This window comes from Citrobacter sp. CK195 (assembly GCF_030333365.1).
GTDB classification, from domain to species: Bacteria; Pseudomonadota; Gammaproteobacteria; order Enterobacterales; family Enterobacteriaceae; genus Citrobacter_B; species Citrobacter_B koseri.
In genome coordinates this window covers 244445-300833 of sequence record NZ_JAOWGB010000023.1, presented here as the reverse complement: position 1 = coordinate 300833, position 56389 = coordinate 244445, and the positions used below count along the sequence as shown (strand labels likewise).

Genomic DNA, 56389 nt, shown 5'->3' with positions numbered 1-56389 from the left:
CATTTCGTGTTGCAGTTCCGTCCATTGACTGAAGGGAAGCAGCAGTTTTTCGCAGGCATCCTGCAAACGGCGAAGGTGTGCGGGCAGGAGGCAAATTCTACCGTCACGGATTCGCGCAGTAGTGAAACAGCCATCGCCAAACTGCGTCGCGCGATCGCTGGCGGCAAGAGAATCCTGTTCACGGCCATTAATTAAGAACATAGTGGCTCCTTATTCGTGGTCGATTAGTGTGGCAGGATGGTTAACACAGGACAAGGGAAGAAAGCTGAATAAAAAAGGCCCGACAAGCGGACCTTTTTACTCTCTGGTGGAACGACTTAGACCTTTTTGAAGATCAACGAGCCGTTAGTACCGCCAAAGCCGAAGGAGTTACACAGCGTATACTCCATTCCGTTAACCTGACGAGCTTCGTGAGGCACAAAGTCCAGGTCGCAACCTTCATCCGGGTTATCCAGGTTGATGGTTGGCGGAACCGCCTGGTCGCGCAGCGCCAGAATAGAGAAAATAGACTCTACCGCGCCCGCAGCCCCCAGCAAGTGACCCGTCATGGATTTCGTCGAGCTGACCAGCACACGGCTTGCCGCATCGCCAAAGACAGATTTCACCGCCTGAGTTTCCGCTTTATCGCCTGCCGGCGTAGACGTACCGTGGGCGTTGACGTAACCAATCTGACCCGGCTCAATGGCCGCATCACGCAGCGCATTGACCATCGCCAGCGCGGCGCCCGCGCCGTTTTCCGGCGGTGACGTCATGTGATAAGCATCGCTGCTCATCCCGAAGCCAACGATTTCGGCATAAATTTTCGCGCCGCGCGCTTTTGCATGTTCGTACTCTTCCAGTACCACCATGCCCGCGCCATCGCCGAGAACAAAACCGTCACGCTCTTTATCCCACGGGCGGCTGGCCGCTTGCGGGTTATCATTACGTGTAGACAGCGCACGCGCTGCGCCAAAGCCACCGACACCCAGCGGCGTACTGGCTTTTTCCGCACCACCCGCTACCATCGCGTCCGCATCGCCGTATGCAATGATACGCGCGGCATGACCGATGTTATGTACGCCTGAGGTGCAGGCGGTAGCGATAGAGATGCTTGGCCCACGCAGGCCGTACATGATGGTCAGGTGACCTGCCACCATGTTAACAATCGTCGACGGAACAAAGAACGGGCTGATCTTACGCGGCCCACCGTTCACCAGGGAACTGTGGTTTTCTTCGATCAGTCCGAGACCGCCGATACCAGAGCCGATAGCGGCGCCAATACGGGCTGCGTTCTCTTCCGTTACTTCAAGGCCAGAATCCTGCATGGCCTGAACGCCAGCGACAATTCCATATTGAATGAAGGCATCCATCTTGCGCTGTTCTTTGCGCGAGATGATGTCGTCACAGTTAAAATCCTTTACTAAGCCAGCAAATTTCGTTGCATAGGCGCTAGTATCGAAATGGTCGATCAGGCTGATGCCACTCTGACCGGCAAGGAGAGCTTTCCAGGTAGACTCTACGGTATTGCCGACAGGAGACAACATGCCCAGTCCGGTCACAACTACACGACGCTTAGACACGTTTGTCCTCCAGGGAGGGAAAATGATTCTAGTGGGACAAAAAGATAAAACTCAGGCGGTCGAATGACCGCCTGGAGATGTTCACTTACGCCTGGTGACCGTTGATATAATCAATGGCAGCCTGAACGGTGGTGATTTTCTCAGCTTCTTCGTCCGGAATCTCAGTATCAAACTCTTCTTCCAGAGCCATTACCAGCTCAACGGTGTCAAGAGAATCTGCGCCCAGGTCTTCAACGAAAGAAGCATTGTTGGTAACTTCTTCCTGCTTAACGCCCAGCTGCTCGCCGATAATTTTCTTAACGCGTTCTTCGATAGTGCTCATACTCTTAAATTTCCTATCAAAACTCGCTTTCGCGATGGTTTTCGTAGTGTATAAAATGTTGAAAAATTTGCAACTAAATCCCGGCAGTTCTTACCACGATTTTACGTTATTTTGAGGCCAAGACCTACAATAACGCAAATATTTTTCGTGGTTAAACCATATACATTCCGCCGTTGACGTGCAGAGTCTCACCAGTGATGTAACTTGCTTCGTCAGAGGCTAAAAATGCAACCGCACTGGCGATTTCCTGAGCGCCGCCGAGGCGACCCGCAGGAACCTGCGCCAGAATACCCGCACGCTGATCATCAGACAGCGCACGCGTCATGTCCGTTTCAATAAAGCCCGGAGCCACAACATTGACAGTAATCCCACGCGACGCAACTTCACGCGCCAGTGATTTACTGAAGCCAATCAGACCCGCTTTCGCCGCAGCGTAGTTGGCCTGACCCGCATTTCCCATGGTACCAACCACAGAACCGATAGTGATAATACGTCCATGACGTTTTTTCATCATAGCGCGCATTACCGCTTTTGACAGACGGAAAACAGATGACAGATTGGTTTCGAGAATATCGTTCCACTCATCATCTTTCATTCGCATCAGCAGATTATCGCGAGTGATACCGGCATTATTGACCAGGATATCAACTTCACCAAATTCTGCGCGAATATTTTCCAGAACAGATTCAATAGATGCCGGATCGGTCACATTCAACATCAGACCTTTACCGTTCGCACCTAAGTATTCGCTAATGGCCTGAGCGCCATTTTCGCTGGTAGCAGTACCGATGACTTTCGCGCCACGGGCAACGAGCGTCTCAGCAATTGCGCGGCCAATGCCACGGCTTGCACCGGTAACCAGCGCGACTTTTCCTTCAAAACTCATGGTTTTCCTCTTTTATTGCTCAAGCGCCGCTGACAGTGCCGCCGGTTCGTTTAGCGCCGAGGCCGTCAGGGTGTCAACAATACGTTTAGTCAGACCAGTGAGGACTTTACCTGGACCCACTTCATAAAGGTGTTCAACACCTTGTGCTGCGATAAATTCTACACTCTTCGTCCACTGCACCGGGTTGTACAGCTGGCGTACCAGCGCATCACGGATAGCGTTAGCGTCGGTTTCACACTTCACGTCAACGTTATTCACAACCGGTACGGTCGGGGCATTGAAGGTGATTTTCGCTAATTCAACCGCCAGCTTATCAGCCGCAGGTTTCATCAGCGCACAGTGTGACGGCACGCTTACCGGCAGCGGCAGCGCACGTTTTGCGCCAGCGGCTTTACAGGCTGCGCCCGCACGTTCAACCGCGTCTTTATGCCCGGCGATAACCACCTGGCCCGGAGAGTTAAAGTTCACCGGAGAAACCACCTGGCCTTCAGCCGCCTCTTCACACGCTTTGGCGATGGACGCATCATCCAGACCGATGATCGCCGCCATTGCGCCGGTGCCTTCCGGCACAGCTTCCTGCATGAATTTGCCGCGCAGTTCAACCAGACGAACCGCATCGGCGAAATCGATGACGCCAGCACATACCAGCGCGGAGTATTCCCCCAGGCTGTGTCCCGCCATCAGCGCAGGCGCTTTACCGCCCTGCTGCTGCCATACGCGATACAGCGCAACGGAAGCGGCCAGCAATGCGGGCTGAGTCTGCCAGGTCTTATTCAGTTCTTCCGCAGGCCCTTGCTGCGTCAGCGCCCACAGATCATAACCCAGCGCCGCAGAAGCTTCAGCAAAGGTTTCTTCTACGATCGGGTAGCTGGCTGCCATTTCAGACAACATCCCAACCGTCTGGGAACCCTGCCCCGGGAACACAAAAGCAAATTGCGTCATGTTTAAATCCTTATACTAGAAACGAACCAGCGCGGAGCCCCAGGTGAATCCACCCCCGAAGGCCTCAAGCAATACCAACTGCCCGGCTTTAATCCGCCCGTCGCGCACGGCTTCATCCAGCGCGCACGGCACAGAGGCCGCAGAGGTGTTGCCGTGTCTGTCCAGCGTAACCACCACATTATCCATCGACATACCCAGCTTTTTCGCTGTCGCGCTGATGATGCGCAGGTTAGCCTGGTGCGGAACCAGCCAGTCCAAAGCGGAACGATCCAGATTATTCGCCGCCAGCGTCTCGTCAACGATGTGTGCCAGTTCAGTTACCGCCACTTTAAACACCTCGTTGCCCGCCATCGTCAGATAAATCGGATTTTCTGGATTGACGCGATCGGCGTTTGGCAGCGTCAGCAACTCACCATAGCTGCCGTCTGCATGAAGATGCGTCGAAATAATGCCTGGTTCTTCAGATGCGCTCAGAACCGCTGCGCCCGCGCCGTCACCAAAGATAATGATCGTCCCGCGATCGGTGGGATCGCAGGTGCGCGCCAGGACATCGGAACCGATGACCAGCGCATATTTAACGGCGCCTGATTTTACATACTGATCGGCAACGCTTAACGCGTAGGTAAAACCGGCGCAGGCCGCTGCAACGTCAAACGCCGGGCAGCCTTTAATGCCCAACATACTCTGAATCTGGCATGCTGCGCTTGGGAAAGCATGTGTTGCTGAGGTGGTCGCAACCACAATCAAGCCAATCTGGTCTTTATTGATGCCCGCCATTTCAAGCGCGCGGTTTGCGGCTGTATAGCCCATCGTCGCGACTGTTTCGTTTGGCGCTGCAATATGGCGTTCACGGATGCCTGTACGCGTGACAATCCACTCGTCAGACGTCTCTACCATCTTTTCCAAATCGGCGTTAGTACGCACTTGTTCAGGCAGATAGCTGCCAGTACCAATAATCTTTGTATACATGTACGCTCAGTCACTTTTCGGTTATATACCACCGCGTGCAAACTGCTGGTATGTTGGTTGCGCTCAGATTACACCGTTAATTGTGCACCCGTGAGTGTCCGTTTTTGCCACCTTCCAACAGTTCGAATCCGGCTGGGTATACAGATTCCAGGCGAGCGGCAATTCGCTGAGGAACTTGTCGCTGCACCGCCTGCACTGCCTGTTCAATCGCGACGGCAAATGCTCGCTGATTGGCCGCACCATGACTTTTAATCACCGTGCCACGCAATCCTAACAGACAGGCGCCATTATACTGGTCGGGGTTGAGGTGACTGAATCGCCTCGTCAGGCTTTTTTGTAACCAACGTTTTAATAACAGCAGCCACCACGACCGTTTTTTACTCTCACCCTGAGATTTCAGCAGTGAAAGGAACATCCTGACAACCCCTTCCATTGTCTTTAATGTGACATTACCTGTAAATCCGTCACATACCAGCACATCAGTTTTTCCCGTCAATAATTCATTGGCTTCAAGATAACCAATGTAATTGATGGAAGGGACTGTTTTGAGCAACGCAGAGGCATCACGAATACTGTCGAGACCTTTGGTTTCTTCTTCACCAATATTGAGCAACGCCACGCGGGGATTGGTTATCCCAATCACCTCTTCCGCCATCACGGACCCCATCACGGCAAACTGCACCAACATGGTACTGTCACAATCGACGTTGGCGCCTAAATCCAGCACCACCGTTTTTCCTTTCTGCTGATGCGGTAAAACCGTCATCAACGCAGGACGCTCAATGCCCTCAAGGGGTTTGAGCAATAATTTCGCAAGTCCCATGAGCGCGCCCGTATTACCGGCGCTCACACAGGCTTCGGCTCGACCTTCTTTCACGAGCTCCAGGGCCACACGCATTGAGCTGCCGCGACTGGCGCGGATAGCCTGCGAAGGCCGGGCATCACTGGCAATAACTGACTGTGCAGGGATAATCTGCAGACGCGAACGTTGTTCAAAGTCAGCTTTGGCAAGTAATGGCGTGATGGTATCGGGATCCCCGACTAAAAGAAGTGTGAGTTGCGAATTAGAATTCAGTGCCTGCAGTGCTGCAGGCACTGTCACGGAAGGGCCGAAATCTCCCCCCATGACATCTAACGCCAGGGTTAGACGTGTCAAGGTATCGTCGCTGCCTGGTTTGGTGTTTCCCCGCTTACGCGGGGAAATCCTCACTAAGCTTCATCACGCTTGCGCGTGATTACTTAGCGATGACCTTACGGCCGCGGTAGTAACCGTCGGCAGTGATGTGGTGACGCAGGTGTTTTTCACCAGAAGTTTTGTCTACAGACAGGCTGGTGACTGCGGTCAGAGCGTCATGAGAACGACGCATGCCACGTTTGGAACGGGTTGGTTTATTCTGTTGTACGGCCATGGACCTTACTCCTCAATTACTTACGCTTTAAGCTGGCTAATACGGCAAATGGGTTTGGTTTTTGCGCTTCATCAGGCAGTTCACCAAAGACCATGTCCGCCTCGGACACTTCACAGTGTTCAGAATCATGCACCGGAACTACCGGCAAGGAGAGGATGATTTCATCTTCAACCATTGCAAGCAGATCGATTTCACCGAATTCGTTAACCTCAATCGGCTCATACGCTTCCGGGAGTGCTTCAGCCTGTTCGTCAGAACGAACCGGACTAAAACAATACGTTGTGTGAACCTGATGGGTAAACGGCTTCCCGCAACGCTGGCATTCGAGCGATACCGTCACCTTCGCATCACCCGTAATAACGGCGAGACGCTGGTTATCGATAGCGAACGACATGGAGCATTCCACATCACTGTCCACACTGACTACAGAATCGGCGACGCGCTCTACCAGATCAGAAGTATAGATACCTTCATAATCGAGGCGTTTTTGAGCCGTACGAACCGGATCAAGAGTCAGGGGTAATTTTACCTTTTGCATAGGGCGCGCATATTAACTTTGTAACGTCATAGAGTCAAAGAAAAAGGCAGCCTGCGGTTGCCTTTTGCCAATAATTCGCACACATTGCGGGTTACAGACTTATTTTCGCTCAAACCGTGACTGTATGTCATGCTTGAAGGACGAAGAGCATAGTTTAAGATGGCTCTCATTAATACGCTATATCTGAGGGAAAAAAATATGCCCCGTCTCATCCTTGCTTCTACCTCTCCCTGGCGTCGCGCGCTGCTCGAAAAACTGGCGATCCCTTTCGAGTGCGCGGCTCCCGAGGTTGACGAAACGCCCATGTCTGGCGAAGCGCCGCGCCATTTGGTCTCTCGCCTCGCACAGGCGAAAGCGCAATCGCTCGCCCACCGTTTCCCCGATCATCTGATTATTGGCTCCGATCAAATTTGCGTTCTGGATGGCGAAATTACCGGCAAACCGTTAACCGAAGAAAAAGCGCGCCAGCAATTAACCAAAGCCAGCGGTAATATTGTGACGTTTTATACCGGACTGGCGCTTTATAATTCTGCAACCGGACATTTACAAACGGAAGTCGAACCGTTTGATGTGCATTTCCGCCATTTAAGCGAAACGGAAATAGAGGACTATGTCCGCAAAGAGCGTCCATTGCATTGTGCCGGAAGTTTTAAAAGCGAAGGTCTTGGCATTGCCCTTTTCGAACGCCTGGAGGGGCGAGATCCCAATACGCTTATTGGGCTACCGCTGATTGCGCTGTGCCAGATGCTGCGCCGGGAGGAGATGAACCCGCTGATGGCATAGTAGACGCGTCTGGTGGCGACGCTAAAACATCTTATCAGGCCCACAGCGGAGCAATGCCCGTAGGCCTGATAAGCACAGCGTCATCAGCCGGATAACGACGTAAACGTCTTATCCGGCCTACAGGTTTAGCGCGATAATATCGCAACGCGCATCAGGCTTTGTTACGTAACACCTGAAGGCAATGCTTGAGTTGGTTATCCATCGGCGCTTCGATACGCATCACCTCGCCAGTCCCCGGATGGGTAAACTTCAGCGCTGCCGCGTGCAGAAAAAGCCGTGACAGCCCCGTTCCCGCAAGCTGCTTATCAAATTCGCGATCGCCGTAACGATCGTCAAACGCGATCGGATGGCCCGCATGCAGCGTATGCACACGAATCTGATGCGTACGTCCCGTCACCGGGCTACAGCGCACCAGCGTCGCAAACGCATAGCGCTCTTCAACTTTAAAGCGCGTTTCGGAGGGTTTTCCTTCCTGACTCACACGTACAATACGTTCGCCGCTTTGCAAAATATTCTTTAATAAAGGCGCCTGTACCGATTTAACATGCGACTGCCACTGGCCGCGAACCAGCGCCAGATAATCTTTCTGCATCCCCTTCTCACGCAGTTGCTCATGCAAAGAACGCAGCGCTGAGCGTTTTTTCGCAACCAGCAGTACGCCAGAGGTATCGCGGTCAAGACGATGCACCAGTTCCAGGAAACGCGCTTCTGGCCGCAACGCGCGCAGCCCTTCGATAACGCCGAAGCTCAACCCGCTTCCGCCATGTACCGCCGTGCCGGAAGGTTTGTTCAGCACCAGGATATGGTCATCTTCATACAAAATGACATCGGCCAGCGCCGCCACTTTTTGCAGATGCGGCGAAACGGCCTCTTCTTCGCGTTCGGCGACGCGCACCGGCGGAATACGCACTTCATCCCCGGCTTCGAGCTTATATTCCGGTTTGATGCGTTTTTTGTTCACCCGCACTTCACCTTTACGCAAAATGCGGTAAATCATGCTTTTCGGTACGCCTTTGAGTTGCGTGCGCAAAAAGTTATCGATGCGTTGCCCCGCTTCGTCGGCAGTAATGGCAACTATTTTTACGGATGGAGTCTCAGTTTTCATGGGGGCCGATTCTAAATAGCCATAAGGATTAGCGCCACTCATTTTTCTATGCTTATATTTACTTCTATATCCTGTTACTCACGTTCAACATGACCAATTTGCTGGTTATTAAACCAATCGCCATGAGGAAGTGAAAAAACTGTGAGTAACCGGGTGATAAATGGTAAAAGTCATCTTGCTATAACAAGGTTAGCAGTGGAATAATGTAACCGTTTCCGTGTCGAACCTTGTTAAAACAAGAAATTTTACGGAATGACCCATTTTGCCAGACAGATCATCAACGCAGCAATGGCGTAAGACGTATTGATTTTTCAGGCAGTTAGCGGGCTGCGGGTTGCAGTCCTTACCGGTATATGTTCTATGTACTACGCGTTGCAGAAAGGCGGCAAATCTGGGAATCCCCAGGAGCTTATGCCCGGGTGAGCAGATAAAGCCAACGCATCTGCGGCGTGAAAGACGATGAACATAATGGAATCTTCTCTGGAGAGTAACTCCCAGGCTGTTCCCCTGATAATTGCGCTGTATTTCCGTATGAAATACAGGCAACCGACACTCTGCGCCTCTTTGAGCAGACGATAACCGTGAGGTTGGCGACGCGAATAGACACGAGGCCATCGGTTCACACCCGGAAAGGCATTACTATGCCCGCAGCTTAGTCGTCAATGTAAGAATAATGAGTAAGTTACGATGAAAAGAATGTTAATCAACGCAACTCAGCAGGAAGAGTTGCGTGTTGCCCTTGTAGATGGGCAGCGCCTGTACGACCTGGACATTGAGAGTCCAGGACACGAGCAGAAAAAAGCGAACATCTATAAAGGCAAAATTACCCGTATCGAACCGAGTCTGGAAGCGGCTTTTGTTGATTACGGCGCTGAACGTCACGGTTTCCTCCCGTTAAAAGAAATTGCCCGCGAATATTTCCCCGCCAACTACAACGCCCACGGCCGTCCAAACATTAAAGATGTGTTGCGCGAAGGTCAGGAAGTGATTGTTCAGATTGATAAAGAAGAACGCGGCAACAAAGGCGCTGCGCTGACGACGTTTATCAGTCTGGCAGGGAGCTATCTGGTTTTAATGCCGAACAACCCGCGCGCGGGCGGCATCTCCCGTCGCATTGAAGGCGACGATCGCACCGAATTAAAAGAAGCGCTGGCAAGCCTCGAACTGCCTGACGGCATGGGGCTTATCGTGCGTACCGCAGGCGTCGGCAAATCCGCCGAAGCGTTGCAGTGGGACCTGAGCTTCCGCCTGAAACACTGGGAAGCGATTCAGAAAGCCGCTGAAAGCCGCCCTGCTCCATTCCTGATCCATCAGGAAAGCAACGTTATCGTCCGCGCATTCCGTGACTACTTACGTCAGGATATCGGCGAAATTCTTATCGATAATCCGAAAGTGCTTGAGCTGGCGCGCCAGCACATCGCGGCGTTGGGCCGCCCGGATTTCAGCAGCAAGATTAAGCTTTATACCGGCGAGATTCCGCTGTTCAGCCACTACCAGATCGAGTCGCAAATTGAATCCGCCTTCCAGCGTGAAGTGCGTCTGCCTTCCGGCGGCTCTATCGTTATTGACACAACCGAAGCGTTAACCGCGATTGATATTAACTCCGCGCGTGCCACACGCGGCGGCGATATCGAAGAAACCGCGTTTAACACAAACCTGGAAGCGGCCGATGAAATTGCTCGCCAGTTGCGCTTGCGCGACCTCGGCGGCCTGATCGTTATCGACTTCATCGACATGACGCCAGTACGCCACCAGCGCGCGGTGGAAAACCGTCTGCGCGAAGCGGTACGTCAGGATCGTGCGCGTATCCAGATTAGCCATATTTCTCGTTTTGGCCTGCTGGAGATGTCCCGCCAGCGTCTCAGCCCGTCTCTGGGCGAGTCCAGCCATCACGTCTGCCCACGCTGTAGCGGCACCGGCACCGTCCGCGACAACGAATCGCTCTCCCTGTCTATTCTGCGTCTGATTGAAGAAGAAGCGCTGAAAGAGAATACCCAGGAAGTTCACGCCATTGTTCCGGTTCCGATCGCCTCTTACCTGCTTAACGAAAAGCGCACCGCGGTTAATGCTATTGAGACTCGCCAGGATGGCGTGCGCTGCGTGATCGTACCAAACGATCAGATGGAAACGCCGCACTACTCCGTTTTGCGCGTACGTAAAGGGGAAGAAACGCCAACCCTGAGCTACATGCTGCCGAAACTGCATGAAGAAGCGATGGCGTTGCCTTCTGAAGAAGAGTACGCCGAGCGTAAACGCCCTGAACAACCAGCACTGGCGACCTTCGCGATGCCGGAAGTGCCGCCTGCGCCGACGCCAGCAGAACCTGCGGTGAAAACAGCGACGGCAGCACCGAAAGCCGTTGCCACTGCGCCTGCACAGCCAGGTCTGCTTACCCGCTTCTTCGGCGCGCTGAAAAACATGTTCAGCGGCAGCGAAGTCGCCAAGCCGATTGAACAACCTGCACCGAAAGCAGAAGAAAAACCGGAGCGTCAGCAGGATCGTCGTAAGTCTCGCCAGAATAATCGCCGCGACCGTAACGATCGCCGTGACAACCGTGATAATCGCGACAACCGCGCTGAAGGCGGTGAAAACCGTGATGACAACCGTCGTAACCGTCGTCAGGCGCAGCAGCAGAACGCAGAAGCGCGTGACAACCGCCAGCAGTCTAACGACGTTGCCGATAAGGCGAAGTCCGGTGACGAGCAGCAGACGCCGCGTCGTGAACGCAACCGTCGTCGCAACGATGAAAAACGTCAGGCACAGCAAGAAGTCAAGGCGCTGAATCTGGATGAGCAACCGGCTCAGGAGACGGAACAGGAAGAACGCGTTCGTCAGGCGCAGCCTCGCCGCAAACAGCGTCAGCTGAGCCAGAAAGTTCGTTACACAGACTCTGCAACCTCTGAAGCAGAAGCTGTCGCAACGCCAGTCGTCGAAGACGCTGTCGCCGCCCAGCCTGCTACGCAAAGCGCGCCTGCTCAGCGTACTGAACTGGCGAAAGTCGACCTGCCAGCGATCGCAGACGTTGCGCCAGCAGAGCAGGAAGAAAACGGCGAAGCGCGTGATAACGCAGGAATGCCGCGTCGCTCCCGTCGTTCTCCTCGCCACCTGCGCGTCAGCGGCCAGCGTCGTCGTCGCTACCGCGATGAGCGTTACCCGCTTCAATCGCCAATGCCGTTAACCGTCGCTTGCGCTTCACCGGAAATGGCGTCTGGCAAAGTGTGGATTCGCTACCCTGTCGCCCGTCCTCAGGATACGCAGGTTGAAGCACAGCACGAAGAAGAGACCGTACAAGCTCAGCCGGTTGCAGTAGAGCCGCAGGTCGTCGCTGCCGCAGCTGAACAGGTTGTAGACGCACCGGTTCAAACTGAAACCGTTGTCGCTGAACCTCAGCCCGCTACTGTGGAAACAACGCATCCTGAAGTGATTGCCACCCCGGTTGAAGAACAACCTCAGGTGATTGCAAAGGCTGACGTCCCTGTTGCGCAGGAAGTCGCTGCACAAGCGGAACCTGCCGCTGACGTTCAGGAAACCACGACGGCTGAAGAATCCGCTGACGTTGTCATCGCCGAACCGGAAGAGATCGTTAAAGAAACGGTTGAACCTGTCGTTGTTGCCGCTGAACCGGAAGAGATTATCGCTGCGCCAGTCGCCGTTGCAGTTGCAGTTGCTGAAACCGTGTCAGAAAGCGCGGTAACTACCGGGGAGAAACCCGTCAGCCACGCCAGTGCGCCGATGACCCGCGCGCCTGCGCCGGAATATGTCCCGGAAGCGCCACATCACAGCGACTGGCAGCGCCCTGCCTTCATCTTTGAAGGTAAAGGTGCGGCAGGTGGTCATAGCGCAACGCATCAGGCCGCCGCGCCAGCCACGCGCCCGCAGCCTGTAGAATAAGCTGAACGCGATGTTAAAGATAAGCCGACCTGCGGGTCGGCTTTTTTGTACCTGCAATCGGTGCCCGTTATCTGTTTTCCGGGCAAAAAAATGCCCGCTCCGGGGTGAAGGGAGCGGGCAGACAAAACATACCCAGTTTCATGATATGTTTCAAAACATGTGCTATCTGTTCAACTGAAACAGAGACATTCCTTGCATATCGCTAAACGCTTTATAGGACGCCTGTAACGCAGCCTGTTGCATTACATACGACGAGATGGCCGCGTTCCAGTCCACATCGACCAGATCGCTCATCTGCTGCGCCTGACCCAGCGCGCGCTCACTTCCCAATGAATCCAGGGAATCCAGCTCACTCAATTGCGTTCCCAGTTCCGCACGAACGGTCAGGACGTTATTAAGTGAATTTCTTAAACCGCGATTCGTTTTATCAATCGCCGCATCGGCTTCCGCCTTCTTCACATCATCGCCGGCAACCGGCGTATTCAGCGCTGCAATGGCCGTATCCAGCATCGCAAACAGGTTGGTTTCTGAGGCGCTGTTATCAGGCTCCGGTACGGCATTACTGGTAATACGATTAAAAATCTGATCGCCCGTATGGCCAATTACCATCGTACGCGAAACATCAACTTGTTGGATGATGTTTTCAGTGCCCCCACTATAGTCACCATTCGCCTGATCAAACGGCGCTTTTTCAGTTTTATAGCCCGCGAAAATGTAACGACCGTTGCCGTCGGTGCTGTTGGCCAGGTTCATTAACTGATCGCGAACCCCCTGTAGTTCGATCGCCAGCGAGGCACGGTCATCGTCGCTTAAGGTGCCGTTAGCGGCGTTAACGATTTTTTCCTGCGCCGTTTGAATCGAAGTAGTCACCTGGCTTAGCACGTTTTCTTCCAGCGACACTTTCTGAGTGGCAAAGGTACGTGCCAGCGCATACTGACTGTTCTGAGCCTGGGCCTGAGCGAGTACGATAGCCTGAGAAGCAGCGACAGGATCGTCAGATGGATTAATCACGCGCTTACCGGTGGACATCTGCTCACCGTACTTCATCCATTCAGCCTGGGAATTGGTGATACCACGCATATTCTGCTGGTACATCATCTGGGTACTGATACGCATTTATCCTCCTCTCCCTTAGCGAATGCCCAACAGCGCATCAAACAGCGTATTCGCGGTTTGCAGCACCTGGGCGTTCGCCAGGTAGTACTGCTGATAGCGTTGCAGGTTGCCGTATTCTTCATCAAGGTTAACGCCGGAAATCGATTGCTGCTGGTTGTACAATTGCGTCACGACATTACCCTGCGCCGTACTGCTGGTTTTCAACGTAGCGGTTTTGTTCCCCACATCGCTGACCAGCGTCGCGTAAGCATCATTAAAGGACTTATTGCCTACCGTTTTCTGGGTTTGTAAATCCAGCAGTGCCTGACCGTTACGGTTATCACTTTCACCCGCATCAGCATCAGAGGCCATTGCGATTTTGGATTCATCGGTCACCAGCACGTTCATGTTCACAATGGCATCGCTGACCGGCTTCAGGGTAAAGCTGTCATTCGCATTTGCCCCTGCCCCGACCGTCACTTCCAGCCCATCAAACGTCAGTTTCCCGTTGGTTTCAATCGCCTTAAAGCTGGTGTTGTCTGACAAGCGCGTGACCTGCCAGTCCTGACCATCAAATACCAGCTTATAATTGGTAGCCTGTACCGCGGAACTGTCGGTGACTTCCGCAGACAAGGTTCCGCTACCCGTATTTTTCGCATTACTCAATACGGACGGTTTACCGATGGAAAAGAAGTCCTCGCCCTGATCGCCATTGGCATCATATCCCTGTTTATGCTGGGCATTAAACGCTTCGGCAAAGGCCAGCGCCAGCTGGTTGAGGGTATTGCGAGTCTGATCCAGATCCTGAGAGCGGAACGTCAGCAACCCGCCAAGCGAGCCGCTATTGAGCAATTTTTCCGGGATTTCAACGTTTCCGGCAGTCGCATCAACATAGGCGACCGTGGTGCGTGACGGATCGGCGCTGGACGGCACCGCAGCCAGTTGACGAGCACTGCTGCCCTGCACCAGGGTATAGCCATTCGCCATCGTCAGGTTATAGGTGCCGCCGTCCTGGACGCTAACTTCCACACCAACAATCTGGTTCAGCTCACTCACCAGTTGGTCGCGTTGGTCGAGAAGATCGTTCGGTGAAGCGCCCGCGCCCACCCCGGTCAGACGGGAAATCTGATCGTTTAGGCTGGCGATCTGCTTCGTGTAATTATTGATCTGTTCAACGCTGGAGCCAATGGCAATATTGACCTGCTTATCCTGATCGCGCAGGTACTGATCGGTCGTTTTAAACTGGTTTACCAGGCCGTCGGCTTTACCGATAAGCGCCTGACGCGCCGCCGGGTCCTCCGCGTTGCTGACCAGCGTTTGCAGGCTGGAGAAGAAATCCTGCAAGGAGGTCGAAATTGAGCTAGTGGTACTGGAGAGCAGGTTATCAATTTTCGACATTTGCTCATACCGCACGGTCAAACCACTGCTCTGATTCTGCGCTGCGCGTAACTGATTGGTAATAAAAGAATCATACTCACGCTGTACGCCAGAAACGTAGACGCCATTACCGACCCAACCGCCCGCTCCCAGCGTACTGTTGGCCTGCGCCATAATCGTCGTCTGTCGGGTATACCCGGCAACGTTATAGCTGGAGATGTTATTACTGGCAGTATTTAACGCAGCCTGGGCTGCGCTAAGTCCGCTCATGGCGTTGTTAATTAAGCTGGACATGGAGGTTCCTTGTAATCCTTCAATACTGGTTATTATCGGCAGCAGGTTTCTGGACTTGAGCTATTTAAAAGAGATTGTCGAGATTCGCGCTGTACGTTTTGCTCACCTTGTCGCTCATGGATTTCAGCTGTTGAATCATGCTGGTTAATTTACGCGCATAGTCAGGATCGGTTGCATAACCGGCATTTTGTAACGCCTGTGCGCCCTGTTCAGCGGTAGACGCGGCGGTCACCGCGGCATAGCGCGGGTTACGGGTCAGCAGCCCCACATAATCCGATAGCGCCTCCAGATAGGAGCTGTAAACGCGGAATTTCGCTTTTACCTTCTTCGCTTCGCCGTTCTCATATTCGGTGGTGGTGATCTCTGTTACCGGCCCCTTCCAGTTGGACGAGGCCTTAATGCCAAACAGGTTAAAGCTCGGCTCGCCATTTTCACGGCGGATCTGTCGCTGACCCCATCCCGACTCCAGCGCCGCCTGCGCCAGAATCAGATGATGCGGCACGCCGCTTTGTTCACTCGCCAGGCGTGCCGGAAGCGAAAGCTGGGCCAGGAAGTCTTTGCTGTCGCCGGACAGCGGCTCATCATTATTTTCCGGCGCTTTTGGCATCGCCTTACGCACCAGCTGCGTCAGCGCCTGATTTTGATAGCTGGTCACCGTTTCCAGAGGGAACTTCATTGGTACCTGCGGCGCTTCTTCCGCAGGCTGCGTCTGCCCCTCGGTCATCTGCCTGACCATCATCTCCGCCAGTCCCAACCCTTTACCGGCGGTCATCTGCTGCGCAATCTGCTGGTCATACATGCTGGTGTACAGTCGCGTTTGATCGCTGCTGAATATGCCGTCTTTCGGCAGCGCTTCACGCATGCTTTTCAGCATCATCTGCACAAACATCCCTTCAACCTGACGAGCGACCGGGCGGATATTCGCCGCGGGGTCTTGCCCCGCTTTGGCTTTCAGCTCATTGAGCGATTGCGCATCCCAGGCCGCGCTGGCCAACAGTTTGCTGTCACCAATCATCAGATAATTTCCAGTTTGGCGCGCAGACAACCCGCGCTCTGCATGGATTGCAGGATGGACATCAGATCCATCGGCGTGGCGCCCAGCGCATTCAGCGCGCGGACAACGTTGTTCAGGTTGGCGCTGGAACGGACGCTTTGCAGCGAACCGCCGCTCTGACGTAAATCAATCTGCGTTTGTGGCGTGACGACCGTCTGCCCCCCGCCAAACGGCGTGTCCGGCTGGCTGACGTTCGCCTGGCGATTCACCGTTACGGACAAATTGCCCTGCGCGACGGCGCAGCTGTCCAGCGTCACTTCACGGTTCATCACCACGGAACCGGTACGGGAGTTAATCACCACCTTCGCGTCCTGTGGTGTGACGTTCACCTCCAGATTCTGGATATCCGCCAGGAAACGGACCTGCGAGCTGTTGCCGCTGGGTACGCGAACCTGAATCGTGCGCGCATCCAGCGCAGTCGCACTGCCATAGCCACGGGCACGGTTGATGATGTCAGTGATCTGCTGCGCCATTGCGAAGTCTTCGTTGTTCAGTTGCAGATTGAGGGTATTTCCGCCGCCAAACTGGCTGGGCAGCTCGCGTTCAATAATTGCGCCATTGGTGATACGCCCGCCATTGAGTTGGTTAACCTGCACGCTGCTGCCGCCCGCAGACGCCCCTGCGCCGCCGACTAAAATATTTCCCTGCGCCAGGGCATACACCTGGCTATCGACCCCTTTCAGCGGCGTCATCAGCAATGTACCGCCGCGCAGACTTTTCGCGTTCCCCATTGAGGACACCACCACGTCGATCGTTTGCCCCTGGCGACCGAATGCCGGAAATTGCGCCGTGACCATTACCGCCGCAACGTTTTTCAACTGCATATTGGTGCCCGTCGGGACGGTGATCCCCAACTGAGACAGCATGTTATTCAGCGTCTGGGTGGTAAAGGGCGTCTGGGTCGTCTGGTCGCCCGTCCCGTCCAGGCCAACTACCAGCCCATAACCAATCAGCGAGTTTTCCCTCACCCCCTGCACGCTGGTCAGATCCCGAATACGATCGGCATGCGCCAGGGTGGTTGCCAGTATCAGTACAATTCCAACAAGAGATTTAAACACTGGAGACCTCGCTTACATCGGCGACAAGTTAAGGAAGAAACGTTGCAGCCAACCCATATTTTGCGCCTCGTTGATATAGCCGTTGCCGACATATTCAATGCGCGCATCCGCAACCTGTGTTGACGGAACGGAGTTGCTGCCGCTGATGGTGCGTGGGTTCACGACCCCGGAGAAGCGGATGAACTCAGTGCCCTGATTAATGGCGATCTGTTTTTCACCCACGACGTGTAAATTGCCATTTGCCAGTACCTGATCGACGGTCACGGTCAGCGTGCCGCTAAAGGTATTGCTGGCGTTCGCGCCGCCTTTACCATTGAAGGAGTTCCCGCCAGAGGCTTCCATATCTGCACGCGCGTTGCCGAACAATCCCTGCAAATAACGAGGAACCGTATCAAAGCCGAAGTTGGTTTTACCGTCACGGCTGGCATTGGCGGAGGAGCTCTTACTGGCGCTGACGTTTTCCTGCAATACAATCGTCAGCGTATCGCCGATATTGCGTGGACGTCGGTCTTCAAACAGCGGCTGATAGCCATAGTTAATCGGCTGCGCAGACTGAAAAATGGAACCATTCGCCACCGGAGTCGGGCCCGGTATGGGCTGTGCAGTGGTCGCGCCCTGCACGAGCGGTGTGGAAGGTATCCAGGCACATCCTGTCAGTGAAACCACCAGCAGGGCCATAATCGGGTAATGGTGCGCAGCGTATTTTTGCATTGCCTTCATCTTCAAAATCAGTGTGCCGGTGAGGTTTCCCTCACCGGACGACACTTAGAGTTGCGTCAGTTTTTGCAGCATCTGATCGGTAGTCGATACCGCTTTGCTGTTAATTTCGTAAGCGCGCTGAACCTGGATCATATTCACCAGTTCTTCCGCCACGTTTACGTTAGAGGTTTCGACATAGCCCTGATACAGCAGACCCGCACCGTTAAGCCCTGGCGTACTCTCATTCGGCGCACCCGAGGATTGCGTTTCGGTGTACAGGTTTTCACCAATGCTTTCCAGACCCGTATCGTTCATGAACGTGGTCAGGTTAAGCTGCCCCACCTGTACTGGCGCGGCCTGCCCCTGCTGAGTTACGCTTACCACGCCATCGCGACCCACGGTGATGCTCAGCGAGTTCGCCGGAATGGTGATCGCTGGCTGTACCTGGAAGCCGCCTGCCGTGACCAGTTGGCCGTTCTGATCCACCTGGAAAGAACCGTCACGGGTATAAGCAGAAGTGCCATCCGGCAACATCACCTGGAAGAAGCCCTGCCCTTTGATGGCGACATCTTTACTGTTGTTGGTCTGAGACAGGTTGCCCTGACTATGCAGACGCTCGGTGGCGACCGGGCGAACGCCCGTACCGATTTGCAGACCAGAAGGTAAGGTCGTCTGTTCTGACGACTGCGCGCCAGGCTGACGAATCGTCTGGTACAGCAGGTCTTCAAACACCGCGCGTTGACGCTTAAAACCATTGGTGCTGACGTTTGCCAGGTTGTTGGCAATCACATCCATGTTGGTTTGCTGCGCGTCCAGGCCGGTTTTGGCGATCCATAATGAACTGATCATAAAATGTCCTGTATTAACTCATCGACAGCAGTTGGTTAGCGCGCCCGGCATTGTCATCCACGCTGCTGATAACCTTCATCTGCATTTCAAAACGGCGGGCGTTAGCGATCATATCGCTCATGGCGGACACCGCATTCACGTTACTGCCCTCCAGTACGCCAGACATCACGCGAATGGACGGGTCAGCCTGCAACACCGGGCCACGCGCAGCCTGTGTCGCCGCGCTTAAACGGAACATACCGTCATCGCCGCGTTGCACTTCGCTGCCAAGCGCTTTCACCAGCTTCAGACGTCCTACCGGTGCGACGGTATTGGCCGGATCGCCAGGGTTAAGCGCAGAGATAGTCCCGTCTGCCGCGATAGTGATTTCTGAACCTTCAGGAACGGCAATCGGCCCGGCTTCACCGATAACCGGATGCCCCTGAATTGTCAGTTGCCCGGTCGGGTCCACCTGAATGCTGCCGTTACGGGTGTATCCCTCGTTACCATCAGCGGTCTGAACAACCAGCCAGCCATCCTGTTGCAGCGCCACATCCAGCGGGCGCGAGGTGTAATCCATCTGCCCGGGCGTCATATCGGCTCCCGGCGTGGATGCGGCCACCAGCGTACGCGTCGGTAAAGAGAGACCTTCCACCGGCACCGCGCGCAACGCATTAAGTTGCGCACGAAAACCCGGCGTGGAGGCGTTCGCCAGGTTGCTGGCCGTCACCGCTTGTTGATTAAGCGTCTGACTGGCCGCGCCCATGGCGGTATATATTGCGTGATCCATTAAGCCATCCCGTCAGGCGCTTAGCGCAGGTTAACCAGGGTGTTGAGGATCTGATCCTGGGTTTTGATGGTCTGCGCGTTTGACTGATAGTTACGCTGCGCGACGATCATATTCACCAGCTCTTTACTCAAATCCACGTTTGAGGATTCCAGCGCGCCATTGGTCAACTTACCGAAGTTACCCGTACCCGCCGTACCAAGCAGCGCAACGCCTGAAGCCTGCGTCGCCGCCCAGACGTTATCACCCTGAGAAGCCAGACCTTCATTGTTGGCGAAGTTAGCCAGCACGATCTGCCCCAGAACCTGCGTTTGTTCGTTGGAATAGTTACCCACTACGGTGCCGTCATCGTTGATCTGATAGCTCACCAGATCGCCCGGCTTATAGCCGTTCTGGTTGGTCGCGACGATGTTGTTCGCACCGGTGTTCTGCTGCATGGAATTCAGGAAGCTCAGGGAGAAAGAGGCTGGGTCCGCACCATTAATTGCGCCAGTGACGATATTGGCGGAACCGCCAGAAACCAGCATCCCGTTTTCATTGAATTCCATCGTGGTAGACAACGTCGGCGTCGCGGTTGGATCGCTGCTGTCCATGGTGTGAACTTCCCAGGTGTTGTCCTGCGTCTTAACAAAGAACACATTCACATCATGGGCGTTACCCTGACTGTCAAAAACGGTAACGGTACCCTTTTTGTTATAGGAATCCGCATCGCTCGGATCAAACGGCGTTTTCGACGGCAGTTCATCGCTGGAGTTAAGGTTGATCTGCATAGACGCCGTGGTAGTCGCCTTCGCGGCCATCAGGGTGTTCGGGATGGTGATCGGGCCTGGGTTCGCCCCCTGCTGGATCGTCGGCGGCGTTCCGGTTGCCGGATAGCCGGTCAGTTGCAGCCCCTGCATGTTAACCAGATTGCGGTTCTCATCCAGTTTGAACTGGCCGTTACGGCTGTAGAAAACGGAGCCGTTGCTGTCTACCAGACGGAAGAAACCGTTCTGGCTAATCGCAACATCCAGGCCACGCCCGGTGTTGGTGGTAGTGCCGTCGGTAAAGTCCTGGGTAATCCCGGCGACTTTAACGCCCAGGCCCACTTTGGAGCCCGCGAACATATCAGCAAAAGACGCCGTACCGGATTTAAACCCGTAGGTGGCGGAGTTGGCGATGTTATTACCAATAACATCGAGGTTGGTCGCTGCTGCGTTCAGACCGCTGACCGCTTGAGAAAAGGCCATGACTTACTCCTGATAAGTGTAAAGGCTTAAATGATTTGCCGTACTTCGTCGAGTGTGGTGGTTCCGTAGGTCCCTAAATCCAGGGTATTGCCGCTACTGTTGCGGATAACCCCCTGAACCAGCGCAAACTGAAGCGGTTGCGCCACAAGCTGCGTACTGCCGTTGCTGGCGGCGATCGCGACGTTATAGGAACCGTTTGGCGCGCTTGTGCCATCCTCCAACGTACCGTCCCAGGTAAAGGTATGAACGCCAGCCTTCAGCTCGCCGATATTGATCGTGCGCACCACCTTGCCGTCTTTGTCGGTAATGGTGGCGGTGACTTTATCCGCTGCCTGCTGCAACTCCACGCCAAACGGCGTCGTGGTGATGGTCGCGCCCTCTTCGGTGCCCGTACCGGCCAGAATGGTGGTGCCGGGGATCATGACGCCATGACCAATCAGGGTGCTGGCCTGTAGCGACTGGCTGTTGTCGATCTGCCCGGAAATCGCGCCCAGCGTGGTGTTCAGTTTTTCAATTCCGCTAACGGTGCTGATCTGCGCCAGTTGCGTGGTCAGCTCGTTGTTTTGCAGTGGGTTGGTCGGGTCCTGATTCTTCAACTGCGCGACCAGCAATGTCAGGAAGCTGCTTTGTAAATCACTTGCGCTGCTTCCCGTCAGCGAACTGCCACTGCTGGTGGATGCGACTCCCGAGTTGGTCGAGTCATTCATATTTACGGCAATAGACATACGCGCCTCCTTTACTGGCCTAATGTCAGCGTTTTAAGCATCATGCTTTTCACGGTATTAAGAACTTCGACGTTTGCCTGATAGCTGCGCGAGGCTGACATGGTGTTGACCATTTCACCGACCACATCCACATTAGGCATTTTTACGTACCCATTGGCGTCCGCCAGCGGGTTGCCAGGCTCATACACCAGTTTGTCCGGCGCCTGACTTTCAATGACGTCCGCCACTTTTACCCCACCGGTTGCCGCCCCTGGCGCCGCGTCTACCTGAAAGACCACCTGTTTAGCGCGATACGGCTGACCGTCCGGCCCGGTGACGCTATCGGCGTTCGCCAGGTTACTGGCCGCCACGTTAAGACGTTTGGACTGCGCGGTGAGCGCCGACCCGGCAATATCAAAAATGTTTAACAGCGCCACGAATTAGTTTCCTCCCTGTAGCACATTCATCATGCCTTTGATTTGTCCACCCAACACGGTGAGGCCCGTCTGGTATTTCAGACTGTTATCCGCAAACTGCGTACGCTCGCGGTCCATATCGACGGTATTGCCATCAAGGGACGGCTGGTCAGGAATACGGTAGAGCAGATCCACCGAAGGAGACGCGACGGTCTGGGCCGGAATGTGTTGTGCAGAGGTGAGCTTCAACGCGATCCCACCGGTTTCTTCCCGGCCACGCACCATGACTTTTTTGAGTTCGCTGGCGAAATCCATATCACGCGCCTGATACCCAGGGGTGTCGGCGTTAGCGATATTGGCGGCCAACACCTCCTGGCGTTGAGCGCGCAGATTCAGCGCTTCCTGTTGAAAACGTAAGGCGGCATCGAGCTTATCGAGCATATCTCCTCCGCAAATGACAAAATTCAGCCGACAGCTTAAATCCCATCACGCGCGCGTTATCGCCGGAATAAACGCAAAATGCGTCGCTATTTGTTGCGTTGATGCTTGTGGTACGCAGGTAGAATCCTGTCATTGCTTAAACTGGCGGGAAGTGACGATGCAAACGTTAAAACGTGGAATAGCGCTGCTGGCGCTGCTGTTCAGCCCCCTGACGATGGCTCAGGATCTGAATGCCCAGTTAACGGACTGGTTTTCTCAGCGTCTGGCAGGGTTCAGCGATGACGTCGTCGTCACGATCCGCACGTCGCCCAATCTGTTGCCGAATTGCGAACAGCCCGCGCTGAGCGTAACCGGAAGTGCGAAGTTATGGGGGCATGTGAACGTACTGGCGCGCTGCGCGAACGAAAAGCGCTACCTACAGGTAAATGTACAGGCAACGGGGAATTACGTTGTTGCCGCGGCCCCCGTCGCCCGTGGCGGTGCACTTGGCCCGGCTAACATCACGCTAAAACGCGGACGGCTGGATCAGCTTCCCCCGCGAACCGTCCTGGACATCAACCAGATTCAGGACGCTGTCAGCTTGCGCGACCTCGTTCCCGGGCAGCCAATACAGCTCAGTATGTTGCGCCAGGCATGGCGGATAAAAGCCGGTCAGCGCGTTCTGGTGGTGGCGAACGGCGACGGATTTAGCGTCAATGCGGAAGGCCAGGCACTGAACAATGCCGCCGTCGCGCAAAACGCGCGCGTACGCATGTTGTCAGGCCAGGTCGTGAGTGGAACCGTCGATCCTGATGGGAATATTCTTATTAATCTATAATGAGTTAAAGATTTTGTAGTGGCTGCCGATAAATAATCAACCAATGATGATAGCTGGCTGCTACAGCGTAACCCCTCGATGAGGATAAATAAATGAGCATTGACCGTACCTCACCTTTGAAGCCCGTTAGCACTGTCCAACCGCGCGAAACCAGCGATGCGCCGGTACAAAAAGCGCGTCAGGAAAAAGCGTCAACCACGACCAGTACCAGTGTGAAGTTAAGCGATGCTCAGGCGAAACTGATGCAACCCGGCACCGGCGATATCAATATGGAGCGCGTGGAAACCCTGAAAACGGCGATTCGTAACGGTGAGTTGAAGATGGACACCGGTAAAATTGCAGACTCGCTGATCCGCGAGGCGCAGAGCTACTTACAGAGTAAATAAGCGTATGACTCGTCTGTCAGAAATTCTGGATCATATGACGGCTGTCCTCAATGACCTGAAAAAGGTGATGGATGCCGAGCAGCAGCAGCTCTCCGTAGGTCACATTAACGGTAGCCAGTTACAGCGTATTACAGAAGAAAAAAGCTCTTTACTGGCGACGCTGGATTATCTGGAGCAGCAGCGCCGTCTTGAACAAGATGCGCAGCGTAACGTTAATGATGATGTCGCCAGACGCTGGCAGGCGATTACGGAAAAAACGCAGCATTTACGCGATCTCAACCAACATAATGGTTGGCTGCTGGAAGGGCAGATTGAACGGAATCATCAGGCGCTCGACATGCTGAAACCGCATCAGGAACCGACGCTATATGGCGCGAACGGTCAAACCGCCTCTCCCCACCGTGGCGGGAAAAAAATCTCTATCTGATTGCCGGATGGCGGCTACGCCTTATCCGGCCTACACGACTACAGAACAACTCGTAGGCCCGGTAAGCGACAGCGCCACCGGGCGATTGGCCGGATAGAGGCTCTATGCCGTCCGGCGAGTAAATTCCTTCACTTTAAAGCCCAACACCGCCAGCGCGGCGAAATAGGCGGCAATCCCCACAACCACAACCGCCATCAGTCGGGCCAGACGCCACAGCATCGTCCCTTCTGACCACTCAGGCATAATATGCAACATGCCAACCAGCGCGGCGGACATCACCAGCACGGAAATCACCAGGCGGGTCAGGAACCACGTCCAGCCCGGCTGCGGAGTAAAGATTTTCTGTTTGCGCAGTTGCCAGTACAGCAGCGACGCATTCAGACACGCCGCCAGACCAATAGACAGCGACAGACCGGCATGCTTCAACGGCCCGATAAACGCCAGGTTCATCAACTGGGTCATGATCAGCGTCACAATGGCGATTCTGACCGGCGTTTTGATATCCTGGCGCGAGTAAAATCCCGGAGCCAAAACTTTCACCACGATTAAGCCGATCAGACCAACGGAATAGGCCACCAGCGCGCGCTGGGTCATCGACGCATCAAAGGCGGTGAATTTGCCGTACTGGAACAGCGATACCGTCAGCGGTTTGGCCAGAATGCCCAGCGCGACGGCGCTCGGCAACGCCAGCAGAAAACACAGACGCAGCCCCCAGTCCATCAGACGGCAATACTCATCATGATTGCCGCTGGCAAAACTTTTAGACAGTGAAGGCAGCAAAATGGTGCCCAGCGCCACGCCCAGAACCCCTGACGGGAACTCCATCAGTCGGTCAGCATAATACATCCAGGAGACTGAACCGGAAGCCAGAAACGAGGCGAAAATGGTGTTGATGATCAGAGATATCTGGCTTACCGAAACGCCGAGGATCGCCGGGCCCATTTGCTTCACAACGCGCATCGCGCCTGCGTCACGGAAATTGATGCGCGGCAATACCAGCATCCCAATTTTCTTCAGATGAGGAAGCTGGTAAACCAGTTGCAGCACGCCGCCCACCGTCACCGCCCAGGCCAGCGCCAGTACGGGAGGATTAAAATACGGCGCGGCAAACAGCGCAAAGCCGATCATACTGATGTTCAGAAATGTGGGCGCAAACGCAGGAATCGAGAAACGGTTCCAGGTGTTGAGGATCGCGCCCGCCAGCGAGGCCAGCGAAATCAGCAAAATATACGGAAAGGTGATTTGCAGCAGTTTGGTGGTCAGGGCGAATTTATCAGCGGTATCGGCAAAACCCGGCGCGGTTACCATGATCACCCACGGCGCGGCGAGCATACCGGCCACCGTCACTACGGCTAACGCCAGGGTCAGCAGGCCGGAGACATAGGCGACAAAAACCCGGGTCGCCTCTTCGCCCTGCTTGCTCTTGTATTCTGCAAGGATCGGCACAAACGCCTGGGAAAATGCCCCTTCGGCAAAAATGCGCCGCAACAGATTCGGTAACTTGAATGCCACGAAAAAGGCGTCGGTCGCCATCCCTGCGCCAAAAATTCTGGCGACAATCGCGTCACGCGCAAAACCAAGCACGCGCGAAAACATGGTCATCGAGCTGACGGCAGCCAGCGATTTTAATAAATTCATCAGTGTTGTATTCCAGACCCTGGAGCAAAACCCTTGCATGGCCGACCGCAGGCCGGATAAAGGCGTTTACGCCGCCATCCGGCAATATCGCTGTGCCTGATAACCACGTAAAAACGTCTTATCAGGCCGACAGAACGATCCACGGTTTGCCATCATTCTCTGTCAGAAAGAGGTGTCATTTTGAGTTGGCATATAGTACCTGGATTATGATGAATTACTACAGCCAGATGTTACAGGGCGTTATTCGCTCATTGCCTCGCGCCAGAGTTTCTCTACGACGCGCTGCGCCAGAATCGCCTGTTCGCCCGCCGTTTCAGGAACCGTCTGATTTTGCACGCATTCAATAAAATGACGGGCGCATCCGGCAAATCCACGTTGTTCCTGGGTTGTCTGCCAGCCCGGAATGGGTTTATGCACCACGCCCTGACCGCGTTCCTCGCGCCATTCGCGCATGTCCGTCACATCAAACAGGCCGCCGTCCGTCACCGCCTGCACACATTCACGCTGACTCCCGGCGCGACGGTGCATACTGGTGGTGATTTGCAACTGATCCGCCCCAAAATGGTGCTCGGCATACAGCATCTCACCAAGATCGTTGGTCTGCAACGTGCCGCCGTTCAGTTGCGCCTTGCCGTCCGTCAGCCACAGCGCGGTGTCCACAACGTGCAGGTAGTCATCCAGCAGCGTGAAACGCAAATCATGCGGCCCGACGCTGTCCGTCCGGTGTTTATCCATACGGACAGAAGCGGCGGCGCCCAGTTGCGCTTTCAGATCGCGGTAGAGCGGAGCGAAGCGTCGGTTAAACCCGACCATTAGCGTCAAATTTTTGCGCGCGGCCAACGCCACCAGCCGTTCCGCATCGCGCAGGTTTTCCGCCAGCGGTTTATCGACGCAGACATGAACTCCGGCATTGAGCAGTTCGCTCACCACCTCATAATGCGTCGCCGTGCTGGAGTGGACGAAAATGGCGTCGCAGGTTGACGCCAGCGCTGGCAACGACTCAACGTACGGCATCCGCCAGCTTTCACAAATGCGCAGCGCCTTATCCCGCGAAGGAGACCAGGCCCCCTGTAGCGTCCAGTCGCCGGATGCGCCCAGTACGGGCAACCAGGCTTTTTGGGCGATCCCCCCTAACCCAACAACACCGATACGTAATTTTTTCACGTTAGTCTCCCAGGTGCGCCAGGAGCGAATCAAGGCGCTGTTTCAGTTCCGCGACTTCGCCTTCCAGCGCCTCAACGCGCGCATGCAGATCGCCCGACGCCGCCTGCGGCGCGTCATCTGAACTCACCGGTTCATCGACTTCGCCGCAAAACAGGTGCATATACCGGCTTTCACGCTTACCCGGTTCGCGCGCCAGGCGCACTACGTAAGGGCCGTCGTCACGGGTGGCAAGCTGTTCCAGCGTCGTTTCCACTTCCGCCATATCACTAAATTCATACATGCGGGATGCACGGCTGCGCAGTTCACCTGGCGTCTGGGCGCCACGCAGCAGCAGCGTGGCAATCAGCGCCACCTCCGCCGGACTCAGTTTAAGATTGCCAAACTCGGAGTTGCAGAAGCGCTGTTCATATTTGGTGACGCGATTGCCGAAACCGCTCACCGTCCGCAGAAAATGGCGTTTCACCAGATTATCAAGCTGTTCCTGCACCTCATGCTCCGATAAGTTCATTACCGGTTCACGGTTGGTTTTTTGATTGCAGGCGGTAACCACGCCGTTAACCGAGAGCGGGTATTGCTCCGGCGTTGTCACCTGTTTTTCCAGCAGGCAGCCAATCACTCGCGCTTCAGTGGCGGTTAGTTCGTATTTCATCGTCCTCTCCTTAGCGACCGGGGGTCCATTCAGTCGTCGTCAACGCCGTCAGCACATGATCGCGCCACTGTCCGTCAATCAACAGGTAATCTTTCGCATACCCTTCTTTTTCAAAGCCGAGCCGCGCCAGCAAGTCGCCGCTGCGCTTATTATGCGGCATATAGTTCGCCATAATACGGTGAATATGTTGCGTACGCTGCATATAGCGAATCGCCGAGGTTAAGGCCTCATACATCAGCCCCTGCCCCTGCCACTTTTGTGCGATGGAGTATCCCAGATAACAGGCGTGGAATGAGCCACGCACCACGTTAGAAAAATTGGCCACGCCGATGATCTCTTTCTCTTCCGGGTCGAGCAGCGCGAAATAGAACGCTGAGCCCTGTTTATGAAATTCGGCGATCATGCTCAGACGCGCCTGCCAGCCCGAAGGATAGCAGTGGCTTTCATCACGAACGGGTTCCCAGGGTTTTAAAAAATGACGATTTTCCGCGTAATAATCGGCCAGACGCCAGGCATCACGCTCATGTACTAAACGCACAACCAGACGGTCGGTTGTTAAGCGTACTTTTGGCACGTTACTGCGATAGCCAAACATTCTATACCTACTCCTTCCCGTAACGTCTTCACACCCTGATAACGTTACTATACCTGCGCCTGTACGCTCTGTGAAAAGTGCAAATCGTCATTTTTTGGCTTATTCACACATTTTGATGAAAACTCTCTATCAAGATGGACTTTTGATAAAAAAATATTGTCCCGGCAAAGGTGGGAAAAAACGCGCCGACACCGCAGAATAGAAGGTGCTCACCTTTTAAACTCAACAGAATTCGAGTTGCAGGATGGCGGCAAGCGAGTCACTCCCTGAAAGCGCACAGAAATACGTGGCCGGGGAGCGCGAACGCCGCCGACGCGCCTGCGACGTGAAGGATGACGAGTGTCTTTCCCGGGAGGGGAAATGTCGCGTGTCTCGCAGGCCAGGAACCTGGGTAAATATTTCCTGCTCATCGATAATATGCTGGTCGTATTAGGCTTTTTCGTGGTGTTTCCACTGATCTCCATTCGCTTTGTCGACCAGATGGGCTGGGCGGCATTGATGGTCGGCATTGCGCTCGGCCTGCGCCAGTTCATCCAGCAAGGGCTGGGCATTTTTGGCGGCGCGATTGCCGATCGTTTTGGCGCGAAACCAATGATTGTTACCGGGATGCTTATGCGCGCAGCCGGATTCGCGACGATGGGGATCGCCCATGAGCCCTGGCTGCTCTGGTTTTCCTGCTTTCTTTCCGGGCTTGGCGGCACCCTTTTCGATCCGCCGCGCTCTGCGCTGGTCGTCAAGCTGATTCGCCCTGAACAACGCGGTCGTTTCTTTTCGCTGTTGATGATGCAGGACAGCGCGGGCGCCGTGACTGGCGCGCTATTGGGTAGCTGGTTGTTGCAGTATGACTTTCGTCTGGTATGCGCGACGGGGGCGGTACTGTTCGTTTTGTGCGCCGCGTTTAACGCCTGGCTGCTTCCGGCGTGGAAGCTGTCAACGGTGAAAATCCCGGTACGCGAGGGCATGGGGCGCGTCATGGCGGACAAACGGTTCGTGACTTACGTACTGACCCTGGCGGGATACTACATGCTGGCCGTACAGGTGATGCTGATGCTGCCCATCATGGTCAATGACATCGCGGGATCACCGTCCGCCGTCAAGTGGATGTATGCGATCGAAGCCTGCCTCTCGCTGACGCTGCTCTATCCAATCGCCCGCTGGAGCGAGAAACGTTTTCGCCTGGAGCACCGCCTGATGGCCGGACTGCTGCTGATGTCGCTCAGTATGTTGCCTGTCGGGCTGGTCGGTAATTTACAGCAGCTCTTCACGCTCATTTGCACGTTCTATATCGGTTCGGTCATTGCAGAACCGGCGCGTGAAACGCTCAGCGCCTCGCTGGCCGATGCGCGGGCGCGCGGCAGCTATATGGGCTTCAGTCGACTGGGTTTAGCCATTGGCGGCGCGATAGGGTATATCGGCGGAGGATGGTTGTTCGATATGGGGAAAGCGCTGCAACAGCCTGAACTGCCCTGGATGATGCTTGGGGTAATCGGAATCATGACCTTTCTTGCGCTCGGCTGGCAATTCAGCCACAAACGGACGCCACGCGGCATGCTGGAGCCAGGCGCCTGATTTGATACCTGCTTTCATCTCCTCCATACTGAAAGAGAACCGACAGTTAAATGGAGGAGAAACGTGAAGCTTTATATTTACGATCACTGCCCTTTCTGCATCAAAGCCCGCATGATTTTCGGCCTGAAAAATATTCCCGTTGAGCTAAACGTCCTGGCAAACGACGACGACGCAACGCCCACCCGCATGATCGGCAAAAAAATGGCGCCCATTCTGCAAAAGGACGACAGCCGTTATCTGCCCGAAAGTATGGATATCGTCCATTATGTGGACAACCTTGACGGCAAACCCTTGCTGATCGGAAAACAGAACCCCGCGATTGATGAGTGGCTACGCAAAGTTAACGGTTACGCCAATCGCCTGCTCCTTCCGCGTTTCGCAAAATCGGCATTTGATGAGTTTTCCACGCCGTCGGCGCGGAAATACTTCACTGAGAAAAAAGAGGCCATGATTGGCGACTTTGGCGAAAATCTGGCGCATTCCAGTGGGCTCATCAAAAACATCAGCGACGATCTGCGCGCGCTGGATAAATTGATTGTGCAGCCCAATGCCGTGAACGGTGAACTGTCTGAAGACGATATTCATTTGTTCCCGTTATTACGTAACCTGACGCTGGTCGCAGGCATAAACTGGCCAACCCGGGTCGCTGATTACCGTGATAACATGGCAAAACAGACGCAAATCAACCTGTTATCGTCTATGGCCCTCTAATGCTTGTGGGTGGAGGCGCCATGCCGCCACCCTTTCAGTTTTTTCTGCTGGTGCGCGGCGTGCTGGTGCCACATGCTGCTTTGTGTCAGGATTACGACACGGGCATCATGTTGAGGAACCCCATGAAAAAGATTGTCTTTGCCGCTGCATTGTTGGTTAGCGGCCTGTTGGTTGGCTGCAACCAACTCACGCAGTACACGGTAAGCGAGCAAGAAATTAATCAGGCGCTTGAAAAACGGAATAATTTTTCCAAAGACATTGGCTTACCGGGCATCGCGGATGCGCATATTGTTCTGACGAATCTCAGCAGCCAGATTGGCCGGGAAGAGCCCAACAAAGTCACGCTAACCGGTGATGCGAACCTGGATATGAGCTCCCTGTTTGGCAGCCAGAAAGCCACCATGAAACTGAAGCTGAAAGCGCTACCGGTCTTTAACAAAGAAAAAGGCGCGATTTATCTGCAAGAAATGGAAGTGGTGGATGCAACCGTAACGCCGGAAAAAATGCAATCGGTGCTGCAAACGCTGATGCCTTACCTGAATCAGTCGTTGCGTAATTATTTTAATCAGCAACCGGCCTACGTTTTGCGTGAAGACAGCAGCAAAGGCGAAGCGCTGGCGAAAAAATATGCCAAAGGCATAGAGGTTAAACCGGGCGAAATCATCATCCCGTTCACCGACTAACGCACCTGGGCGCATTTGCGCCCTTTTTTTTCGTGCAAACGAAAACGTTTCCGCTTATCCTTGGTTTCCGGCAAAAATGACTATCCCCCCAGCCGGAGCATATTGATGACTGCACCATCCCAGGTTTTAAAGATCCGCCGCCCAGACGACTGGCACGTTCACCTTCGCGATGGCGACATGTTAAAAACTGTCGTGCCTTACACCAGTGAAATTTATGGCCGCGCGATAGTGATGCCGAACCTGGCGCCACCTGTTACGACGGTCGATGCGGCCATCGCATACCGCCAGCGCATTCTTGATGCCGTTCCTGCCGGGCATGACTTTACCCCACTGATGACCTGCTACTTAACGGATACGCTTGATCCTGATGAGCTTGAGCGCGGATTCCGCGAAGGCGTCTTTACCGCAGCAAAACTCTATCCGGCCAACGCGACCACCAACTCCAGCCACGGCATCACCTCTGTCGATACGATCATGCCGGTACTGGAGCGCATGGAAAAACTCGGCATGCCGTTGCTGGTACACGGCGAAGTTACCCATGCTGATATCGATATTTTTGACCGCGAAGCACGGTTTATTGAAACGGTGATGGAGCCGCTGCGCCAGCGTCTGACGGCGTTGAAGGTTGTGTTTGAGCACATTACCACCAAAGATGCCGCAGAGTACGTTCGCGACGGCAACGAGCTGTTAGCCGCCACCATCACGCCACAGCATCTGCTGTTTAATCGCAACCATATGCTGGTTGGCGGCATTCGCCCGCATCTGTATTGCCTGCCGATCCTCAAACGTAACGTCCACCAGCAGGCCTTGCGTGAACTGGTCGCCAGCGGATTTAGCCGCGCCTTCCTCGGTACCGACTCCGCGCCGCACGCCCGTCATCGGAAAGAAACCAGCTGCGGCTGCGCAGGCTGCTTTAATGCCCCGACGGCGCTTGGCAGCTACGCTACGGTCTTTGAAGAGATGAACGCCCTCGCGCATTTTGAAGCGTTCTGCTCACTCAATGGGCCACGGTTCTACGGCCTGCCGGTCAATGAAACCTACGTTGAACTGGTACGCGAAGAGCAGCTCGTCCCGGAAAGCATCACGCTTGCCGATGACTCACTGGTGCCCTTCCTGGGCGGCGCGCGCGTACGCTGGTCAGTAAAATAATAAAAAAAATGTGGCCAACTGTTGTAAGCCAGAAAGGTTAACTGTATAAATACACAGTATATTCAACAGGGGGCCATTATGCGTATTGAAGTCACTATAGCGAAAACGTCACCTTTGCCTGCTGGCGCGATTGACGCGCTGGCCGGTGAACTCTCCCGCCGTATCCATCACTCTTTTCCAGATAACGCGGGCAATGTTGTCGTCCGTTATGCCGCAGCCAACAATCTGTCGGTCATTGGCGCGACAAAAGAGGATAAAGAACGCATCAGCGAAATCCTACAGGAAACCTGGGAAAGCGCGGATGACTGGTTCGTCAATGAATAAAAAATGATATGCAGTAATGTTCGTTTTTGCCGGGTCGCCCCGGCTTTTTTATTTGCGCAACTGGTCGCTTTTTAATCCATTACTCAAAATAACTGCACAACATGCCAAAAAAATATGAATAACATGCTGTTTTATTGTGCACATAATTCTTAAAAAGAAGAAATTTATTCTGTCACCCTTTAAATTTCCAGTGAATAGCCTTATTTATTGATATACTGAAGTTGCTTCAGAAAAAAACACGCATTGAACCTCGAAAACCGTTGTCTTGTAACACGTATTAGGGGGCATAATGGAAAAGAATAATGAAGTCATTCAGACTCATCCGCTTGTAGGATGGGACATCAGCACCGTTGACAGCTATGATGCGCTGATGTTGCGTTTGCACTACCAGACCCCGAATCGCCCTGACCCTGATGGGACTGAAGTTGGTCAGACGCTCTGGTTAACCACCGATGTTGCCAGACAATTTATTTCGATATTAGAAGCAGGCATCGCCAAAATTGAATCTGGCGATTACCAGGAAAATGAGTATCGCCGTCATTAACGTGACGCGACCCCTCCACCCAAAGGCACCTTAAAAGGTGCCTTTATCGTTTCATACCCTCAATAATTCCACTGACAGAAAGTCGGCCGACAAACGCGCCGCCGCGACGGCAATCCGAAAGCATGACGAGTATAACTTGTATATCTCAATTCACTTATTTACCCTGCAATAATCGCGATAGCAGAGAGAAGCTGATGAAATACGACTTAATCATTATTGGCAGCGGTTCCGTCGGCGCCGCAGCCGGATATTATGCCACTCGCGCCGGACTGAAGGTTCTGATGACAGATGCCCATATGCCGCCACATCAACAGGGCAGCCATCACGGCGATACCCGGTTAATCCGTCACGCTTATGGCGAGGGTGAGAAATACGTTCCTCTGGTGCTGCGTGCGCAAACGTTATGGGAAGAGCTTTCAACGCATAATGAAGATCCCATCTTCGTCCGCTCCGGCGTCATAAACCTCGGCCCGGCGGACTCGCCATTTCTGGCGAACGTGGCGCATAGCGCACAGCAATGGCAGTTGAACGTTGAACAACTGGATGCCGCCGCCATCATGGCGCGCTGGCCTGAAATTCGCGTCCCTGACAACTACATTGGCCTGTTCGAAACGGACTCCGGTTTTCTGCGCAGTGAACTGGCGATCAAAACCTGGGTTCGCCTTGCCGAAGAGGCTGGCTGCGCGCAGCTCTTTAACTGCCCCGTCACCGCCCTTCATCACGATAGCGACGGCGTTACCGTTGAAACCGCTGACGGCGAATACCGCGCGAAGAAAGTGCTGATCAGTGCCGGTACATGGGTACAGGCGCTGGTGCCGGAACTCCCTATCCAACCCGTTCGTAAAGTTTTTGCCTGGTATCAGGCTGACGGGCGCTACAGCATGAAAAATAACTTCCCGGCGTTCACTGGAGAACTCCCGAACGGCGATCAGTATTACGGTTTTCCCGCCGAAAACGACGCATTAAAAATAGGAAAACACAACGGTGGTCAGTTGATTCACTCACCGGAAGAGCGCAAGCCGTTTGCCGCCGTCGCCAGCGATGGTTCCGAAGCGTTCCCCTTCCTGCGCACTATCCTGCCCGGCATTGGCTGCTGCCTGAACGGCGCCGCCTGTACCTATGATAATTCCCCGGATGAAGATTTTATTATCGATACATTACCGGAACATGATAATACGCTGATCGTCACCGGTCTGAGCGGCCACGGCTTTAAGTTCGCCTCGGTATTGGGCGAGATTGCCGCCGATTTCGCGCAGGGTAAATCGCCGGCTTTTGACCTGACGCCATTCAAACTGAACCGCTTTACGCAATAATGACCCAATGGCCTCGCAAACGGGGCCGTTTCTTTTTGAGGAGTCAGGCTGTGCGTCGTATTTTTCACTATCTGATCAATAATATTCGTGAGCATTTTATGCTCTACGTTATTTTATGGTCGCTGCTGGCCATCATGGACATTATTTATATCATGTTCTTTTAATTTATTTCAGCTGACAAAAATTGACAAAACCTGAGATTACTCTAACTTTCATTGTAATAATTTGACCAATAAGAAACCTCCCGCCCTCCTGCCCCATATAGATAAAACCGCTAATCACCTCGAATCTTCTGACGCATAATGACAAATTCAATCAATTTTATTGAAATAAAAACAAATATCGCCAGGATTGTTATTTATTAGTTGCATTAATGTCTCTAACAGGTCATTTTCATTCTCTCCTGAAATATCCATTGGTGTGTTTATGCAATTCAAAAATACTCCTCAGCGCTATGGCGCCATTTCTGTATTGCTTCACTGGCTGGTCGCCATTGTTGTATACGGCATGTTTGCCCTGGGTTTATGGATGGTGACGCTCAGCTATTACGATGGCTGGTATCACCAGGCGCCGGAATTGCATAAAAGTATCGGCATCCTGCTAATGATGGGGCTGGTTATACGTGTTTTCTGGCGTTTCGTCTCACCACCGCCAAAGGCGCTGAAAAGCTATTCACGCCTGACCCGTCTGGGTGCGGCGGTGGGCCACCTTGCGCTGTATCTTCTGCTCTTCGCCATTGTGATCAGCGGCTATCTGATCTCAACCGCCGACGGCAAACCGATCAGCGTGTTTGGGTGGTTTGACGTGCCCGCCACGCTGGCCGACGCGGGCGCTCAGGCCGATCTTGCCGGTAGTCTGCACCTGTGGCTGGCCTGGAGCGTTGTGATTTTGTCCGTTCTGCATGGGCTAATGGCCCTGAAGCACCATTTCATCGATAAAGACGACACCCTGAAGCGTATGCTGGGGAGATCGTCGCCTGACTATGGAGTTGAAAAATGAAAAAAAGCCTGCTGGGACTGACTTTTGCTTCCCTGTTATTCACCACTGGTTCTGCAATCGCGGCAGACTATAAAATTGATAAAGAGGGACAACACGCCTTCGTTAACTTCCGTATCCAGCACCTGGGTTACAGCTGGCTGTACGGGACGTTCAAAGATTTCGACGGAACATTTACCTTCGATGAAAAAAATCCGGCAGCGGATAAAGTGAACGTCACCATTAACACCAACAGCGTTGATACCAACCATGCGGAGCGTGATAAGCACCTGCGTAGCGCTGATTTCCTGAACGTGGCGAAATTCCCGCAGGCGACGTTTACCTCGACCAGCGTGAAAAAAGATGGCGACGAGCTGGATATCACCGGCGACCTGACGCTCAACGGCGTCACCAAACCAGTCACGCTGGAAGCGAAGCTGATCGGCCAGGGTGACGATCCGTGGGGCGGGAAGCGCGCGGGCTTTGAAGCGGAAGGTAAAATTAAGCTGAAAGACTTCAACATCACCACCGACCTCGGCCCTGCATCGCAGGAAGTCGATTTGATTATCTCGGTGGAAGGCGTACAGCAGAAGTAACGAATGCCGGATGACGGCATTGCCTTCAGCACATATTGTAGGCCCGGTAAGCGGAGCGCCACCGGGCGCAATGCCGGATGACAGCGTCGCCTTCAGCACATATTGTAGGCCCGGTAAGCAAAGCGCCACCGGGCGTAATGCCGGATGACAGCGTCGCCTTCAGCACATATTGTAGGCCCGGTAAGCGAAGCGCCACCGGGCGTAATGCCGGATGGCGCTACGTTATTCCGCCGGGTCGGGAATGCCCAGTTGGGTATTCAGGCGGCCACGCGATTTATTGAAGATTTTATTGCCGTTCTCACGGCCAGCGCGGCGACGGCGCTGTTCCTCTTCCGGCAAACTGCTCTCTTCACAGCACAGCTCGCTACAGCAGCCTTTAAACTTCTCGGCGCAAGCCGGGCACTGAATAAACAGCAGATGGCAACCATCATTTTTACAGTTGGTATGGCTGTCGCACGGAGCGCCGCACTGGTGACAATGCGCGATAACCTCATCAGAGATCCGCTCTCCCATGCGCTCATCAAACACAAAGTTCTTACCAATGAAACGCACCGGCAGTCCCTGCTCGCGCGCCTTACGCGCGTACTCAATGATGCCGCCCTCAATGTGCCACACTTTGTTAAAACCGTTATGCTTCATCCAGGCGCTGGCTTTTTCACAACGAATACCGCCCGTACAGTACATGACGATTTTCTTGTCTCTATGCTCCTGCATCATTTCAACAGCTTTCGGCAACTGCTCGCGGAACGTATCAGCCGGAATTTCCAGCGCATTTTCGAAATGCCCCACTTCATATTCGTAGTGGTTACGCATGTCGATAAACACGGCATCAGGATCGTCCAGCATGGCGTTCACTTCCGCCGCTTTCAGGTACTCGCCAACGTCGCTGGCATCAAAATTCGGATCGTCGATACCATCAGCCACAATCCGCTCGCGTACTTTCATACGCAGCACCCAGAAGGACTTACCGTCATCGTCCAGCGCAATATTCAGACGCAAGCCGTTTAATGCGGGATCAAACGCATACAGCTGCTCACGAAACGCCGCGACCTGACTTTGCGGCACGCTGATCTGCGCGTTAATACCTTCACGCGCCAGATAAACGCGACCAAAAACATTCAGCGAGGTAAACATCTGGTACAACGCGTCGCGCGTGCTCTGCGGATCGACGATCGTGAAATATTTATAAAAAGAGATGGTCGTGCGCGGCTCCGTTTCAGCTAACATCCGGGCTTTAAGCGCATCGTTCGAAATGCGGTTGTGTAACACTGGCATGGTGTACGTATCCTGCAATCAGTAAAAATGAAATCGGGCGGCATCATAAAGCAAACATCGCCAATTTACATCCACACATTTTGCGCTACATTTCATTCTTCATACTAAGAAATTAACAACAATTGCCGCTTTTATCGTCGTTCTCCAACCACAAATTTTTGCTGTACACGAAAAAATGCGACAATACAGGGAATTGCTCGTTTACAGACAGGATAGAGATGACGAATTTACCTAAGTTCTCCGTTGCGCTACTGCATCCACGTTATTGGTTAACCTGGCTGGGTATTGGTGCTCTTTGGTTGGTCGTGCAATTGCCCTACCCGGTGATTTACAAACTGGGTTGTGCAATGGGACGCCTGGCGTTGCGTTTTATGAAGCGCCGCGCCCGCATCGCCTATCGTAATCTTGAATTGTGCTTTCCGCAGATGAGCGAGCAAGAACGCCACCAGATGGTGGTAAAGAACTTCGAGTCTGTCGGGATGGGCGTGATGGAAACCGGCATGGCCTGGTTCTGGTCCGACCGCCGTATTTCACGCTGGACAGATGTCAGCGGCGTTGAGCATATCCGCGACGTTCAGGCCCGGGAGCGAGGGATTCTGCTGGTTGGCCTGCACTTTCTGACGCTGGAGCTGGGCGCGCGCCAGTTTGGTTTGCAACAGCCTGGCATTGGCGTTTATCGTCCGAATGACAATCCGTTGCTCGACTGGCTACAGACCTGGGGACGTATGCGCTCCAACAAATCGATGCTCGATCGCAAAGACCTGAAAGGCATGATCAAAGCGCTGAAAAAAGGTGAAGTGGTCTGGTATGCGCCGGACCATGACTATGGCCCGCGCGCCAGCGTGTTTGTCCCGCTGTTTGCCGTGGAACAGGCCGCCACCACGTCAGGAACCTGGATGCTCTCCCGGATGTCCAACGCCTGTCTGGTGCCGTTTGTTCCGCGTCGTAAACCCGATGGCAAAGGCTATGAGCTGATTCTCCTGCCACCGGAATGCTCACCACCGCTGGATGACGCCGAAACCACCGCGGCCTGGATGAACACGATCGTAGAGAAATGCATCATGATGGCGCCCGAGCAATACATGTGGTTGCATCGCCGTTTCAAAACGCGTCCTGAAGGTATGCCCTCCCGTTACTGATTCATCAGGTGCAGCCGGGCGACGGTTGCACCTTCTCATCGCCTCTTTTAGCTTTAAAAGCTACTCACATTGCCGCCCTCAGCAGGCAGGCGCATAATAAGAGAGTATTGTCTTATTTTTATTCTGATGATAGCGCAAACAGCGCATCACACTGCGGATCGCTATGTCACCCTCTGATGTCCCCATAAACTGGAAACGCAATCTCACCGTGGCCTGGCTGGGCTGTTTTTTGACCGGCGCGGCGTTTAGCCTGGTGATGCCATTTTTACCCCTCTACGTTGAGCAGCTCGGCGTAACGGGCCACAGCGCGCTGAATATGTGGTCGGGGCTGGTTTTCAGTATCACCTTCCTGTTTTCCGCTATTGCCTCGCCTTTTTGGGGCGGGCTGGCCGATCGCAAAGGGCGAAAGATCATGCTGCTGCGCTCAGCCCTCGGCATGGCGATGGTTATGCTGCTGATGGGGCTGGCGCAGAACATCTGGCAGTTTCTGATCCTGCGCGCATTGTTAGGTCTGCTCGGCGGATTTGTGCCAAACGCAAATGCGCTTATCGCCACTCAGGTGCCGCGTAATAAGAGCGGCTGGGCGTTAGGAACGCTTTCTACTGGCGGCGTCAGCGGCGCGTTGCTCGGCCCTCTGGCGGGCGGATTGCTTGCCGACCAGTATGGATTACGCCCTGTCTTCTTCATCACCGCCAGCGTGCTGTTGGTCTGTTTCTTACTGACGCTCTTTTTTATTCGCGAACGTTTTCAGCCTGTCAGCAAAAAGGAGATGTTGCACGTCCGGGAGGTCGTTGGCTCACTAAAAAACCCAAAGCTGGTTTTGAGTCTGTTCGTCACCACGCTGATCATTCAGGTTGCAACCGGATCGATCGCGCCTATTCTGACGTTATATGTGCGAGAGCTAGCCGGTAACGTCAGCAATATCGCATTTATCAGCGGAATGATCGCCTCGGTGCCCGGCGTGGCGGCGTTGCTCAGCGCGCCCCGGCTCGGCAAACTGGGCGATCGCATTGGCCCCGAAAAGATCCTGATTACCGCCCTGATTATCTCTGTCCTGCTGCTGATCCCGATGTCATTCGTACAAACGCCCTGGCAGCTTGGCGTGCTGCGCTTTTTACTTGGCGCGGCGGACGGCGCCCTGCTCCCTGCCGTACAGACTCTGCTGGTCTATAACGCCAGCAATCAGATCGCCGGGCGCATCTTCAGTTACAACCAGTCATTTCGCGATATTGGCAACGTCACAGGCCCGTTAATGGGGGCGGCTATTTCTGCCAGCTACGGTTTTCGCGCCGTGTTTTGCGTCACCGCAGGCGTCGTGTTGTTCAACGCAATTTATTCGTGGAACAGCCTGCGGCGGCGCAGAGAGACCCTCGCGGCAAAATGATTTTTGCGCTTTCATACTTGCAAAACCGGAGAATCAGCTATTCTTTCCCTGAATACCTCATCAAATCAAAGGGAGACAGTGATGACTATGTACGCCACGCTGGAAGAAGCCATTGATGCAGCCCGTGAAGAGTTTCTGGCTGACAACCCGGAACTCGAACAAGATGAAGCCAATGTTCAACAACTCAATATCCAGAAATACGTGCTACAGGATGGCGACATCATGTGGCAAGCCGAGTTTTTTGCCGATGAAGGCGAAGAAGGCGAATGTCTGCCAATGCTGAGTGGCGAAGCGGCGCAAAGCGTCTTTGACGGCGATTATGATGAGATAGAGATTCGTCAGGAGTGGCTGGAAGAGAACACTCTGCATGAGTGGGATGACGGTGAATTTCAGCTCGAGCCGCCTCTGGATACCGAAGAAGGCCAGACTGCGGCGGATGAGTGGGATGAGCGTTAACTACTCATAAGGGCCGTGGTGTATATCCAGCGGCAGCAGCAGCGTATCAAAAACCAGTGAAAACGGCAGATCGAGAACCGTGACATAGCGCCACGCGGAATCCCGGACATCCCACTGCACGCCGGGATAGTATTGATTGCCGTGCCCTTGTCCGGGGATCGTCCTGCTAATGATGCTGCCGCACCCGCTCAGAAGTAGCGCCATTACGCCAACCACGATTATTCGCACCGGATACCTCATTCGTCGTTTTGTTCAGTATAAAAAAATACCGGCAGCAGGCCGGTATTTTCAGATAATTGTCAGCGCATATTTGTCGGCCTGATAAACGCCACGTTTATCAGACCGCTACGGCTTACTTCTTCTGCAACGCCAGTGGGTTCAGGTTGATACCCTGATAGTAGTTAACCCACGATGAATATCTTTCCGGTGAATTCCAGACGCGATAGTGTAAACGCGCCATCGTCACTGGATCGCTCAACAACACCAGACGGCGGTCGCGATTCAGTTTTTCCGGCGTTTCATTCAGCGCCTGCTCCACATGGCGGTCGCGCGCAATCTCCAGCACCTTACTGGCGCGGTGACGGGCCGTAGCCATCGCCGTAGCCAGTGCGTTAAACGACGGATTAAACACCGCGTGCATAAAGCCGTCATCCAGCGTGCGATTGCGGTTCATCGCCAGGTATTTGTCAGTATCCACGAGCACCTGCGGCGGGGAATACTCTTCCGGGATGAGGAACAGTTTCCAGCGTTTGGTGCGCAAGCCCACCGTTGAACGGCTGGAAACCACGGACACAAACGGCGACAGGATCAGCGAGAAGACAATCGGCGCCAGCCAGAACAGGAAACGTAAATCCAGCCAGGCCATGCCAACCGCCCATACCAGGCCGAGCAGCAGCTGGGAACCGTGACGCATGAAGGCTTCACCCCACGGGGTAGAGTCATCGTCACGCTGCGGTGAATTCCAGACCACTTCCCAGCCGAGGAATGCGCTCACCACAAACACCGTGTGGAACAACATGCGTACCGGCGCCAGCAGCACAGAGAACAGCACTTCCAGCAGCAGCGACAGCGTTACGCGCACAAATCCGCCATACTCTTTTGTGCCCTTACACCAGATGAGCATAATACTCAGCAGCTTCGGCAGGAACAGCAGCACCATCGTGGATGCAAACAGCGCAATCGCCAGTTCGGGGCGCCACTGCGGCCAGACCGGGAACAGCTGGCGCGGTTGCAGGAAGTATTGCGGTTCGGTCAACGCATGAACTACCTGCAAAGCGGTGGAAAGCGCCAGGAACATAAACCACAGCGGCGCCGACAGGTAAGACATAACCCCCGTCAGGAACACCGCACGGTGAACCGGGTGCATCCCTTTCACCAGGAACAGGCGGAAGTTCATCAGGTTGCCATGACACCAGCGGCGGTCACGCTTAAGTTCATCCAGCAGGTTCGGCGGCAGTTCTTCATACGAACCCGGCAGGTCGTAGGCAATCCAGACGCCCCACCCTGCACGACGCATTAACGCCGCTTCCACGAAGTCATGCGAGAGGATGGAACCCGCGAACGATCCTTCGCCCGGCAGCGGCGCAAGCGCACAGTGTTCGATGAATGGCTTCACGCGAATAATCGCGTTGTGGCCCCAGTAATGCGACTCGCCTAGCTGCCAGAAGTGCAGCCCGGCGGTAAACAGCGGGCCGTACACGCGGGTAGCAAACTGCTGGCAACGCGCATACAGCGTATCCATACCGGACGCTTTCGGCGACGACTGAATGATCCCGGCATTCGGGTTCGCTTCCATCAGACGCACCAGGCCGCTCAGACACTCGCCGGTCATCACCGAGTCAGCGTCCAGCACCACCATGTAGCTGTACTGGTTGCCCCAGCGACGGCAGAAGTCATCGATATTGCCGCTTTTGCGCTTCACACGACGGCGGCGACGGCGATAGAAAATCTGTCCTTCGCCCTGCACTTCAGCAATCAGCTCCATCCACGCTTTTTGTTCCGCCACGCAGATATCGGGGTTGTAGCTATCGCTCAGGATATAGACGTCGAAATGCGCTGCGTTGCCGGTGGCTTTAACCGATTCCCACGTAGCGCGTAGCCCCGCGAACACGCGGTCAACGTCCTCGTTGCAGATAGGCATAATCAACGCGGTACGGTGCTCTGGATTCAGCGGCTCATTTCCCACCGTTGACGCCGAAATACTGTATTTATCGCGGCCAATCAGCAGTTGCAGGAAGCCCATAAGCGCGGTCCAGAACCCCGCAGACACCCAGCAGAACAGCACGGCGAACAGGATCAGGATGCCGGTTTGCAGCACATACGGCAGCAGTTGCATAAAGGAGACCCACAGATCCTGCCCGATCATGTCGGCGGGATTAATGAGCGCCCAGCCCTGGTAAGGAAGAATGGTCTTCATATACCAGGTCGCAACCACCGTCTGCGCCAGCGTCAGCAGCAACAGGATGTAACGGCGGATTGTCCCGACGGTACGCCATTTTTGCTCGTTCTCCTGCTCTTCTTTCGTCAGGCGGGAGAGATAACGCGGCGTCACGTCCCGGCCGCGCAAGCGGTCCCAGAAACGACCCAGCGGGTTGGTGCGCCAGGGATCGGGGAACATAGAAGAACGCGTCGCTTTCGGCATTGCCTGCAACTGATCGCGTCCCTCATCATCCTTAATCAGTTGCCCTTCGGCCAGCGAATCCGGCCAGGCCTGCTCAAGGCGCGCTTTAACAGATCCCTGCGGTGAATCGTCTTCTCGCGAGTAAGCTCGATGCTCAACATCCAGCGCCTCATGGACGGCGCGGATGTCCGTTTTCGGCAGCGCCGCTTTCTCAATGTCTGAAAGCGGCATTGCGTCAATATACTCAGTTGTCTTATTCATTGGCAGGTAACTGGTAGCTCCAGGTTTCACTCAACGGCTGATCGGCATTCACCAACGCAGCACGCATTTCAGTGGTTTTCTTCGCGTCTTTCACTTTTACGCGCAGCGTCAAACGCCAGCCTTTCGTCACCGGGTTATAACGCACTGAGTTCTCAACGATTTCGCCGTTATCGCCAATACTGGTTTGCGCCGTGACAGGGGTATCCTGCGGCAGCTTTTTCATATCTGTGCCGACAAAATCCACGACGAAGGCGATGGTGCCGTCAGGCTGGCGAATCAGGTTAGACTGTTTGACATCGCCCGTAGAGCGACGCGTCTGCTGAACCCAGGCATTCTCCGGCGCATGAAGTTTCTCTTCATCGCGGGTAAACGTCATGGTGTACTTGAAGTTCATCTCTTTGCCTGCTTCAGGCAGTTGATCCGGCGTCCAGTAGGCCACGATGTTATCGTTAGTTTCATCGTTGGTCGGAATTTCCACCAGTTCGATTTTCCCTTTGCCCCACTCGCCTTTCGGCGTGATCCAGGCGCTTGGGCGCAGGTCATAGCGATCGTCTAAATCTTCAAAGCGCGAGAACTGGCGGCCGCGTTGCAGCAAGCCGAACCCTTGCGGGTTTTCCATCGCATAGCTGCTCACCGCAAGATGTTTCGGGTTATTCAGCGGGCGCCAGATCCATTCACCGTTGCCCGCATGGATAGACAACCCGTTAGAGTCGTGCAATTCCGGGCGATAGTTGGTTGCCGGAGACGGCTGGTTCGGCCCAAACAGGAACATGCTGGTTAACGGCGCAACGCCCAGTTTACCGACTTTATCACGCAGGTAGACTTTCGACTGAACGTCCACCACGGTGTCACGCCCAGGGATGATGACGAAGCGGTATGCCCCGGTCGCACGCGGGGAATCGAGCAACGCATAGATGGTCAAACGTTTGTCAGTCGGTTTTGGACGCTCAATCCAGAACTCGCGAAAGCGGGGAAATTCCTCACCGGAAGGCAGCGCGGTATCAATCGCCAGACCACGCGCGGAAAGACCATAGACCTGGCCTGCGCCAATGACGCGGAAATAGCTGGCACCGAGCATGCTGACGATTTCATCGTTTTTGTCTTTGCTGTTGATCGGGTACAGCACTTTGAACCCGGCGAAACCGAGGTCTTTGACGGTGTCTTTATCATGCTGAACATCGCCAAAATTGAAATAGTCCGGGTTGTATTTGATTCTTTTTACCGTCGTCGCGGTAACTTCGTTGATCCTGACCGGTGTGTCGAAGTACATACCCTGGTGGTAGAACTCGAGTTTGAATGGGGTCTTGATATTGCTCCAGTACGCTTTATCACGGTTAAACTGGATCTGCTGATAGTCCGCATATTTCATGTCGCGGAAAACGGAGGGCAAGTTACTTTTCGGCGCCTCATAGCCTTTACCGGCTAAGGATTGAGCTTGTTTTGCAACATCATCGATGGTGAACGCCCAACTCGACGATGTGTACAGCGTTAACATTACCGCCGCGCCCAACCAACGCATTTTCATCATTTGTCGTTTATGTTTCATAATAAGTAAGCACTTCCCCCTTTGTGTGCTTATATCGATCCGATCCATTTTAATGGATAATCAGGCAATCCGACAACTGAATCCCGGCTTTGTTCAGCGCGCTGGCTCATGGATTAAGCAGGTTTTGCTCCTGTTTTCACTTTGCGTGCTTATCCTGGAGACAGGTTGTTGGACTTCGTGTAGGGTTGCCCCCGAATGTAAACATTATTCGTCCCAGGGATAAGACGAAAAGTCTGAGAATATGTATCTATCTATGAATCCAGTACCTCCACAGCGTGAATATTTTCTTGACTCCATCCGCGCCTGGCTGATGTTGTTGGGGATCCCCTTTCATATCTCGTTGATCTATTCAAGCCATACCTGGCATATCAACAGCGCAGAGCCCTCATGGTGGCTGACCCTGTTTAACGATTTTGTCCACGCATTTCGCATGCAGGTCTTTTTTGTTATTTCCGGTTATTTTTCGTACATGTTATTCCTGCGTTATCCATTAAAACGCTGGTGGAAAGTGCGTGTTGAACGCGTAGGTATTCCTATGCTGACGGCCATTCCTTTACTCACCTTGCCGCAATTTATCATGCTGCAATTTGTCAAAGGAAAAACCGAGAACTGGCACACGCTTTCTTTGTATGAGAAATACAATACGCTGGCCTGGGAATTAATTTCTCATCTGTGGTTTTTATTAGTGCTTGTTGTATTAACAACCCTGAGCATGTGGGCATTCAGCCAAATCAAAAAAAGCGCGGAACGCACAACGAAGCCATTATTCGCCGCCGTTTCGATGACCAAATTGACGCTTATCTTCTTTATCCTTGGCGTCGGTTACGCCGCGCTGAGACGCGCCATTTTTATCATTTATCCCTCTATTCTTAGCGATGGCATGTTCAATTTCGTCGTCATGCAAACGCTGTTTTATCTCCCTTTCTTTATCCTGGGCGCGCTGGCATTCATCAACCCGGCGCTGAAAGCGCTGTTTACCGTACCGTCACGCGGATGCACGCTGGCTGCGGCGCTCGCCTTCGTTGCCTACCTGCTGAACCAGCGTTATGGCAGCGGCGATGCCTGGATGTATGAAACAGAATACGTCATTACCATGCTGATGGGATTGTGGATGGTTAACGTGGTCTTTTCGCTGGGCCACCGTTTACTTAATTTCCAGTCCGCTCGCGTCACCTATTTTGTGAATGCATCGCTTTTCATCTATCTGGTGCATCATCCACTAACGCTGTTTTTCGGCGCGTATATTACGCCGCATATTACGTCGAATCTGCTGGGTTTTTTATGCGGGCTGGTCTTTGTTATCGGTATTGCGCTGGTCCTGTATGAACTGCATTTACGGGTTCCCGTACTGAAATTTTTATTTTCGGGCAAACCCGCGGTTAAACGTGATAACAGCAAGGCTGTCGCCAGTTAAGCTGCCCGCTGAAGGACGTTAAAGCAGCCATTCGACGGGCAAGACAGACGCCAGTCGCACCAGAACCCGCTTCCAGAATCCTGTGGCGGGTTCTTTTTTCAGTACCACCTCGTCACGCAGGTGGCGATCAACCCAGTTAATTCTTCCCCAACGATCCAGCCGCAGTTGCCAGGCGTCATCACGCTGGCTCTGCATAAAACGGTTATGAATCAGCGTTGCCAGCGTTTCGCTTTCAATCACAAACCCCATTTCGGTATTGAGTAACGTCGATCGGGGATCGAAATTGAGCGAACCGATAAAAACCTTATTCCCGTCAATGCTGAAGGTCTTCGCATGCAGGCTGGAGCCTGAGTTACCGGTTAAACCACGATCGTGAAGTTCAGCCGCATGCCCGTTAGTGGGTTTAAGCTCATAGAGCTCAATGCCGTAGCGCAGAAGTTTTTTACGCCACCGCGCATAGCCCGCATGGACGACCGCCACATCGTTCGCCGCCAGTGAATTGGTAAGAATCGCGATCCTGACCCCTTTTCTCACCAGTTGCAGCAGTTGCGCGACGCCCGCCCGGGTGGGGACAAAATAGGCGGAAATAATGTCGATACGTTCCGTTGGCGACCCCATCACATCGAACAGGCGTTGCGGCAGAAGCGAATGACGCTGCGCTTTCCCCTCGCCTTTTAAAGGATCGTCGCTGAGCAAACGGGTTTTCGCCCATATCAGCGGTAAAGCGCCGCGATCAAGATGGGACATAAAGTGGCTGGTTTTCAGCTTATGCAAATAGCGGCGCGTAATGTCGTCGTTGTACCAGGAATCCGGTAAGTCAATGCGTCGGGTGATTTCCTGCTCAGACAGCGACAACACTTTTTGCAGCGTTGAAACCGATTTGCAGTGCCAGTAACGTTCAAAATCATCCGCCACGTCTTTTACGACAGGGCCAATCGCCATCACGTCGAGATCGGAAAACAGCGGCTCTTCACCTACGCCAAAATAGGCATCGCCAATATTCCGCCCACCGACAATGGTGACTGCGCCATCTGCCGTATAGCTTTTATTATGCATACGCCGATTAAGCCGGGCAAAGTCGGTTAAATACCCCAGCGCGCGCAGCATACGAAAAGAGAAAGGATTAAACAGGCGCACTTCGATATTGGGGTGGCTATCCAGCAGTTGCAGCGTATCATCAAGCCCCGGCGTGTTGTTATCATCCAGCAGCAGGCGAACATGAACGCCGCGCTTTGCCGCCGCCAATAATATCGAAAACAGCAGGCGCCCGGACATGTCGTCCTCCCAGATGTAATACTGCACATCCAGGGTGCGCTCAGCCATTTCCGTTAATCGATAGCGTGCGGCAAAGGCATCCAGGCTGTCATCCAGGGCGAGAATGCCGCATTCGCCGGGATGACGTTCACACAGCGGGGTAACAGCGCGCTCAAGTCGGGTCAACTCACTCATCACCTTGTTGGGTCAGTAATCGCTCGTAAAGTCGGGCAGTTTCTTCATCATAACAGACAAAGTATACCTGCTCAGGTAGCGCGTGGCGGGCAAGAAAATCCGCGACCGTATTGACCGCTATCTCTGCGGCGGCGGGGCGTGGGTAGCCGTAAGCGCCGGTGCTGATCGCCGGAAACGCGACAGACCGGTAGCCATTGGCCAGCACCAGTTGCAAACTGTTGAAATAGGCATCTTCCAGGAGCTGGGATTCGTTATGATCGCCGCCACGCCAGACGGGCCCCACCGTATGGATCACCGCTTTCGCCGGCAGATTGCCTGCCAGAGTGATGACCGCGTGTCCTGCCGGGCACTCGCCCTGCTGCTGCCTGACTTTTTTGCAGGCTTCCAGTAGCGCCGGACCCGCTGCACGATGAATCGCGCCGTCAACGCCACCGCCCCCCAGTAATGAAGCGTTGGCGGCATTAACAATCACATCTACCGTGAGTTGGGTTATGTCGCCATGTTGTACATGAATACGCGATTTCATAGATCCCCCTTACCTTAGCCTATAGCCTAAGTGTACAGCAGGGCTTTCAATGAAATCGCGTTTTTTAATCGAACGATTTTATCTCTGACAGATGCGTTTATTGGTATTCAATACTCATAATTGCCAGACGTTGTTGCGGATCGAGATAGTTGACTCTCACAGATGCAATTTGTCGAAGGCTTTGCGGGGCGGTTGTAACCTGTTGCAGGGTAAAACGGTTAGTTTTCATCTGGCCATTATTCACGCATGTCATGTCAATATTTTGCTGCCGGGCACTGACCTCACAGGGAGGTTCGACAATCTGACCACGAAAATGAATAACGCCGCCGGTAGTGATTTGTTGAGCTGTAACAGAGGAAGAAAAGAGAATGCAGACGCCAAGGCCTGCTCCGAGGATATTTTTCGAACACAACGCAAACATACAATAGCTCCTCAATGATCAATCATACTTGAAGGATCGGAGTTTTCCTTCCACTGCGACGCTCGCGGTGAACGGAAACGACGTTGTTGCCTCTCTATAATTCATAGAACAGTAATCCATCCCCTGCCACAAACAATCACCAAATAAATCAAATGATTAAGATGATTTCTCAGGAGATGGCCATTGCTGCGACAAATGCAACGACTGCCCGTCGGAAACGGTAACGATAATTTTTACCGAGTCCTCCGGGGAAATATTTAAACTGAGTTTCGTTAAATCAATGGGTTGATTAGCGGGCAAAGAAAGGGTTGTTTTCTGCTGTGTACGGCTTTGCCCTCCTTTCCCATCACGAACGGCAAAAATTTGGACTTCGCACACGCAGGGTTTACTGAGCGTAACCTGGGGGACAATGGTGTAAATTTCACCTTGTTGCGTGGTATTAAATGTAATCTGGCTGGAGAGCGCGGCAAGGAGTAATAGCGTATTCATCATATCCTCACGAAAAAAAACAGGGCTTTCGCCCTGTTTATTATGAGTACCCGACCTGAATCAGTACTGGTTAGCCGTGGCGTTGTTGCCGAAGCCGACCTGAGTAACCGATACCTGGGAGTCGGACGCAGTCTGGTTAACCAGCGCGCCGTTGCGGCCACCAAACTGGCTCACAACGATATCAGAGTTTTTGGCATTCCACTGATCGATAGTCGCGCTGTTTCTGTACCCATTCTGGGTCAGGTCAATGCCGCTGTTGTCAGCGCCCTGGCCTACGTCTGCGCCGTTACCATGACCATATTGTTTGATGGACAGATCTGATTTACGAGCATCGCTTTGCAGAGCAAGAGCAGAGTTTGCGCTACCGTACTGGAAAATACTCAGGGTAGATTCAGGGCCGGAATTATTACCGCCATTATTATGACCGCCGCCACCGCCCCACTGCGGAACAACACCTGCCAGAGCACTGCCAGAAACTACGATTGCTGCGAATGCTGCCACTTTTAAAAGTTTCATGGTAAACCCCCATCGGATTGATTTAAAAGTCGTCATGGTATTAACGTTGCGTAACGCGAATAGCCATGCGCGACTGTCTCTGCACTACAACTGCTGTTTTTTGCGTACCGTACTGCGTAATATCTGCTTTATTACCAGAACCTTTCTGAATAATCATTGCAGTATTACCATAAGAGCCTTGCGATATACTTGCATCATTGGCGTAACCCGCCTGATCAATATATGCAAGGTTATAAGCTCCTGACTGGTCAATCTTCGCCCGGTTATTTCCGCCTTCTTGTGAAATAACAGATAAAAGTTTTGAGCCGTCCTGGCGTGTTTTTGCACTATTATGAGTGCCCTTTTGACCAATAATGGCTGCCTGATTAAATGAAGACTTGCTTAATTCATTTACCGCAAAATTATATTCCGCATTTGCCAGATCATAACTTGTCGCGGCTGCAATCCCAGGCGCACCCAGTATTGTTAACATCATAAATAACAATTTGTTTTTCATGTTGTCACCCTGGACCTGGTCGTACATTACGTTAATTTAAAAGCATTTCAATTTGACTGTTAACGCGATTCGTTTTTTGTTAACGCCGCGTTACGATGAAGAGTATGTCCGTGGAAACATTTTAAATAACTCACCCGCGAGTGGTATTTTGATATTCAGCGTCACACCAAAGTGCTAATTCACTGTTGACTCCACTGTTATTTACGAAAAATTTATTTTCTTATCTGTAGCGGGCTAAACATTTCTGCCAGTGAGAGGGAAAAACCGTTTTCTGCATATCATTATGCGTTTCTCCGGGCATCACACTGCATCGCCGTCACAACTCGTGACAAACATCATTTTTTCTCACTAAAAATGTCCAGGCGGCCCTGAGTCGAACGTTTTAAAATTAACTTGTCAGACAAACTCAAAAATAATTTTAAATTATGATTTAAAATCAATCAGTTATTATAATTTGTATGATTTTTTAAATCTATGCAATAACAGCAACATGTACAACTTTTCTATCAAATCTAATCTCTAAAAAATCCACACATTAACATATGAATATATAATTTTACATTTTGTTACAAGTTTAACACTTGCTTTAAGGTTTGTAATGACTAGATTGAAATCAGTTGTAGTCCATCTGTTTTAATATTTTTACCCTTTTTGGGTCGATGTTTTATTTCTACACACAGCAGTGCAACATCTGTCAGTACTTCTGGTGCCTCGTATTTTAGCTGAGGCAGCTGTCAGATGTGCGACTAAAAAAAGTGGGGTTTCATCATGTTTAATGAAGTCCATAGTATTCATGGTCATACATTATTGTTGATCACAAAACCATCTTTGCAGGCCACTGCATTATTGCAGCATTTAAAGCAATCACTGGCTGTTACCGGAAAACTACATAATATTCAACGTTCTCTGGATGATATATCCACCAGTTGCATTGTTTTACTGGATATGATGGAAGCGGATAAAAAAATTATCCATTACTGGCAAGACAATTTGAGTCGGAAAAACAACAATATCAAGACGTTATTGTTGAATACTCCCGACGACTATCCCTTCCGTGATATTGAAAACTGGCCACATATCAATGGCGTGTTTTACGCAACGGAGGATGAAGAACGTGTCGTTAACGGCTTGCAGGGGATCTTGCGAGGCGAATGCTATTTTTCGCAAAAGCTGGCCAGTTACCTGATCACTCATTCAGGGAACTACCGTTACAACAGCACGGAATCAGCGCTTCTCACTCATCGTGAAAAAGAGATCCTCAATAAACTGCGAATCGGCGCCTCAAACATTGAAATCGCCCGCTCGCTTTTTATCAGCGAGAATACGGTAAAAACACATCTTTATAATCTTTTCAAAAAGATAGCTGTTAAAAACCGTACTCAGGCGGTCTCGTGGGCAAACGATAACCTCAGGCGATAAAGCCATGAAACGCTATCTGACCTGGATTGTGGCAGCAGAATTACTGCTTGCCGCAGGGAATCTTCACGCTGCGGAAGTTGAAGTGGAAGTTCCCGGACTCTTAACTGACCATACCGTCTCATCAGTCGGCCACAATTTTTATCGCGCCTTCAGCGACAAATGGGAAAGTGAGTACACAGGCAATTTGACCATCAATGAAAGACCCAGTGCGCGTTGGGGAAGTTGGATTACGATAACGGTAAATCAGGACGTTATATTCCAGACTTTTTTATTCCCAACGAAAAGAGACTTCGAGCGAACCGTTGACTTCGCGCTGGCGCAAACTGAAGAAGCATTAAATCGTCGGCAAATAGATCAAACGCTATTAAGCACGAGTGATTTAGCGCGCGATGAATTCTAAAATATGATTTAGTCTGGAGGCTGCCATGCGTGTCAAACATGCAGTAGTTATGCTCATGCTTATTTCACCATTAAGTTGGGCCGGAAATATGACATTCCAGTTCCGAAATCCTAATTTTGGTGGAAACCCAAATAACGGCGCATTTTTATTAAATAGCGCTCAGGCACAAAACTCTTATAAGGACCCAAGTTATTACGACGACTTCGGGATTGAAACCCCGTCTGCCCTGGATAACTTTACGCAGGCTATTCAATCGCAAATCCTTGGCGGATTGCTGACGAATATTAACACCGGCAAACCAGGCAGAATGGTGACCAATGATTTTATCATTGATATCGCCAACCGGGATGGGCAACTGCGACTTAATGTCACGGACAGGAAAACCGGGAAAACCTCGACGATTGAAGTGTCAGGTTTGCAAACACAGTCAACCGATTTCTAAGCCCCAGCTACCAAAGGACAATAATCATGCAGCGCTTACTTATTTTGGTTGCAGTATGTTTACTGAGCGGATGCTTAACCGCCCCGCCTAAAGAAGCCGCGAAACCGACATTAATGCCTCGTGCGCAAAGCTATAAAGATTTGACGCACCTGCCGATGCCAACGGGTAAGATTTTTGTCTCGGTTTATAATATTCAGGATGAAACGGGCCAGTTTAAGCCTTATCCGGCGAGTAACTTCTCGACTGCTGTTCCGCAGAGCGCCACCGCGATGCTGGTGACCGCGCTGAAAGACTCCCGCTGGTTTATCCCGCTGGAGCGTCAGGGACTGCAAAACCTGCTGAACGAACGCAAAATTATTCGTGCAGCGCAGGAAAACGGCACGGTGGCTATCAATAACCGAATCCCGCTTCAGTCCCTCACCGCCGCGAATATCATGGTGGAAGGGTCGATTATCGGTTACGAAAGCAACGTGAAGTCAGGCGGGGTCGGTGCGCGGTACTTCGGTATCGGTGCGGATACGCAGTATCAGCTTGACCAGATTGCGGTAAACCTGCGCGTGGTTAACGTCAGCACCGGCGAGATCCTCTCTTCGGTCAATACCAGCAAGACCATCCTTTCCTATGAAGTGCAGGCCGGGGTGTTCCGCTTTATTGATTACCAGCGACTGCTGGAAGGTGAAATCGGCTACACCTCTAATGAACCGGTGATGCTGTGTCTGATGTCAGCGATTGAAACGGGCGTTATCTTCCTGATTAACGACGGGATCGATCGCGGCCTGTGGGATTTGCAGAACAAAGCGGAGCGTCAGAACGACATTCTGGTGAAATACCGCCACATGTCCGTACCGCCGGAATCCTGATATTTCACCAACCGTAGAATGCCCGATGGCGCAGGCTTATCGGGCCTACAGCAGGCAGGATAAGTTTGCGCCATCAGGATTGACATCATATGAACGTGGGGGAAACCTCACGCTTTTTTATTTGCTGACCGCCGTCGGCGAAGAATCTCTTACCCGACGAGACGCCAGCCACAGCCCGCTATTTTTCATCGCATAGCCAAACACGAGTCCCAGCGCCAGCGAAGGCAGAACCAGTCGCCAGTCCCCCTGCCCTGCAAACGTCGCGCATGCGCCGATAAAGGTGCCAGGCACAAAAGAAAGCAACAGCTGCTTCGCCTGAACGCACATCAAAAACGCGACGATTCCCGTCATGACGTAACTGACGATCTCCAGATGCGGAGCCAGCGCGCTGCCGTGAATAATCACCAGCGCCCACACCACGCCGCTCAGGAGCGTACATGCAGAAATCAATAACCCTTTCAGGCCGCCCTGCGGGCAGGCGAAATAGGCCGTACAGCCCAGAAAACCCGCCCAGCTGAGCAGGCCAAAGGAAACGGCCACCCATCCCCAGATACCGGAGAGAATGCCCGTTGTGATTGCAATGGAGATAAGTATGTTCATGCCGCGCATCATAGCAGAAAAGCGGCATACGAATGAGATCACGCACACATTTTATGCAATACAATTAATCACGTTGCATAACAAAGTGACCATGATCACATTTACTCTTCAGCGCCTTCCTGTAACTCATCCCACATTGCGCCGATCGCATCGCGCGTCAACGGCGCCATCGTACGCCAGAATGGCGTCGCGGCATGGGCTTCCACTTTGCCAAGGAAAGTACCGCACCAGGGAAGCAGGTATTCAATAAACAGCGTTTCCAGCGCTTCGCTCTCATCTTCAGCAGACTGATCCTCCAGCCAGGAGGCGGCCAGCAGCAGCGTACCGATATGGTCGGCAGGGGTATCCGCCAACGGCATACCGCGAGCGGAAAGAAACGCGCGAACATCGGACTCCTTCGCCCCTTCCACCCAGGCGCTGCGATAAGGCGACACGGCGCACTCGTCGCCGACAAACAGCGCATTGTAGTCCGCCGCCAGTTGGGTCATGTCGCAACTTTTCTGCAACCGCGCCAGAAGCTCATCCTGCTCCAACGGCCAGCTTGCCGACAATTTACCCTCGCGGATCAGCGTAAACAGAGGAACCAGCAGAGGGTCCTGCGGTTGGCGGTAATACAGCGATCCCAGCACACGACACAGGATAGAAAACTCATTCATTGATATATTCCAGTTATCAGCAATTAAAGTTCAGCAAACTCCGGGATCGGCGCCATACCGCGCGATTCCAGAAATCTCAGTAAGCGTCCTGGCGAAACGTTTAAAACGCGTTCTTCCGGGAAATCCACTTCATCCAGGATCTTCCGGCATTCGGCAAATTCACCGAGTGTAAACGCAGTATGGGAATCTGACCCTAACGCTACCCATCCGCCAGCGTCACGCACGGCCGCGGCCACCGCGCGGCAATTATCTTCACTGCCTTTGCGCGAATGCAGGAATGACGAGTTATTGATTTCCAGCGCCACCTGGTATTTAGCCGCCGCCTGCGCAATCGCGGTGATATCGACAGGATACTTTGGGTTGCCCGGATGGCTGATAATATGCACATTTCCGCTGGCCATCGCGGCAATCATCGCCTGGGTATTGGTCTCTTTATCGTGCGGCGCGAAAACCGGTTCATGGAAACCGGCGATAATCACATCCAGCGAGTTCAGCATCGGGCCCGTGCAGTCAATCTCGCCATCGATATTCTTGATGTTGGCTTCAATACCGCGAAGAATGCCCACCCCGTCAACCAGACGCGGCCAGATACGCATGTTGATAAAGTGCCAGTGATGCGGAGCATCGGCCATATCCGGGCCGTGATCGGTAATGGCAAAGAGCTTAATACCTTTGCGTTTCGCTTCGGCAATATAATCGTGCAAGGTACTGTATGCGTGGGTGCTGGCGACGGTATGCATATGCAAGTCAACGGGATACATAACTCACTCCTGTAGTCGTTTTCCGACAAGGATAGCAGGTATCGTCGCCATTTATTAGTCGAAACCCGGCGCTAACCGGGTTGTCATCAGTAGCCGCGAACGCGATCGACCTGACCCGTCACGGATTCGCCGCGTTCCAGATGCGTAATGGTGCGCGAAATATAGTCCACGGCTTCCGCCGGGCGGGTGACGGCGGCAATGTGCGGCGTCATCGCCACGCGAGGGTGTTGCCAGAGCGGACTCTCTTTTGGCAACGGCTCGCGGCTGAAAACATCCAGCATCGCCCCTTTGAGTTTTTCGCTATTCAACGCGGCAAGCAGATCGTCCTCATTAACATGCACACCACGCGCCAGGTTAAGCAGGTAAGCTCCATCCCGTAACCGATTGAGCAAGCCGGAATTAATAATGCCCACCGTCTCCGCCGTATTTGGCAGCAGGTTGATCAGCACCCTTGTTTGATTCAGGAATGCGCCTAACTCCTCAGCTCCCGCAAAACTCTCTACGCCAGGCCAGGATTTACGGCTACGGCTCCAGCAGCGAAGCGGGAATCCCCATGCCTGGAGCGCTTCAGCGACTTTGGCGCCCAGCACCCCCGCCCCCATAATACCGACGGTGAATTCATCGCGATCATATTCCGGCAGCGGCTGCCATGTTGACTGGTTTTTCAGCGCCTGATAATCATCGAAGCGGCGGAACCAATGCAGCACCTGGCTCACGGCATACTCCTGCATTTGCAGGCCCATGCCGGTATCTTCCAGGCGGAACAGCGGGATAGAGGCATCCAGCATTTCCGGGTGCGCTTTGAGCTTACTCAGAATGGAATCCACACCTGCGCCAAGCGCAAATACGGCTTTTAGCTTCCGTCCTTCGAGCATCTCCACCGGCGGATGCCACACGAGCGCATAATCCGCAGGTTCGTTATCACCGGGTTTCCATTCACGAATATTCGCGCCGGGAATCGCCTTTGCCAAAGCGTTAAGCCACCAGGCCGTATCGAAGGTCGGGTGATAGAACATTATCTCCATGTTGACTCCTGAGTGTTGTTGTGCGGAATTTACTCGCACTTATTATCATCATTTTCATAGGGATCATCAGCATAACAAATTTAGAGATGCTGGCAAAAAAAGCAGTTTCCGCTTATTTAAACTGCATGTTGATTGAAGTTTGTGTAATTGCACGATTTTTTAGAAAAGGTGATTGACGCCGGGGGCGTATTTCCCTAAATTAGCGCCCGTTCCAGCAACACTGGAACGACAATATGGTGAGGTGTCCGAGTGGCTGAAGGAGCACGCCTGGAAAGTGTGTATACGGCAACGTATCGGGGGTTCGAATC

At 53.2% G+C, this 56389-nt stretch carries 62 protein-coding genes and 1 tRNA gene (2 of these 63 cut by a window edge); 24 read left to right on the top strand and 39 right to left on the bottom strand.

Annotated features, from left to right (window positions below):
* From pabC to yceD, 9 genes are all read right to left on the bottom strand, one after another.
* Positions 1-201, bottom strand: partial view of an aminodeoxychorismate lyase gene (gene pabC / locus OGX93_RS09960; RefSeq protein ID WP_286449636.1) — the beginning only. Its footprint begins 609 nt before the window's first position; 201 of the gene's 810 nt are visible here — the first part of the coding sequence; it begins with the start codon at positions 199-201; its stop codon lies off the left edge, out of view.
* A 116-nt stretch (positions 202-317) separates the two neighbouring features.
* Positions 318-1559 carry a beta-ketoacyl-ACP synthase II gene (gene fabF / locus OGX93_RS09955; protein ID WP_058669004.1) on the bottom strand — a complete coding sequence of 414 codons (1242 nt, stop codon included), beginning with the start codon at positions 1557-1559 and terminating at the stop codon, positions 318-320.
* A gap of 85 nt (positions 1560-1644) precedes the next feature.
* Positions 1645-1881, bottom strand: coding sequence for an acyl carrier protein (gene acpP / locus OGX93_RS09950; protein ID WP_000103754.1), 237 nt, complete (start codon positions 1879-1881; stop codon positions 1645-1647).
* 151 nt (positions 1882-2032) lie between these two features.
* Complete coding sequence (gene fabG / locus OGX93_RS09945; RefSeq protein ID WP_012132828.1) at positions 2033-2767, bottom strand: 3-oxoacyl-ACP reductase FabG; 735 nt, start codon at positions 2765-2767, stop codon at positions 2033-2035.
* A 12-nt stretch (positions 2768-2779) separates the two neighbouring features.
* On the bottom strand, positions 2780-3709 hold the full coding sequence (gene fabD, locus OGX93_RS09940) for an ACP S-malonyltransferase (protein WP_058669003.1): 930 nt from the start codon (positions 3707-3709) through the stop codon (positions 2780-2782).
* 15 nt (positions 3710-3724) lie between these two features.
* Entirely contained in the window at positions 3725-4678 is a 954-nt protein-coding gene (gene fabH, locus OGX93_RS09935; RefSeq protein ID WP_275166376.1) for a beta-ketoacyl-ACP synthase III, read from the bottom strand.
* Between the two features lie 76 nt (positions 4679-4754).
* A complete protein-coding gene (gene plsX, locus OGX93_RS09930) occupies positions 4755-5834 on the bottom strand; it encodes a phosphate acyltransferase PlsX (RefSeq protein ID WP_071818860.1) in 1080 nt (359 codons plus the stop codon).
* 79 nt (positions 5835-5913) lie between these two features.
* A complete protein-coding gene (gene rpmF / locus OGX93_RS09925; RefSeq protein ID WP_000290727.1) occupies positions 5914-6087 on the bottom strand; it encodes a 50S ribosomal protein L32 in 174 nt (57 codons plus the stop codon).
* Positions 6088-6103: 16 nt separating this feature from the next.
* A complete protein-coding gene (gene yceD, locus OGX93_RS09920; protein WP_012132832.1) occupies positions 6104-6625 on the bottom strand; it encodes a 23S rRNA accumulation protein YceD in 522 nt (173 codons plus the stop codon).
* Positions 6626-6823: 198 nt separating this feature from the next.
* On the opposite strand from yceD, the gene OGX93_RS09915 reads away from it, so the two are divergent.
* The gene (locus OGX93_RS09915) at positions 6824-7408 is read left to right on the top strand and encodes a Maf family protein (protein WP_012132833.1); all 585 of its coding nucleotides are present in this window, start codon (positions 6824-6826) and stop codon (positions 7406-7408) included.
* Between the two features lie 151 nt (positions 7409-7559).
* Here OGX93_RS09915 and rluC read toward each other — a convergent pair whose 3' ends face one another.
* Positions 7560-8513 carry a 23S rRNA pseudouridine(955/2504/2580) synthase RluC gene (gene rluC / locus OGX93_RS09910; protein WP_012132836.1) on the bottom strand — a complete coding sequence of 318 codons (954 nt, stop codon included), beginning with the start codon at positions 8511-8513 and terminating at the stop codon, positions 7560-7562.
* A gap of 687 nt (positions 8514-9200) precedes the next feature.
* Between rluC and rne the strand changes: the two genes are divergently transcribed.
* On the top strand, positions 9201-12404 hold the full coding sequence (rne, locus tag OGX93_RS09905) for a ribonuclease E (protein ID WP_286449637.1): 3204 nt from the start codon (positions 9201-9203) through the stop codon (positions 12402-12404).
* A gap of 162 nt (positions 12405-12566) precedes the next feature.
* On the opposite strand, the gene flgL is transcribed toward rne, so the two are convergent.
* From flgL to flgB, 11 genes are all read right to left on the bottom strand, one after another.
* The gene (gene flgL / locus OGX93_RS09900; RefSeq protein ID WP_115626607.1) at positions 12567-13520 is read right to left on the bottom strand and encodes a flagellar hook-associated protein FlgL; all 954 of its coding nucleotides are present in this window, start codon (positions 13518-13520) and stop codon (positions 12567-12569) included.
* Positions 13521-13535: 15 nt separating this feature from the next.
* Positions 13536-15170, bottom strand: coding sequence for a flagellar hook-associated protein FlgK (gene flgK, locus OGX93_RS09895; RefSeq protein ID WP_286449638.1), 1635 nt, complete (start codon positions 15168-15170; stop codon positions 13536-13538).
* A gap of 64 nt (positions 15171-15234) precedes the next feature.
* On the bottom strand, positions 15235-16185 hold the full coding sequence (gene flgJ, locus OGX93_RS09890; RefSeq protein WP_047457531.1) for a flagellar assembly peptidoglycan hydrolase FlgJ: 951 nt from the start codon (positions 16183-16185) through the stop codon (positions 15235-15237).
* Entirely contained in the window at positions 16185-17282 is a 1098-nt protein-coding gene (locus OGX93_RS09885; protein ID WP_286449639.1) for a flagellar basal body P-ring protein FlgI, read from the bottom strand. Before OGX93_RS09885 ends, flgJ begins: the two co-directional genes overlap by 1 nt.
* A 12-nt stretch (positions 17283-17294) precedes the next feature.
* Positions 17295-17993, bottom strand: a complete 699-nt coding sequence (flgH, locus tag OGX93_RS09880; protein ID WP_024130441.1) for a flagellar basal body L-ring protein FlgH — start codon at positions 17991-17993, stop codon at positions 17295-17297.
* A gap of 54 nt (positions 17994-18047) precedes the next feature.
* Positions 18048-18830: a flagellar basal-body rod protein FlgG gene (gene flgG, locus OGX93_RS09875; protein ID WP_012132843.1), complete on the bottom strand. Its 783-nt coding sequence runs from the start codon at positions 18828-18830 to the stop codon at positions 18048-18050.
* Positions 18831-18843: 13 nt separating this feature from the next.
* Positions 18844-19599, bottom strand: coding sequence for a flagellar basal-body rod protein FlgF (flgF, locus tag OGX93_RS09870; RefSeq protein WP_012132844.1), 756 nt, complete (start codon positions 19597-19599; stop codon positions 18844-18846).
* 20 nt (positions 19600-19619) lie between these two features.
* Positions 19620-20825 (bottom strand): flagellar hook protein FlgE, encoded by a 1206-nt coding sequence (flgE, locus tag OGX93_RS09865; protein WP_012132845.1) that lies wholly within the window; start codon positions 20823-20825, stop codon positions 19620-19622.
* Positions 20826-20851: 26 nt separating this feature from the next.
* Positions 20852-21550: a flagellar hook assembly protein FlgD gene (flgD, locus tag OGX93_RS09860; RefSeq protein WP_012132846.1), complete on the bottom strand. Its 699-nt coding sequence runs from the start codon at positions 21548-21550 to the stop codon at positions 20852-20854.
* 11 nt (positions 21551-21561) lie between these two features.
* Positions 21562-21966, bottom strand: coding sequence for a flagellar basal body rod protein FlgC (gene flgC / locus OGX93_RS09855; protein ID WP_012132847.1), 405 nt, complete (start codon positions 21964-21966; stop codon positions 21562-21564).
* A gap of 3 nt (positions 21967-21969) precedes the next feature.
* Positions 21970-22386 carry a flagellar basal body rod protein FlgB gene (flgB, locus tag OGX93_RS09850; protein ID WP_012132848.1) on the bottom strand — a complete coding sequence of 139 codons (417 nt, stop codon included), beginning with the start codon at positions 22384-22386 and terminating at the stop codon, positions 21970-21972.
* Between the two features lie 157 nt (positions 22387-22543).
* Between flgB and flgA the strand changes: the two genes are divergently transcribed.
* The 3 genes from flgA to flgN all read left to right on the top strand — a co-directional run bounded on the left by flgA (position 22544) and on the right by flgN (position 24016).
* Positions 22544-23203, top strand: coding sequence for a flagellar basal body P-ring formation chaperone FlgA (flgA, locus tag OGX93_RS09845; protein ID WP_012132849.1), 660 nt, complete (start codon positions 22544-22546; stop codon positions 23201-23203).
* Between the two features lie 92 nt (positions 23204-23295).
* Positions 23296-23589, top strand: coding sequence for a flagellar biosynthesis anti-sigma factor FlgM (gene flgM / locus OGX93_RS09840; RefSeq protein ID WP_047457540.1), 294 nt, complete (start codon positions 23296-23298; stop codon positions 23587-23589).
* Positions 23590-23593: 4 nt separating this feature from the next.
* On the top strand, positions 23594-24016 hold the full coding sequence (gene flgN, locus OGX93_RS09835) for a flagella biosynthesis chaperone FlgN (protein ID WP_012132851.1): 423 nt from the start codon (positions 23594-23596) through the stop codon (positions 24014-24016).
* 102 nt (positions 24017-24118) lie between these two features.
* Here flgN and murJ read toward each other — a convergent pair whose 3' ends face one another.
* The 4 genes from murJ to rimJ form a co-directional block, all read right to left on the bottom strand.
* Entirely contained in the window at positions 24119-25654 is a 1536-nt protein-coding gene (gene murJ, locus OGX93_RS09830; RefSeq protein ID WP_024130442.1) for a murein biosynthesis integral membrane protein MurJ, read from the bottom strand.
* Positions 25655-25894: 240 nt separating this feature from the next.
* On the bottom strand, positions 25895-26818 hold the full coding sequence (locus tag OGX93_RS09825) for a Gfo/Idh/MocA family protein (RefSeq protein ID WP_214143789.1): 924 nt from the start codon (positions 26816-26818) through the stop codon (positions 25895-25897).
* 1 nt (position 26819) lies between these two features.
* Positions 26820-27467: a YceH family protein gene (locus OGX93_RS09820; RefSeq protein ID WP_115609389.1), complete on the bottom strand. Its 648-nt coding sequence runs from the start codon at positions 27465-27467 to the stop codon at positions 26820-26822.
* Positions 27468-27477: 10 nt separating this feature from the next.
* Entirely contained in the window at positions 27478-28062 is a 585-nt protein-coding gene (rimJ, locus tag OGX93_RS09815) for a ribosomal protein S5-alanine N-acetyltransferase (protein WP_024130443.1), read from the bottom strand.
* A 360-nt stretch (positions 28063-28422) separates the two neighbouring features.
* Between rimJ and mdtH the strand changes: the two genes are divergently transcribed.
* The 10 genes from mdtH (at position 28423) to OGX93_RS09765 (ending at position 35926) form a co-directional block, all read left to right on the top strand.
* Positions 28423-29631, top strand: a complete 1209-nt coding sequence (mdtH, locus tag OGX93_RS09810) for a multidrug efflux MFS transporter MdtH (RefSeq protein ID WP_012132860.1) — start codon at positions 28423-28425, stop codon at positions 29629-29631.
* Between the two features lie 63 nt (positions 29632-29694).
* Positions 29695-30342 carry a glutaredoxin 2 gene (grxB, locus tag OGX93_RS09805; RefSeq protein ID WP_024130444.1) on the top strand — a complete coding sequence of 216 codons (648 nt, stop codon included), beginning with the start codon at positions 29695-29697 and terminating at the stop codon, positions 30340-30342.
* Positions 30343-30464: 122 nt separating this feature from the next.
* Positions 30465-31025: a lipoprotein gene (locus tag OGX93_RS09800; protein WP_024130445.1), complete on the top strand. Its 561-nt coding sequence runs from the start codon at positions 30465-30467 to the stop codon at positions 31023-31025.
* Between the two features lie 105 nt (positions 31026-31130).
* A complete protein-coding gene (gene pyrC / locus OGX93_RS09795; protein ID WP_286449640.1) occupies positions 31131-32174 on the top strand; it encodes a dihydroorotase in 1044 nt (347 codons plus the stop codon).
* Positions 32175-32252: 78 nt separating this feature from the next.
* Positions 32253-32498 (top strand): DNA damage-inducible protein I, encoded by a 246-nt coding sequence (gene dinI / locus OGX93_RS09790; protein ID WP_012132864.1) that lies wholly within the window; start codon positions 32253-32255, stop codon positions 32496-32498.
* A 289-nt stretch (positions 32499-32787) separates the two neighbouring features.
* Positions 32788-33042 (top strand): biofilm formation regulator BssS, encoded by a 255-nt coding sequence (gene bssS / locus OGX93_RS09785; protein WP_012132867.1) that lies wholly within the window; start codon positions 32788-32790, stop codon positions 33040-33042.
* Between the two features lie 194 nt (positions 33043-33236).
* A complete protein-coding gene (gene solA / locus OGX93_RS09780; RefSeq protein WP_286449641.1) occupies positions 33237-34355 on the top strand; it encodes an N-methyl-L-tryptophan oxidase in 1119 nt (372 codons plus the stop codon).
* A 50-nt stretch (positions 34356-34405) separates the two neighbouring features.
* Positions 34406-34519, top strand: a complete 114-nt coding sequence (locus OGX93_RS09775) for a YceO family protein (protein ID WP_047457560.1) — start codon at positions 34406-34408, stop codon at positions 34517-34519.
* A gap of 262 nt (positions 34520-34781) precedes the next feature.
* Positions 34782-35354, top strand: a complete 573-nt coding sequence (locus tag OGX93_RS09770; RefSeq protein WP_012132871.1) for a cytochrome b — start codon at positions 34782-34784, stop codon at positions 35352-35354.
* Entirely contained in the window at positions 35351-35926 is a 576-nt protein-coding gene (locus OGX93_RS09765; RefSeq protein ID WP_012132872.1) for a YceI family protein, read from the top strand. The genes OGX93_RS09770 and OGX93_RS09765 overlap by 4 nt, the downstream gene beginning before the upstream one ends.
* A gap of 222 nt (positions 35927-36148) precedes the next feature.
* Here OGX93_RS09765 and trhO read toward each other — a convergent pair whose 3' ends face one another.
* Positions 36149-37201, bottom strand: coding sequence for an oxygen-dependent tRNA uridine(34) hydroxylase TrhO (trhO, locus tag OGX93_RS09760; protein ID WP_012132873.1), 1053 nt, complete (start codon positions 37199-37201; stop codon positions 36149-36151).
* Positions 37202-37419: 218 nt separating this feature from the next.
* Here trhO and OGX93_RS09755 point away from each other — a divergent pair, with 218 nt between their 5' ends.
* From OGX93_RS09755 to OGX93_RS09745, 3 genes are all read left to right on the top strand, one after another.
* Positions 37420-38340, top strand: a complete 921-nt coding sequence (locus OGX93_RS09755; protein ID WP_047457570.1) for a Kdo(2)-lipid IV(A) acyltransferase — start codon at positions 37420-37422, stop codon at positions 38338-38340.
* A gap of 163 nt (positions 38341-38503) precedes the next feature.
* Positions 38504-39724, top strand: coding sequence for a multidrug efflux MFS transporter MdtG (gene mdtG, locus OGX93_RS09750; protein WP_071258243.1), 1221 nt, complete (start codon positions 38504-38506; stop codon positions 39722-39724).
* An 81-nt stretch (positions 39725-39805) separates the two neighbouring features.
* Positions 39806-40180 (top strand): MysB family protein, encoded by a 375-nt coding sequence (locus OGX93_RS09745; protein WP_012132878.1) that lies wholly within the window; start codon positions 39806-39808, stop codon positions 40178-40180.
* On the opposite strand, the gene OGX93_RS09740 is transcribed toward OGX93_RS09745, so the two are convergent.
* From OGX93_RS09740 to mdoG, 3 genes are all read right to left on the bottom strand, one after another.
* Positions 40181-40408: a YceK/YidQ family lipoprotein gene (locus OGX93_RS09740; RefSeq protein ID WP_024130446.1), complete on the bottom strand. Its 228-nt coding sequence runs from the start codon at positions 40406-40408 to the stop codon at positions 40181-40183.
* A gap of 124 nt (positions 40409-40532) precedes the next feature.
* A complete protein-coding gene (gene mdoH, locus OGX93_RS09735) occupies positions 40533-43061 on the bottom strand; it encodes a glucans biosynthesis glucosyltransferase MdoH (protein WP_047457577.1) in 2529 nt (842 codons plus the stop codon).
* Positions 43054-44589: a glucans biosynthesis protein MdoG gene (gene mdoG, locus OGX93_RS09730; protein ID WP_077956924.1), complete on the bottom strand. Its 1536-nt coding sequence runs from the start codon at positions 44587-44589 to the stop codon at positions 43054-43056. The genes mdoH and mdoG overlap by 8 nt, the downstream gene beginning before the upstream one ends.
* A 271-nt stretch (positions 44590-44860) precedes the next feature.
* Here mdoG and mdoC point away from each other — a divergent pair, with 271 nt between their 5' ends.
* Positions 44861-46021 (top strand): glucans biosynthesis protein MdoC, encoded by a 1161-nt coding sequence (mdoC, locus tag OGX93_RS09725; protein WP_012132882.1) that lies wholly within the window; start codon positions 44861-44863, stop codon positions 46019-46021.
* A gap of 18 nt (positions 46022-46039) precedes the next feature.
* On the opposite strand, the gene OGX93_RS09720 is transcribed toward mdoC, so the two are convergent.
* The 6 genes from OGX93_RS09720 to csgB form a co-directional block, all read right to left on the bottom strand.
* Positions 46040-47470 (bottom strand): phospholipase D family protein, encoded by a 1431-nt coding sequence (locus tag OGX93_RS09720; RefSeq protein ID WP_286449642.1) that lies wholly within the window; start codon positions 47468-47470, stop codon positions 46040-46042.
* A complete protein-coding gene (gene ymdB, locus OGX93_RS09715; protein WP_047457580.1) occupies positions 47463-47996 on the bottom strand; it encodes an O-acetyl-ADP-ribose deacetylase in 534 nt (177 codons plus the stop codon). Before ymdB ends, OGX93_RS09720 begins: the two co-directional genes overlap by 8 nt.
* Before the next feature lie 97 nt (positions 47997-48093).
* Positions 48094-48417 carry a YmdA family protein gene (locus OGX93_RS09710; RefSeq protein ID WP_047457582.1) on the bottom strand — a complete coding sequence of 108 codons (324 nt, stop codon included), beginning with the start codon at positions 48415-48417 and terminating at the stop codon, positions 48094-48096.
* 156 nt (positions 48418-48573) lie between these two features.
* Entirely contained in the window at positions 48574-48906 is a 333-nt protein-coding gene (gene csgC, locus OGX93_RS09705) for a curli assembly chaperone CsgC (protein ID WP_024130449.1), read from the bottom strand.
* 60 nt (positions 48907-48966) lie between these two features.
* Complete coding sequence (csgA, locus tag OGX93_RS09700) at positions 48967-49422, bottom strand: curli major subunit CsgA (RefSeq protein WP_024130450.1); 456 nt, start codon at positions 49420-49422, stop codon at positions 48967-48969.
* A gap of 40 nt (positions 49423-49462) precedes the next feature.
* Positions 49463-49918 (bottom strand): curli minor subunit CsgB, encoded by a 456-nt coding sequence (csgB, locus tag OGX93_RS09695; protein WP_024130451.1) that lies wholly within the window; start codon positions 49916-49918, stop codon positions 49463-49465.
* A gap of 768 nt (positions 49919-50686) precedes the next feature.
* On the opposite strand from csgB, the gene csgD reads away from it, so the two are divergent.
* Genes csgD through csgG form a run of 4 tightly spaced genes read left to right on the top strand, consistent with a single transcriptional unit; the run spans position 50687 to position 53039 of the window.
* Positions 50687-51337, top strand: coding sequence for a biofilm master transcriptional regulator CsgD (csgD, locus tag OGX93_RS09690; protein WP_286449643.1), 651 nt, complete (start codon positions 50687-50689; stop codon positions 51335-51337).
* A 4-nt stretch (positions 51338-51341) separates the two neighbouring features.
* Positions 51342-51737 carry a curli production assembly/transport protein CsgE gene (gene csgE / locus OGX93_RS09685; RefSeq protein WP_012132892.1) on the top strand — a complete coding sequence of 132 codons (396 nt, stop codon included), beginning with the start codon at positions 51342-51344 and terminating at the stop codon, positions 51735-51737.
* A gap of 25 nt (positions 51738-51762) precedes the next feature.
* The gene (gene csgF / locus OGX93_RS09680; protein WP_012132893.1) at positions 51763-52179 is read left to right on the top strand and encodes a curli production assembly/transport protein CsgF; all 417 of its coding nucleotides are present in this window, start codon (positions 51763-51765) and stop codon (positions 52177-52179) included.
* A 26-nt stretch (positions 52180-52205) separates the two neighbouring features.
* Positions 52206-53039, top strand: a complete 834-nt coding sequence (gene csgG, locus OGX93_RS09675) for a curli production assembly/transport protein CsgG (RefSeq protein ID WP_024130452.1) — start codon at positions 52206-52208, stop codon at positions 53037-53039.
* A 117-nt stretch (positions 53040-53156) separates the two neighbouring features.
* Here the strand turns inward: csgG and OGX93_RS09670 are convergent, their stop codons facing one another.
* The 4 genes from OGX93_RS09670 to ghrA form a co-directional block, all read right to left on the bottom strand.
* On the bottom strand, positions 53157-53639 hold the full coding sequence (locus OGX93_RS09670; RefSeq protein WP_065422796.1) for a DUF1097 domain-containing protein: 483 nt from the start codon (positions 53637-53639) through the stop codon (positions 53157-53159).
* 101 nt (positions 53640-53740) lie between these two features.
* Positions 53741-54295: a TorD/DmsD family molecular chaperone gene (locus tag OGX93_RS09665; protein WP_012132896.1), complete on the bottom strand. Its 555-nt coding sequence runs from the start codon at positions 54293-54295 to the stop codon at positions 53741-53743.
* A 23-nt stretch (positions 54296-54318) separates the two neighbouring features.
* Positions 54319-55056 (bottom strand): phosphatase, encoded by a 738-nt coding sequence (locus tag OGX93_RS09660; RefSeq protein ID WP_012132897.1) that lies wholly within the window; start codon positions 55054-55056, stop codon positions 54319-54321.
* A gap of 86 nt (positions 55057-55142) precedes the next feature.
* Complete coding sequence (ghrA, locus tag OGX93_RS09655) at positions 55143-56081, bottom strand: glyoxylate/hydroxypyruvate reductase GhrA (RefSeq protein WP_115614870.1); 939 nt, start codon at positions 56079-56081, stop codon at positions 55143-55145.
* Between the two features lie 238 nt (positions 56082-56319).
* Here ghrA and OGX93_RS09650 point away from each other — a divergent pair.
* Positions 56320-56389, top strand: a tRNA-Ser gene (locus OGX93_RS09650); it runs 69 nt beyond the window's last position.

What these genes read in the sequence shown, in the direction of transcription:
- acpP (WP_000103754.1), bottom strand. Translation starts at nt 1,881, where the DNA reads ATGAGCACTATCGAAGAACGCGTTAAGAAAATTATCGGCGAGCAGCTG.
- fabG (WP_012132828.1), bottom strand. Translation starts at nt 2,767, where the DNA reads ATGAGTTTTGAAGGAAAAGTCGCGCTGGTTACCGGTGCAAGCCGTGGC.
- fabD (WP_058669003.1), bottom strand. Translation starts at nt 3,709, where the DNA reads ATGACGCAATTTGCTTTTGTGTTCCCGGGGCAGGGTTCCCAGACGGTT.
- fabH (WP_275166376.1), bottom strand. Translation starts at nt 4,678, where the DNA reads ATGTATACAAAGATTATTGGTACTGGCAGCTATCTGCCTGAACAAGTG.
- rpmF (WP_000290727.1), bottom strand. Translation starts at nt 6,087, where the DNA reads ATGGCCGTACAACAGAATAAACCAACCCGTTCCAAACGTGGCATGCGT.
- yceD (WP_012132832.1), bottom strand. Translation starts at nt 6,625, where the DNA reads ATGCAAAAGGTAAAATTACCCCTGACTCTTGATCCGGTTCGTACGGCT.
- OGX93_RS09915 (WP_012132833.1), top strand. Translation starts at nt 6,824, where the DNA reads ATGCCCCGTCTCATCCTTGCTTCTACCTCTCCCTGGCGTCGCGCGCTG.
- rluC (WP_012132836.1), bottom strand. Translation starts at nt 8,513, where the DNA reads ATGAAAACTGAGACTCCATCCGTAAAAATAGTTGCCATTACTGCCGAC.
- rne (WP_286449637.1), top strand. Translation starts at nt 9,201, where the DNA reads ATGAAAAGAATGTTAATCAACGCAACTCAGCAGGAAGAGTTGCGTGTT.
- flgL (WP_115626607.1), bottom strand. Translation starts at nt 13,520, where the DNA reads ATGCGTATCAGTACCCAGATGATGTACCAGCAGAATATGCGTGGTATC.
- flgK (WP_286449638.1), bottom strand. Translation starts at nt 15,170, where the DNA reads ATGTCCAGCTTAATTAACAACGCCATGAGCGGACTTAGCGCAGCCCAG.
- flgJ (WP_047457531.1), bottom strand. Translation starts at nt 16,185, where the DNA reads ATGATTGGTGACAGCAAACTGTTGGCCAGCGCGGCCTGGGATGCGCAA.
- flgH (WP_024130441.1), bottom strand. Translation starts at nt 17,993, where the DNA reads ATGCAAAAATACGCTGCGCACCATTACCCGATTATGGCCCTGCTGGTG.
- flgG (WP_012132843.1), bottom strand. Translation starts at nt 18,830, where the DNA reads ATGATCAGTTCATTATGGATCGCCAAAACCGGCCTGGACGCGCAGCAA.
- flgF (WP_012132844.1), bottom strand. Translation starts at nt 19,599, where the DNA reads ATGGATCACGCAATATATACCGCCATGGGCGCGGCCAGTCAGACGCTT.
- flgE (WP_012132845.1), bottom strand. Translation starts at nt 20,825, where the DNA reads ATGGCCTTTTCTCAAGCGGTCAGCGGTCTGAACGCAGCAGCGACCAAC.
- flgD (WP_012132846.1), bottom strand. Translation starts at nt 21,550, where the DNA reads ATGTCTATTGCCGTAAATATGAATGACTCGACCAACTCGGGAGTCGCA.
- flgB (WP_012132848.1), bottom strand. Translation starts at nt 22,386, where the DNA reads ATGCTCGATAAGCTCGATGCCGCCTTACGTTTTCAACAGGAAGCGCTG.
- flgA (WP_012132849.1), top strand. Translation starts at nt 22,544, where the DNA reads ATGCAAACGTTAAAACGTGGAATAGCGCTGCTGGCGCTGCTGTTCAGC.
- flgM (WP_047457540.1), top strand. Translation starts at nt 23,296, where the DNA reads ATGAGCATTGACCGTACCTCACCTTTGAAGCCCGTTAGCACTGTCCAA.
- flgN (WP_012132851.1), top strand. Translation starts at nt 23,594, where the DNA reads ATGACTCGTCTGTCAGAAATTCTGGATCATATGACGGCTGTCCTCAAT.
- murJ (WP_024130442.1), bottom strand. Translation starts at nt 25,654, where the DNA reads ATGAATTTATTAAAATCGCTGGCTGCCGTCAGCTCGATGACCATGTTT.
- OGX93_RS09820 (WP_115609389.1), bottom strand. Translation starts at nt 27,467, where the DNA reads ATGAAATACGAACTAACCGCCACTGAAGCGCGAGTGATTGGCTGCCTG.
- rimJ (WP_024130443.1), bottom strand. Translation starts at nt 28,062, where the DNA reads ATGTTTGGCTATCGCAGTAACGTGCCAAAAGTACGCTTAACAACCGAC.
- mdtH (WP_012132860.1), top strand. Translation starts at nt 28,423, where the DNA reads ATGTCGCGTGTCTCGCAGGCCAGGAACCTGGGTAAATATTTCCTGCTC.
- OGX93_RS09800 (WP_024130445.1), top strand. Translation starts at nt 30,465, where the DNA reads ATGAAAAAGATTGTCTTTGCCGCTGCATTGTTGGTTAGCGGCCTGTTG.
- pyrC (WP_286449640.1), top strand. Translation starts at nt 31,131, where the DNA reads ATGACTGCACCATCCCAGGTTTTAAAGATCCGCCGCCCAGACGACTGG.
- dinI (WP_012132864.1), top strand. Translation starts at nt 32,253, where the DNA reads ATGCGTATTGAAGTCACTATAGCGAAAACGTCACCTTTGCCTGCTGGC.
- bssS (WP_012132867.1), top strand. Translation starts at nt 32,788, where the DNA reads ATGGAAAAGAATAATGAAGTCATTCAGACTCATCCGCTTGTAGGATGG.
- solA (WP_286449641.1), top strand. Translation starts at nt 33,237, where the DNA reads ATGAAATACGACTTAATCATTATTGGCAGCGGTTCCGTCGGCGCCGCA.
- OGX93_RS09770 (WP_012132871.1), top strand. Translation starts at nt 34,782, where the DNA reads ATGCAATTCAAAAATACTCCTCAGCGCTATGGCGCCATTTCTGTATTG.
- OGX93_RS09765 (WP_012132872.1), top strand. Translation starts at nt 35,351, where the DNA reads ATGAAAAAAAGCCTGCTGGGACTGACTTTTGCTTCCCTGTTATTCACC.
- trhO (WP_012132873.1), bottom strand. Translation starts at nt 37,201, where the DNA reads ATGCCAGTGTTACACAACCGCATTTCGAACGATGCGCTTAAAGCCCGG.
- OGX93_RS09755 (WP_047457570.1), top strand. Translation starts at nt 37,420, where the DNA reads ATGACGAATTTACCTAAGTTCTCCGTTGCGCTACTGCATCCACGTTAT.
- mdtG (WP_071258243.1), top strand. Translation starts at nt 38,504, where the DNA reads ATGTCACCCTCTGATGTCCCCATAAACTGGAAACGCAATCTCACCGTG.
- OGX93_RS09745 (WP_012132878.1), top strand. Translation starts at nt 39,806, where the DNA reads ATGACTATGTACGCCACGCTGGAAGAAGCCATTGATGCAGCCCGTGAA.
- mdoH (WP_047457577.1), bottom strand. Translation starts at nt 43,061, where the DNA reads ATGAATAAGACAACTGAGTATATTGACGCAATGCCGCTTTCAGACATT.
- mdoG (WP_077956924.1), bottom strand. Translation starts at nt 44,589, where the DNA reads ATGATGAAAATGCGTTGGTTGGGCGCGGCGGTAATGTTAACGCTGTAC.
- mdoC (WP_012132882.1), top strand. Translation starts at nt 44,861, where the DNA reads ATGAATCCAGTACCTCCACAGCGTGAATATTTTCTTGACTCCATCCGC.
- OGX93_RS09720 (WP_286449642.1), bottom strand. Translation starts at nt 47,470, where the DNA reads ATGAGTGAGTTGACCCGACTTGAGCGCGCTGTTACCCCGCTGTGTGAA.
- ymdB (WP_047457580.1), bottom strand. Translation starts at nt 47,996, where the DNA reads ATGAAATCGCGTATTCATGTACAACATGGCGACATAACCCAACTCACG.
- OGX93_RS09710 (WP_047457582.1), bottom strand. Translation starts at nt 48,417, where the DNA reads ATGTTTGCGTTGTGTTCGAAAAATATCCTCGGAGCAGGCCTTGGCGTC.
- csgC (WP_024130449.1), bottom strand. Translation starts at nt 48,906, where the DNA reads ATGAATACGCTATTACTCCTTGCCGCGCTCTCCAGCCAGATTACATTT.
- csgA (WP_024130450.1), bottom strand. Translation starts at nt 49,422, where the DNA reads ATGAAACTTTTAAAAGTGGCAGCATTCGCAGCAATCGTAGTTTCTGGC.
- csgB (WP_024130451.1), bottom strand. Translation starts at nt 49,918, where the DNA reads ATGAAAAACAAATTGTTATTTATGATGTTAACAATACTGGGTGCGCCT.
- csgD (WP_286449643.1), top strand. Translation starts at nt 50,687, where the DNA reads ATGTTTAATGAAGTCCATAGTATTCATGGTCATACATTATTGTTGATC.
- csgE (WP_012132892.1), top strand. Translation starts at nt 51,342, where the DNA reads ATGAAACGCTATCTGACCTGGATTGTGGCAGCAGAATTACTGCTTGCC.
- csgF (WP_012132893.1), top strand. Translation starts at nt 51,763, where the DNA reads ATGCGTGTCAAACATGCAGTAGTTATGCTCATGCTTATTTCACCATTA.
- csgG (WP_024130452.1), top strand. Translation starts at nt 52,206, where the DNA reads ATGCAGCGCTTACTTATTTTGGTTGCAGTATGTTTACTGAGCGGATGC.
- OGX93_RS09670 (WP_065422796.1), bottom strand. Translation starts at nt 53,639, where the DNA reads ATGAACATACTTATCTCCATTGCAATCACAACGGGCATTCTCTCCGGT.
- OGX93_RS09665 (WP_012132896.1), bottom strand. Translation starts at nt 54,295, where the DNA reads ATGAATGAGTTTTCTATCCTGTGTCGTGTGCTGGGATCGCTGTATTAC.
- OGX93_RS09660 (WP_012132897.1), bottom strand. Translation starts at nt 55,056, where the DNA reads ATGTATCCCGTTGACTTGCATATGCATACCGTCGCCAGCACCCACGCA.
- ghrA (WP_115614870.1), bottom strand. Translation starts at nt 56,081, where the DNA reads ATGGAGATAATGTTCTATCACCCGACCTTCGATACGGCCTGGTGGCTT.